At 71.8% G+C, this 51,257-nt stretch carries 43 protein-coding genes and 1 pseudogene; 22 read left to right on the forward strand and 22 right to left on the reverse strand.

Annotated features, from left to right (window positions below):
• Positions 1-231, reverse strand: a 231-nt coding sequence (locus ACZ6S0_RS23140) for a hypothetical protein (protein WP_465921076.1), incomplete at its 3' end; no start/stop codon positions are given.
• Positions 232-277: 46 nt separating this feature from the next.
• Here ACZ6S0_RS23140 and ACZ6S0_RS23145 point away from each other — a divergent pair.
• Entirely contained in the window at positions 278-4,696 is a 4,419-nt protein-coding gene (locus tag ACZ6S0_RS23145) for an HAD-IC family P-type ATPase (RefSeq protein ID WP_465921079.1), read from the forward strand.
• Between the two features lie 124 nt (positions 4,697-4,820).
• On the forward strand, positions 4,821-4,946 hold the full coding sequence (locus tag ACZ6S0_RS23150; RefSeq protein WP_465921081.1) for a hypothetical protein: 126 nt from the start codon (positions 4,821-4,823) through the stop codon (positions 4,944-4,946).
• 21 nt (positions 4,947-4,967) lie between these two features.
• Here the strand turns inward: ACZ6S0_RS23150 and ACZ6S0_RS23155 are convergent, their stop codons facing one another.
• Entirely contained in the window at positions 4,968-5,759 is a 792-nt protein-coding gene (locus ACZ6S0_RS23155) for a phosphotransferase (RefSeq protein WP_465921085.1), read from the reverse strand.
• 125 nt (positions 5,760-5,884) lie between these two features.
• On the opposite strand from ACZ6S0_RS23155, the gene ACZ6S0_RS23160 reads away from it, so the two are divergent.
• The 3 genes from ACZ6S0_RS23160 (at position 5,885) to ACZ6S0_RS23170 (ending at position 8,698) form a co-directional block, all read left to right on the forward strand.
• Entirely contained in the window at positions 5,885-6,835 is a 951-nt protein-coding gene (locus ACZ6S0_RS23160) for a phosphotransferase family protein (RefSeq protein ID WP_465921086.1), read from the forward strand.
• 80 nt (positions 6,836-6,915) lie between these two features.
• Positions 6,916-7,125, forward strand: coding sequence for a hypothetical protein (locus ACZ6S0_RS23165; RefSeq protein ID WP_465921088.1), 210 nt, complete (start codon positions 6,916-6,918; stop codon positions 7,123-7,125).
• A 46-nt stretch (positions 7,126-7,171) separates the two neighbouring features.
• A complete protein-coding gene (locus ACZ6S0_RS23170) occupies positions 7,172-8,698 on the forward strand; it encodes a hypothetical protein (RefSeq protein WP_465921090.1) in 1,527 nt (508 codons plus the stop codon).
• Positions 8,699-8,869: 171 nt separating this feature from the next.
• On the opposite strand, the gene ACZ6S0_RS23175 is transcribed toward ACZ6S0_RS23170, so the two are convergent.
• Both ACZ6S0_RS23175 and ACZ6S0_RS23180 read right to left on the reverse strand, forming a co-directional pair.
• Entirely contained in the window at positions 8,870-10,669 is a 1,800-nt protein-coding gene (locus tag ACZ6S0_RS23175; RefSeq protein WP_465921091.1) for a glycoside hydrolase family 99 protein, read from the reverse strand.
• A gap of 252 nt (positions 10,670-10,921) precedes the next feature.
• Complete coding sequence (locus ACZ6S0_RS23180) at positions 10,922-12,892, reverse strand: ROK family protein (protein ID WP_465921094.1); 1,971 nt, start codon at positions 12,890-12,892, stop codon at positions 10,922-10,924.
• A 460-nt stretch (positions 12,893-13,352) separates the two neighbouring features.
• Between ACZ6S0_RS23180 and ACZ6S0_RS23185 the strand changes: the two genes are divergently transcribed.
• The 5 genes from ACZ6S0_RS23185 to ACZ6S0_RS23205 are packed head-to-tail and all read left to right on the forward strand — an operon-like array spanning position 13,353 to position 22,011.
• Positions 13,353-14,315 carry an ABC transporter permease gene (locus ACZ6S0_RS23185; RefSeq protein ID WP_465921098.1) on the forward strand — a complete coding sequence of 321 codons (963 nt, stop codon included), beginning with the start codon at positions 13,353-13,355 and terminating at the stop codon, positions 14,313-14,315.
• Positions 14,312-15,220, forward strand: coding sequence for a carbohydrate ABC transporter permease (locus tag ACZ6S0_RS23190; RefSeq protein ID WP_344887582.1), 909 nt, complete (start codon positions 14,312-14,314; stop codon positions 15,218-15,220). The genes ACZ6S0_RS23185 and ACZ6S0_RS23190 overlap by 4 nt, the downstream gene beginning before the upstream one ends.
• Positions 15,221-15,267: 47 nt before the next feature.
• Positions 15,268-16,887 (forward strand): extracellular solute-binding protein, encoded by a 1,620-nt coding sequence (locus ACZ6S0_RS23195; RefSeq protein ID WP_465921101.1) that lies wholly within the window; start codon positions 15,268-15,270, stop codon positions 16,885-16,887.
• On the forward strand, positions 16,884-18,917 hold the full coding sequence (locus ACZ6S0_RS23200) for a DUF2264 domain-containing protein (protein ID WP_465921102.1): 2,034 nt from the start codon (positions 16,884-16,886) through the stop codon (positions 18,915-18,917). The genes ACZ6S0_RS23195 and ACZ6S0_RS23200 overlap by 4 nt, the downstream gene beginning before the upstream one ends.
• On the forward strand, positions 18,910-22,011 hold the full coding sequence (locus ACZ6S0_RS23205; RefSeq protein WP_465921104.1) for an alpha-mannosidase: 3,102 nt from the start codon (positions 18,910-18,912) through the stop codon (positions 22,009-22,011). The genes ACZ6S0_RS23200 and ACZ6S0_RS23205 overlap by 8 nt, the downstream gene beginning before the upstream one ends.
• Here the strand turns inward: ACZ6S0_RS23205 and ACZ6S0_RS23210 are convergent.
• Positions 21,986-22,744, reverse strand: coding sequence for a TetR/AcrR family transcriptional regulator (locus ACZ6S0_RS23210; protein ID WP_465921107.1), 759 nt, complete (start codon positions 22,742-22,744; stop codon positions 21,986-21,988). The two genes, ACZ6S0_RS23205 and ACZ6S0_RS23210, sit on opposite strands and share 26 nt — an antisense overlap.
• 106 nt (positions 22,745-22,850) lie before the next feature.
• Between ACZ6S0_RS23210 and ACZ6S0_RS23215 the strand changes: the two genes are divergently transcribed.
• Positions 22,851-24,245 carry a serine hydrolase domain-containing protein gene (locus ACZ6S0_RS23215; protein ID WP_465921109.1) on the forward strand — a complete coding sequence of 465 codons (1,395 nt, stop codon included), beginning with the start codon at positions 22,851-22,853 and terminating at the stop codon, positions 24,243-24,245.
• 39 nt (positions 24,246-24,284) lie between these two features.
• Here ACZ6S0_RS23215 and ACZ6S0_RS23220 read toward each other — a convergent pair whose 3' ends face one another.
• Entirely contained in the window at positions 24,285-24,803 is a 519-nt protein-coding gene (locus ACZ6S0_RS23220) for a DUF1707 SHOCT-like domain-containing protein (RefSeq protein ID WP_465921111.1), read from the reverse strand.
• 107 nt (positions 24,804-24,910) lie between these two features.
• Here ACZ6S0_RS23220 and ACZ6S0_RS23225 point away from each other — a divergent pair, with 107 nt between their 5' ends.
• The gene (locus ACZ6S0_RS23225) at positions 24,911-25,666 is read left to right on the forward strand and encodes a TetR/AcrR family transcriptional regulator (RefSeq protein WP_465921115.1); all 756 of its coding nucleotides are present in this window, start codon (positions 24,911-24,913) and stop codon (positions 25,664-25,666) included.
• An 8-nt stretch (positions 25,667-25,674) separates the two neighbouring features.
• Here ACZ6S0_RS23225 and ACZ6S0_RS23230 read toward each other — a convergent pair whose 3' ends face one another.
• From ACZ6S0_RS23230 to ACZ6S0_RS23245, 4 genes are all read right to left on the reverse strand, one after another.
• Complete coding sequence (locus ACZ6S0_RS23230; protein ID WP_465921118.1) at positions 25,675-26,829, reverse strand: NAD(P)/FAD-dependent oxidoreductase; 1,155 nt, start codon at positions 26,827-26,829, stop codon at positions 25,675-25,677.
• Between the two features lie 121 nt (positions 26,830-26,950).
• Positions 26,951-27,760, reverse strand: coding sequence for a class I SAM-dependent methyltransferase (locus tag ACZ6S0_RS23235; protein WP_465921120.1), 810 nt, complete (start codon positions 27,758-27,760; stop codon positions 26,951-26,953).
• Between the two features lie 51 nt (positions 27,761-27,811).
• On the reverse strand, positions 27,812-28,258 hold the full coding sequence (locus tag ACZ6S0_RS23240; protein WP_465921122.1) for a helix-turn-helix domain-containing protein: 447 nt from the start codon (positions 28,256-28,258) through the stop codon (positions 27,812-27,814).
• 164 nt (positions 28,259-28,422) lie between these two features.
• Complete coding sequence (locus ACZ6S0_RS23245; protein ID WP_465921124.1) at positions 28,423-29,034, reverse strand: TetR/AcrR family transcriptional regulator; 612 nt, start codon at positions 29,032-29,034, stop codon at positions 28,423-28,425.
• A gap of 154 nt (positions 29,035-29,188) precedes the next feature.
• On the opposite strand from ACZ6S0_RS23245, the gene ACZ6S0_RS23250 reads away from it, so the two are divergent.
• Both ACZ6S0_RS23250 and ACZ6S0_RS23255 read left to right on the forward strand, forming a co-directional pair.
• The gene (locus ACZ6S0_RS23250) at positions 29,189-29,590 is read left to right on the forward strand and encodes a nuclear transport factor 2 family protein (RefSeq protein ID WP_465921126.1); all 402 of its coding nucleotides are present in this window, start codon (positions 29,189-29,191) and stop codon (positions 29,588-29,590) included.
• Between the two features lie 125 nt (positions 29,591-29,715).
• The gene (locus ACZ6S0_RS23255; RefSeq protein WP_465921127.1) at positions 29,716-30,672 is read left to right on the forward strand and encodes a LysR family transcriptional regulator; all 957 of its coding nucleotides are present in this window, start codon (positions 29,716-29,718) and stop codon (positions 30,670-30,672) included.
• A gap of 56 nt (positions 30,673-30,728) precedes the next feature.
• Here the strand turns inward: ACZ6S0_RS23255 and ACZ6S0_RS23260 are convergent, their stop codons facing one another.
• The 3 genes from ACZ6S0_RS23260 to ACZ6S0_RS23270 form a co-directional block, all read right to left on the reverse strand.
• Positions 30,729-31,679 carry a helix-turn-helix domain-containing protein gene (locus tag ACZ6S0_RS23260; RefSeq protein WP_465921129.1) on the reverse strand — a complete coding sequence of 317 codons (951 nt, stop codon included), beginning with the start codon at positions 31,677-31,679 and terminating at the stop codon, positions 30,729-30,731.
• Positions 31,680-31,788: 109 nt separating this feature from the next.
• Positions 31,789-32,187, reverse strand: coding sequence for a hypothetical protein (locus ACZ6S0_RS23265; protein WP_465921130.1), 399 nt, complete (start codon positions 32,185-32,187; stop codon positions 31,789-31,791).
• Between the two features lie 464 nt (positions 32,188-32,651).
• Positions 32,652-33,239, reverse strand: a complete 588-nt coding sequence (locus tag ACZ6S0_RS23270) for a DUF6461 domain-containing protein (protein WP_465921133.1) — start codon at positions 33,237-33,239, stop codon at positions 32,652-32,654.
• 235 nt (positions 33,240-33,474) lie between these two features.
• On the opposite strand from ACZ6S0_RS23270, the gene ACZ6S0_RS23275 reads away from it, so the two are divergent.
• Positions 33,475-34,461, forward strand: a complete 987-nt coding sequence (locus tag ACZ6S0_RS23275; protein WP_465921135.1) for an aldo/keto reductase — start codon at positions 33,475-33,477, stop codon at positions 34,459-34,461.
• A 238-nt stretch (positions 34,462-34,699) separates the two neighbouring features.
• Positions 34,700-35,146, forward strand: coding sequence for a spore-associated protein A (locus ACZ6S0_RS23280; RefSeq protein WP_465921137.1), 447 nt, complete (start codon positions 34,700-34,702; stop codon positions 35,144-35,146).
• 181 nt (positions 35,147-35,327) lie between these two features.
• Here the strand turns inward: ACZ6S0_RS23280 and ACZ6S0_RS23285 are convergent, their stop codons facing one another.
• Positions 35,328-38,846: a WD40 repeat domain-containing serine/threonine protein kinase gene (locus ACZ6S0_RS23285; protein WP_465921193.1), complete on the reverse strand. Its 3,519-nt coding sequence runs from the start codon at positions 38,844-38,846 to the stop codon at positions 35,328-35,330.
• A 183-nt stretch (positions 38,847-39,029) separates the two neighbouring features.
• Here ACZ6S0_RS23285 and ACZ6S0_RS23290 point away from each other — a divergent pair, with 183 nt between their 5' ends.
• Both ACZ6S0_RS23290 and ACZ6S0_RS23295 read left to right on the forward strand, forming a co-directional pair.
• Positions 39,030-39,779, forward strand: a complete 750-nt coding sequence (locus tag ACZ6S0_RS23290) for a metallophosphoesterase (protein ID WP_465921139.1) — start codon at positions 39,030-39,032, stop codon at positions 39,777-39,779.
• A gap of 163 nt (positions 39,780-39,942) precedes the next feature.
• Positions 39,943-40,653, forward strand: coding sequence for an AMP-binding enzyme (locus tag ACZ6S0_RS23295; RefSeq protein ID WP_465921141.1), 711 nt, complete (start codon positions 39,943-39,945; stop codon positions 40,651-40,653).
• Here ACZ6S0_RS23295 and ACZ6S0_RS23300 read toward each other — a convergent pair.
• Together ACZ6S0_RS23300 and ACZ6S0_RS23305 are read right to left on the reverse strand one after the other, a co-directional pair.
• Positions 40,601-41,902, reverse strand: coding sequence for an ATP-grasp domain-containing protein (locus ACZ6S0_RS23300; protein WP_465921142.1), 1,302 nt, complete (start codon positions 41,900-41,902; stop codon positions 40,601-40,603). The two genes, ACZ6S0_RS23295 and ACZ6S0_RS23300, sit on opposite strands and share 53 nt — an antisense overlap.
• A gap of 148 nt (positions 41,903-42,050) precedes the next feature.
• Positions 42,051-42,722 (reverse strand): TetR/AcrR family transcriptional regulator, encoded by a 672-nt coding sequence (locus ACZ6S0_RS23305; RefSeq protein ID WP_465921145.1) that lies wholly within the window; start codon positions 42,720-42,722, stop codon positions 42,051-42,053.
• A gap of 75 nt (positions 42,723-42,797) precedes the next feature.
• Between ACZ6S0_RS23305 and ACZ6S0_RS23310 the strand changes: the two genes are divergently transcribed.
• Complete coding sequence (locus ACZ6S0_RS23310; RefSeq protein ID WP_465921147.1) at positions 42,798-43,736, forward strand: MBL fold metallo-hydrolase; 939 nt, start codon at positions 42,798-42,800, stop codon at positions 43,734-43,736.
• A gap of 106 nt (positions 43,737-43,842) precedes the next feature.
• On the opposite strand, the gene ACZ6S0_RS23315 is transcribed toward ACZ6S0_RS23310, so the two are convergent.
• Positions 43,843-44,502, reverse strand: coding sequence for a class I SAM-dependent methyltransferase (locus ACZ6S0_RS23315; RefSeq protein ID WP_465921150.1), 660 nt, complete (start codon positions 44,500-44,502; stop codon positions 43,843-43,845).
• Between the two features lie 360 nt (positions 44,503-44,862).
• Here ACZ6S0_RS23315 and ACZ6S0_RS23320 point away from each other — a divergent pair, with 360 nt between their 5' ends.
• Together ACZ6S0_RS23320 and ACZ6S0_RS23325 are read left to right on the forward strand one after the other, a co-directional pair.
• A complete protein-coding gene (locus ACZ6S0_RS23320) occupies positions 44,863-46,122 on the forward strand; it encodes an SMI1/KNR4 family protein (protein WP_465921152.1) in 1,260 nt (419 codons plus the stop codon).
• Between the two features lie 523 nt (positions 46,123-46,645).
• Complete coding sequence (locus ACZ6S0_RS23325) at positions 46,646-47,512, forward strand: S1 RNA-binding domain-containing protein (protein ID WP_465921153.1); 867 nt, start codon at positions 46,646-46,648, stop codon at positions 47,510-47,512.
• Between the two features lie 59 nt (positions 47,513-47,571).
• Here ACZ6S0_RS23325 and ACZ6S0_RS23330 read toward each other — a convergent pair whose 3' ends face one another.
• Positions 47,572-48,309 (reverse strand): hypothetical protein, encoded by a 738-nt coding sequence (locus tag ACZ6S0_RS23330; RefSeq protein WP_465921196.1) that lies wholly within the window; start codon positions 48,307-48,309, stop codon positions 47,572-47,574.
• Between the two features lie 118 nt (positions 48,310-48,427).
• Between ACZ6S0_RS23330 and ACZ6S0_RS23335 the strand changes: the two genes are divergently transcribed.
• On the forward strand, positions 48,428-48,634 hold the full coding sequence (locus ACZ6S0_RS23335) for a hypothetical protein (RefSeq protein ID WP_465921200.1): 207 nt from the start codon (positions 48,428-48,430) through the stop codon (positions 48,632-48,634).
• A 393-nt stretch (positions 48,635-49,027) separates the two neighbouring features.
• Here ACZ6S0_RS23335 and ACZ6S0_RS23340 read toward each other — a convergent pair.
• From ACZ6S0_RS23340 to ACZ6S0_RS23355, 4 genes and pseudogenes are all read right to left on the reverse strand, one after another.
• A pseudogene (locus ACZ6S0_RS23340) lies at positions 49,028-49,339 on the reverse strand (TniQ family protein); the annotation flags it as partial.
• Positions 49,340-49,430: 91 nt separating this feature from the next.
• Positions 49,431-49,847, reverse strand: a complete 417-nt coding sequence (locus ACZ6S0_RS23345) for a hypothetical protein (RefSeq protein WP_465921155.1) — start codon at positions 49,845-49,847, stop codon at positions 49,431-49,433.
• Positions 49,844-50,686 carry an IS21-like element helper ATPase IstB gene (gene istB / locus ACZ6S0_RS23350; protein WP_465921159.1) on the reverse strand — a complete coding sequence of 281 codons (843 nt, stop codon included), beginning with the start codon at positions 50,684-50,686 and terminating at the stop codon, positions 49,844-49,846. Before istB ends, ACZ6S0_RS23345 begins: the two co-directional genes overlap by 4 nt.
• 71 nt (positions 50,687-50,757) lie before the next feature.
• Positions 50,758-51,257, reverse strand: a 500-nt coding sequence (locus tag ACZ6S0_RS23355; protein ID WP_465921162.1) for a Mu transposase domain-containing protein, incomplete at its 5' end; no start/stop codon positions are given.

A 51,257-nucleotide genomic window follows, 5' to 3' on the forward strand; every position in this document is an offset into this window, starting at 1 on the left:
CACTACGGCCGCTGCGACTTCGGGTGCCGCCCGGCGTAGGACCACTACGACTGCGAAGACCTCGGGCACCGCCCGGCGCAGGCCCACTACGGCCGCCGCGACTTCGGGTGCCGCCCGGCGCAGGACCACCACGACCGCGAAGACCTCGGGCACCGCCCGCCGGAGGGCCGTCACGGCCACGAGCCCGAGGAAGACCACGACCACCACAGGCACCAGCAGACGCAAGAGCACCTCGCCGAGCAGGTGATCAGCGACGCCGCCTTAGACGGGAGGACCCATGGCGTTGTTCGGCCTGCTCTCCGCCGACGTCTTGTTCGACATGCTCCCCGAGCCGGTGAGGGGCGTCCTCCCGCGCCCCCGCCGGGTCACGCCGTGCCCAGGCGGCTATCGCATCGAGCTGCGCCACATCGGCGGGCCCCGTACGGAGGGGCCCGCCCGTACGTTGGAGGACCGGCTGCTCGCGGTCGGCGTGGCACGCGCGGAGGTGAACGGCACGCTGGGCTGCGTGTATGTGGCCTGCGACGAGACCGCCGACCTCGACAAGCTCGTGACCATCGTCGAGGAGTACGACGAGCAGGACGAGACCGGCAAACGGCGGCCCGGCCAGGCTCGCGTGTTCGACGGCGTCGAGCAGCAGGCCAGGGCCGCCGTCTGCCTGGGCCTGCAGCTCGCCGGCACCGGGCTGGCGACGACCGGCCGGCTCGCCCGCCTGCCGAGGCTGCCCGCCGTGGTGCCCAGCGTCGTCGCACTGGTCGAGCACACCCCGCGCATCCGGGTGGAGCTGGAGCGCAGGCTCGGCAAGTCCCTCGGGGACGCGGTGGTCGCGACCGGGCGGGTCGCCTCGCAGACGCTGGCCTTGCGGCCCGCGGGCCTGATGATCGACTCCGTGGCCGCGGCCGGACGTTACGTCGAGGCGCGCGCCGGGCGCCGGGCGTGGCGGCGGCGCGAGGAGGAGTTCGCCGCGGAGGACGGGGCGTACCGGCACACCGGTACGACAGCGGCGGCGCGGCCGGTCCCGCTGGGTCGCGGGCCCGTGGAACGCTACGGCGACGCGGCCGCCACGACGGGCGTGGCCGCGCAGGGCGTGACCACGCTCATCAGCCGCAACCACCACCGGGGCCTGTCCATGCTGATCACCGCCATCCCCAAGGCGGCGAACCTCGGCAGGGAGGCCTACACCAGCTCCGCCGCGCGCCGCCTGGCCGAGGGCGGCACGATGGTGCTGCGCCGCGACGCTCTGCTGCGCATGGACCGCATCGACACCGTCGTCGTGGACGCCGCCGTGCTCGCCACGGGGGACTGGACGATCGACGCCGTGCACCCGCTCACCCCCGAGGTGGACAGGGACGACCTGCACGCCCGCCTGTACACGCTGCTCGACCTCACCGATCCCGCGGCCCGGCGGGAACGCGACGGATGGGGCGTGCGCCCGCATCCCAGCGTGCCCAGGCCGTGGCGCGGGCTGGGGCTGCGCGCGGTCGAGGTGTCGCGGGACGGCACCCCGGTCGCCCTGGCCGGGCTGGCCCGCGAGCCGCACCCCCTCGCCCAGGCCCTGGTCGCCGCGCCCAAGGAGGCGTGCATGGTGATCCTGGCCGGCGGGGAGCCCGGCCTGGCAGAACGGCTGGGCGTGGAGCGTACGGTCGAGGGCGGGGCCAGGCTGGCGGCGTCGGTGCGGGCCCTGCAGGCGGAGGGGCACGGCGTGGCCGTGGTGTCGCGGCGCGGGCGGCGCGGGCTGCGCCAGGCCGACCTGGGCATCGGCGTGCTCGGCGGCGACGTGCGCGCCGCAGGGGGGCGGGTCCCGTGGGACGCCGACGTGATCGGCGAACTCGACGCCGTGCACCTGCTCCTGCGCTTCCTGGCCTCGGCCAGGACGGCGAGCAAGCGCGGCGTGTACGTGGCCGCCGCCGGATCCGTCGCCGGAGCCGGGCTGGCGCTGCTCGGCCCCGCCACGGCCGCGGTGGGCCGCGCGAACCTGGCCCGCGACTGCACGGCGCTGGCCGCCCTCGCCTCCGGGGAGTGGGCGGGCTGGAGCGTGGGCCGCGAGGCTCCTCCGGTGCCCGCCGACCACACGCCCTGGCACGCCATGGCGGTCCGCGACGTCCTGGACCGGCTGCGTACGTCCCCCAACGGGCTGACCGAGGCGGAGGCCGCACTCCGCAGAACCGACCGGCAGGCCGCCGCCGAGCCGGTGTCGCTGGTGAGGGCGTCACTGGAGGACCTGGTCAACCCGCTGACGCCGGTGCTGGCGGCGGGGGCGGGCCTGTCGGCCGCGTTCGGCTCGGTGCTCGACGCGGCGCTGATCAGTACGGTGACCGCCGTGGGCGGGCTGCTCGGCGGCGCGCAGCGCCGGGGCGCGGCCCTGGCGCTGCACCGTCTCACCGAGACCACCGCCGTCCCGGTACGGCTGCGCCGCCCCACCGGCGTCGTGGAGGGCGACGCCGACGCCCTGGTGCCCGGGGACGTGATCGAGCTGAAGGCCGGGGACGCCGTGCCGGCCGACGGACGCCTGATCCAGGCGGCCGGGCTGGAGGTCGACGAGTCGACCCTCACCGGTGAGTCCCAGCTCGTCGCCAAGACGGCCGCGCCGACGGCGGCCCCGGCCGTCGCGGACCGCGCCTCGATGGTCTACCAGGGCACGACCGTCGCGGTGGGGCACGGCCTGGCCGTGATCGTGGCGACGGGCGAGGCGACCGAGACGGGCAGGACGGCCAGGCTGGCCCAGGAAGGCCCGCCGCCGAGCGGGGTGGAGCTGCGCCTGCGCTCGCTGAGCCGCCGGATCCTGCCGGCCGCGCTGGGCTCAGGGGCGCTGCTGATGGCCGTCGAGCTGGTGCGCGGCTCGCCGATGTCGCAGGCGCTGGCCCCGGCGATCAGCATGATCGTGGCCTCGGTCCCCGAAGGGCTGCCGTTCGTCGCCACGGTGGCGGAGCTGGCCTCGGCCAAGCGGTTGTCCGTGCACAACACGCTCGTACGCAACCCGTCCACGATCGAGGCCCTCGGCCGGGTGGACGTGCTCTGCTTCGACAAGACCGGCACGCTCACCGAGGGGCACATCAGCCTGCGCCTGGTCTCGGACGGCCGTACCGAGCAGGCCGTGGAGGAGGCCACGCCCGAGCTGAGGGCGATCGTCGGGGCCGCGCTGCGCGCGGGGCCCAGGTTCGGGCGCGGGCACGCCGTTCCGCACCCCACCGACCGCGCGATCGTGAACGGCGCCGAGCGGCTCGGCCTCACCCCCAGCGACGGGCTGGAGAGCTGGCAGCGGGTGGACGAACTGCCGTTCGAACCGGCTCGCGGCTACCACGCCGTGCTGGGCCGGTCGGAGTCGGGGCAGTTGCTGAGCGTCAAGGGCGCTCCCGAGATCGTGCTCACCCGTTCGACCTCCATCGCCGTGGACGGGGGCAGCGTCCCGCTGGACGAGCGCGCCAGGCAGGAACTGGAGCAGGAGGTGGAGCGCCTGGCCCTGCGGGGCTACCGGGTGCTCGCCGTCGCCGAGCGGCCCGCGTCCAGCCGGGCCGACCTCGACGAGTCCCGTATCGAGAGCCTGTGCTTCCGCGGGTTCCTCGGGCTGGCCGACCCGGTGCGGCCGACGGCCAAACGCAGCGTGAAGCAGCTCGTGGGGGCCGGCGTACGGGTCGTCATGGTCACCGGAGACCATCCCAGCACGGCGGAGGCCATCGGGGCGGAGATCGGCGCGCTGAACGGCCTGCGCGTGATGACCGGCCCCGAACTCGAGGGGCTCGACGACGAAGCCCTGACCGAGGCGCTGCCGAAGGTGGCGGTCTTCGCCCGGGTGACGCCCGAGCACAAGGCGCGGATCGTCACCTGCCTCCGCAAGGCCGGCAAGGTCGTGGCCGTGACCGGCGACGGCGCCAACGACGTGCCCGCGATCCGGCTCGCCGACGTGGGCATCGCCCTCGGCACGAACGCCGCCCCCGCCGCCAGGGCCGCGGCCGACATCGTGATGGCCGACGACCGCATCGAGACGATCATCGATGCGATCGTGGAGGGCCGGGGCATGTGGGCCTCCGTACGCGACGCCCTGGGCATCCTGCTGGGCGGCAACATCGGGGAGATCGCGTTCACGCTCGGGTCCAGCCTGCTGACCGGCCGCAGCGCGCTGAACGCCCGCCAGCTCCTGCTGGTCAACCTGCTCACCGACATGCTGCCCGCGATGGCGGTGGCCGTCCGGCCGCCGAGCGCCGCCAGCCCGGAGCGCCTGCTGGCGGAGGGTCCGGAGGCGTCGCTGGGCGCCGCCCTGACCCGCGACATCTACCGGCGGGCCGTCGCCACGGGGGCGGCGGCGGGTGTGGCGTGGCTGCTGGCCCGGGTGACCGGCACCCGCGGCCGGGCCGATACGGTGGGGCTGATCGGTCTGGTGTCGGCGCAACTCCTGCAGACGTTGGCGCTGGGCCGGCGGGACCGGATGGTGGTGGCGGCCGTGGTGTCGTCGCTGGGCGTGCTCGGGTTGATCGTCTCGGTGCCCGGCCTCAGCCAGCTCTTCGGCTGCCGCCCGGTTGGGCCGTTCGCGTGGGGGATCGGGCTGGGCTGCGCGGCCGCGGCGACGAAGGTGACCGCGATCCTGGAGCGGCCGGACGCGGACACGGACGCGGACACGGGCACAGACACGGACACGGGCGCGGACACGGGCGCGGACACGGGCGCGGACACGGGCGCGGACACGGGCGCGGACACGGGCTGAGCATGGGGCTGAGCAGTGAACAGTCATCGTCTGTTCACCAAATCGATAGACTACTTGATACCATATATACACTTTTGGACAGAAATATGCCTGTAAGTGCTGTTCTGACCGAGTAGGTAGAGAGTTGTCTGAGTTTCTGGCCTCCCTGGTGGCCAAGGCCGCCTTCATGCTCCTGGAAGCGCTGATCATGCGCTTCGTGCAGAGCCTCATCGCGTCCATCACCCGTCCCGCAGGGGTACGGCTCGCCTGACGCGACCTCCCGCGCTGCTTGTCAGCGGGGCCTGAGCCGCTGAGCCGTCTCCAGCCAGGCGGTGACGTCGGAGTCGGCGTGGTGGCGGATGGCCCAGTCGACCAGGCGCAGGCTCATGTGCGCCCAGCAGGCCGGGGTCACGGCGCCGGGCACGCCCGCCCACAGCCCTGGGGCCCGATGGGCCAGGTCGAAGCGGAGCGTGACGAGATCGAGGTCCGCGTCGCCGCGCGCGGCGCCGTCCCAGTCGATCACGCCCGTGACGGCCCCTGCCGCGTCCACCAGGACGTTGCCCGCGTGGAAGTCGTAGTGGACCAGGTCCTCGCCCGCCAGCGTGTCGGGGAACGCGCGGCCGATCTCCTCGACCTGGTCGAGGAGGCAGCGGGTCCTGCTGTCGTACGCGCGCAGCGATCCGTGCAGGCAGAAGCCGGGGCCGTCCGTACGCAGGTGCAGCCGCACCGGCTCCAGGTCCGTGCGCCCGGCGAGGATGCCGCGGCAACGCCGGTTGATCTCGACCATGCCCGCGACGATCTCCGCCGTGGGCGCGTGCGGGGCCACGCCGGGCAGCACCCGCTGAACGACCAGCGGCGGGTGAACCAGCTCGTACTCCGGCGCGGGAACGCCCGCCGCCCGGGCCGCCGCCAGCAGGGCGCGCACGTCGGGACCGCGGGTCAGCACGGACCGGTGGCCGTCCGGCCATCGTACGTAGGCGGCGCCCACCTCCCCTCCGGCGCAGGGCCCGTCGTAGGCGAGGGGCACGGGCAACTCGCGCAGGGCCCGGTGGACGTCCAGCTTGGGGACGGGCGGCAGCGTCATGACGTCCACTATGGACGCCACCGCCCTCGCGGGACGCGTTCTCCGGGCCGGCCGACGGGGACGGGCACGCCTTCGGCTCGAATAACGGTTCGATGAGCGGCCCGCGCCGCTGGTAGCGTGCCGCCGTGACCCATGACGACACCGGCACCTCAGATCCGCGGCGCGTGGCCGAGGAGGTCCTGCGCGAGCACGGGGCCGATCCCGGCGGCGCCGAGCGCGGCCGGGGCTGGACCAACGCCACGTGGCTGACCGGCGAGTTCGTCGTCCGCGTGGCCACCAGGCCGGGAGCCGCCGACCTGCTCCGCGAGGCACGCCTGCTGCGACTGCTGCCCGCCGAGGTCGGCCATCCCCCCGTGATCGACGCGGGCGTGCTGCGCGGCCATGAGTGGGTGCTCTCCCGGCGGATCGCCGGGCAGAGCCTGGAGGAGGTCTGGCTGTCGCTCGACCACGCGGCCCGCTCCCGGGCGATCGAGCAGATGTGGGAACGCGTCCGCCACGTCCACCGCGTCGACGTCGCCGCCGCGGAGCCGTTCGCCCGCCCCCGATCGCCGTTCTTCCCCGAGAGCCCGGCGGCGGCCACGGCCGCACTCGACCGGCTCGTCTCGGCCGGTGGGCTCACCCCGGCCCAGGCCCAGGGGCTCGGCCGGGCGCTCGACCGCTTCTGGGCCGCGCTGCCCGCCGCGCCCGAGGCGCTCAACCACGGCGACTTCTGCACGCCCAACACCCTGTGGCACGACGGCCGCGTGGTCGCGCTGCTCGACTTCGAGTTCGCCGTCGTCGCCCCCGTCGCGATCGACCTCAACGAACTCGTCAAGATCGCCTTCGGCCCCGGCGACCCCGGCGAACGCACCCCGCTGCAGCCCGTGGTCCGTCGCCTCGCTGCCGCGGAGCTGGACGCGGCGGGCGGCCCCGACGTGCTCATCGGCTACTCGATCATGCTCGAGATGTGGGTGCTGGAGCACGAGCTGACCTCCGACGACCCCGACGAGACCGACCGCGCCAACGCCGCCGCCATGCTCACGGCCTTCGCCGAGGGCGACGGCGGCTACTACGCCCCACTCCTCCACCAGAGCTGAGCGCCCCGCCCGCCCGCCGTGCCGGGCCGGGGACCGGGCGCGGAACCACAGCTCCCCGTACGGCTCAGCGGAACCGTTCGGTGGCAGCGATCACTTCCGCCGCCATCCCGGCCCCGCCATGCCCCCGGGACTACCCCTGGGTGGGAACGGCGGCGCGCGGGTTCACCGACCTCCTCAGCCTGGAGACCGGCGAGCGGGACCGCGCCGACGGGATGCTGGTCGTCGTCGGCCTGGTGAGCTACGAACTGGGCGTCGAGCGGGTCGTCATCGACCTCAGAAGCATCCCGTAGGGCCCGCCGACGTCGTCCGGCCCACGCGGCTCGAGCCGTCACGATCGTGTCCCGGCATGATCCGGATACCCTGCTGTGGCGCCGGCCGGAGGAGACGTCTGCGGGGCGGCTGCTGTCGGTCGGTCTGATCAAGGAGATCGAGTTGGTGAACTCCCGGTTGGAGGGAGAGCGCATCCCGGTTCCGCGGCTGCGTCTGCTCTGGACGGTGCTGAAGGCGCGGCCGTTGCTGCTCGTGCCGGTGTGGGTGTGGCGGTGGCTGGTGCCGGTGGCGGCCGGTGGCGTCGTGGCGTCGGTCGTGGTCGCGCTCGTTCCTGCTCTCCTTCGCATTGTGGCGGGTGGCCTGATCGCTGCCGGGATGATCGCGGCGCTCCGGACGGTGGTGCCGGACAGATCGCGGGTGCCGCTGGCGGACGAGGAACTGCACCGGCTGGTCGCCGAGGTGGCCGCCGAGCTGGGACTGCGCAGGCCGAGGCGGGTGTACGCGTGGGCGCGTCCCGACGCGCTGGCCGTGCGGGTCGCTCCCTGGAGGGACGAGTTACGCCTTGGGCTGCCGTACCTGACGGAGATGCGCCGCGACGAGCTGCGTGCCGTGGTCGCGTTCGAACTCGCGCTGCTCGCCGTGCGCCGGTCCCCGCTCGCCTACCCACTGAACAGGTGGCTCACGGACTCGTGGCTGTGGCGGACGGTGCCAGCCGAGATAGAGCCTGCGGTGCTCGGCATACTCCGGGGTGCCGACGCTGCGGCGGCCCGCGTGGCAGGCGTCCCGGCCACCGTGTCGGCCCTACTGCGCGGCAGCCTGATCACGAATTCGTGCCTCTGGTTCGCCAGACGATACGGTGGTGTGGCGGCGGTGGCGGGCGGCTTCCCGCCCGATCTGTATGCGAGCTGGCGCTGGAAGGCACGCCACGACGGTCTCCTGACGGCCTTCGCCGGAGCCCTCGCGGAGGATAACGGCCCGTATTCCGCCACTGCCAGAATCGCCGCCATCACCGGTGAGGAACCTGTCGCCGTCGCGGCCCGGATCGCCGCTCTCACGGCTGCCGACGTCGCCGCCCCCATGACGGGCGCTGTCGTGGGGGAGCACCCTGCCGTCGACGGGATCGGGGCCCAGCCGGCGGACGCCGGATCGGCGGTCCTGGCCGAAGGAATGCCGGAGCGGGTTGAGAAGCGGCTGGCAAAGGCGTTCACGCGGGAAACGCACGCCCATCTGGTCGCGCGGGCCGTGCCCTTGCGCGAGATGTCCGACCGGAGCTGGGACAAGGCGTACGAGGGGGAACGCGCCGAAGTGCTGGCCGCCGCCCGCGCCCTGCTCGGCAGGAAGGAGGCGACCGTCCAGGACGTCGTGGACCTCGCCCGCGCCGGCCGAGCCGGCGAACTCGCCTGGGACCACCTCGAGTCCTTGTGCCCCCATGGGGATCCGGCCGTGTGCGTGCTCTACCCGCTGCTCCACCGCCAGTCGCGGGAGAACGGCCACGCCTACGCGCACCCGCTCGCCCGCCGCATCCTGATCGCCCCGGACGGCACCCGGACGGACGTGGCCGCGCACGCCGCGGAGATCGCGGCGGCCACATAGGCGTTCTTCGACCGGCGTTGACCGGCGAGGGCATCTTCGCCCTGCCGACGCCCGCGGCGATGACCCAGCCGCCGCCTGCCGCGCACCCAGGAGCGATGAACACCCGGAGCCGCCCGGACGGCGCGGTACGCGGTCCGGGCGGCCTCATGCGCGTCGAGGTCGGTGGATCCGTCAGGAGTCGGCGATGGAGAGGTCGTCGAGGAAGGCGGTGAAGCCGCCCGCGGCGCCGCGCCGGTCGTAGCCGACGAGGATCTTGTCGATGGTCTTGCCGTTCAGCGCGCTCCCCACCTGGCTCTGGATCGTCGTCCACGTGCCGACCTGGCCCTTGGGCGCCGCCGGATGCATGTCGACGCCGGTCGTCGTGGTCGCCGAGCTGTCGCGCAGGGTGGAGCCGTCCGTCATGACGAAGTCGACCGCGACGTGCCGGCCGCCCGCGTCCTTCGGCAGGAACGCGTACGACAGCCGCGTCCGAGCGCTCACCGGGATGTCGACGTCGAACACCTGGAAGTACGCGTACGAGTGACCGCTCGCCGTGGAGCTGCCCTGCGCGCGCAGCGCCGACTCGCCGAGCTGGTTGTCCTGGCCGGTCACCGGGGCGAGCGTGGGGGAGCCGGCGCCGCCCGGCCCGGCGACGTTCGACAGGCCGCCGGGCACCGGGGTGCTGGTCCAGGTCGGCCGGGCGTCGGTGTCCTGTTCCAGGCTCGTACGGAAGAAGACGGGACCGGCGGACAGCGGGATGGGCACCTGGGTGACGAGCGGGTCCGCACCCGAGATCATGCGGGTGGCCTTGCCCGCCAGGCGCAGGTAGAAGTCGGAGGAGACGAACTTGCCGTCGGCGCTGGTGGTCAGGAAGTACTGGTTGGTCGGGATCATCGAGGAGTCCTCGGCGGCCGGCGTGATGGCCGTGCTCTCGTCGTACTCGTCGAACATGGCGATGAACGCCTGCGGCACCCCGGCCTTGCGGACGTTGACGGCCTGCTGCCACAGGTAGTCGCCGCTGCGGCGGGGGATCTCGTTGCGCGGCCCGTCCTTCCAGTTGGACCAGGCGAAGCCCGGGTAGATCACCGGCAGGTAGTCCTGGCCCGTCGCGCTCAGCGCCGCGAGGTCGTCGGCGATCTGCGGAGCCGTGTCGGCGGTGCTGCCGACCATCCACGGCGACAGCATGTCGAACGCCCGGTAGACGGGCGCGAAGCCGGGCTTGGCGCCCGCGTCGGTACGCCAGCCGCGCGGCACCCCGCCGACCACGTACAGGCCCTGGTCCTTGAACCACCGCACCACGCGCTCGGCCTGTTCCGCGGTGCCGGGACGGTTGGTGAAGCCGAGGCCCCAGATCTCGACGACGGGCTTGCCGTTCTCCTTGGCGTAGGCGGGGGAGTCGGTCAGGCGCAGGGTGCCGGTGATGACGTTCGTCCAGTCGTCCTTGAGCACCTGCTCCAGGTTGGCGTCGGTGAGGCCGCTGACGTCGTACTCGACGTAGAAGCCGCGGCCGTACTTCTCGGCGGCGGCCCTGGCCTTGGTGGCGATCGAGTTGCGGACGACCGCCCGCGGCGCGTCGGGGACGGAGATGTCGCTGCCGAACCGCTGGAGCGCTGCGCCGTCGATGCCGTACTGGTTCATCCACGCGAAGTGCCGGTCCACGACCTCGGCCGGGTAGGACGAGAAGAGCGTGGCGGGCTGTCCGTTGCCGAGCGGCGCGTACCCGGTGGCGAACTTGGCGGAGGCCGGGTACTGGGTCATGTCGGGGTAGAGCTCGAAGGTCTGGTTGCCGGGCGACGGCTGGGTTCCGGCCCAGTGCCGCCAGGCGTTGAGCGGCGACCCGTCACCGGGGGCGCTGAACCACCCCTGGTATCCGGCGTACACCTTGTTCTTCAGGGTCGGGTTGGCGTTCTTGGGGGTCGGGTCGGCGGCCGCGGAGGCCGCGGGCAACCACTGGGCGGTCACCAGGAGGCAGATGACGAGGACAAGTCTCACGATGCGCCTTCGGGGTCGGGGGGCAGGGGACCGCGACCGCGGACCACCGGACGAGGGCGCGGCGAACAGGGACGCGCGCCATCGCGTCATGGCAGGCCGAGGTACGCGGGCCGCGGGGCGCCAAAGGTACGGCCGGTCCACGCGGGTGTGGTCGAGCGACTTATGTGACGGCTATGTAAATCCAATGGATTGACTATGTCAATGCCCGAAACATCGCCGCCCCTGTCGCAGCCCCCTGCCCGCCCCGCTCGCTCAGGCCCGGCGAGCCGGCCGGGCGCGCGTGCTCAGGCTCGGCGTGAACGCCTCGTGGAACACGCTCGACGCGGCCCCCACCGCGGCCGCCGCCTCGTTGAGACGGGACTGCGCGACGTGCACGTCACGCACGTGCCGCGCGAGCGGGAACCGGTTGACCGCCGCCGCGATCCCCCGCCGGTAGATCTCGGCCACCGAGGGCAGCACGGCCGGGCCGCCGATGATGACCAGCTCCACGTCGAGGAGGTCGACGAACCCGACCGCCCCGAGGCCCAGCACCCTGGCCACCTCCTCCAGCACCGCGACCGCGCGTCCGTCGCCGCGCGCCGCCGCCGCGCACACCCACTCGTACGCCCCGTCGCCCTGCGGCACCACCAGCCCCGCGGCGATGGCACGATCCACCACCGCCGAGATCGGCGCGCACTCGGGGACGCTGCCGGGACCGCCCTCGGCCGTCACCGCACCCGTGTTGATCGCGCACAGGCTCCCGACCTCCCCGGCGTTGCCCGTGGTGCCGCGATAGACGTCGCCGTTGAGGAACGCGCCGCTGCCCGCCCCCGCCCCGAGGTAGAGGTAGACGAAGTCGCCCGCCCGGTCGGCGGCGCCCAGCCAGCGCTCGCCGATCGCCGCGGCGGTGGAGTCCTTCTCCACGATCACCGTGGTGTCCAGCCGCTCGGCCAGCTCGGCCCGGAGCGCGACCTCCTCCCAGCCCTTGAACAGGGGCGGGTCGAGCAGCAGCTCGGCCCGCGTGTCGAGCGGGCCGGGCACGGCCACGCCGACGCCCAGCAGCGCCTCGGACGCGGGCGTCGCCGCCGCGGCCGATTCGAGCGCCAGCCGCGTCATCTGCTCGATGCACCACGACGGCTCGCGCCGCCCCGCGAGGGGCATCTGCCGCTGGTCGAGGACCTCCCCGCACAGGTCGACCGCCACCACCGTGATCATCTCGGGGTCGAGGTGCACGCCGATGGCCGAGGCGGCGTCGGGCCGCAGCCGCAGCGGCACCCGCGGCTTCCCTGCCCCGGCCGGCTGCCGCTCGTCCTCGGTCAGCAGGCCGGAGGTGAGCAGGTTGCGGGTGATCCTGGAGACCGCCTGCGGCGTCAGCCCGGTCTGCTCGGCGATCTCCACCCGGCTGAGCGTCACCGCCTGCCGGATGCTCTCGATCACCAGCTTCTCGTTGTACGAGCCGAGCGCGAGCTGGTTGAACGCCCGGGGAGCCGGGTGGGCCTGCGCCTGCTGCACCGCGGGCTCCCAGCGCAGCCACGTGAAGACCGGCCCCTGGGGGCCGTCGGCGTGGTCCTGCGCGGCCCCGGTCAGCGCGCTCAGCACCGGCCTGACCCGGCCGGGGAACTCCGCCAGCTCGGCCAGCGCGACGGCGCACGCGGTGCCGTACCAGGTCATCCCGGGACCGGCGCGGTGCCAGGCGGCCTGTCCGGTCGCCGGGCCTGCCGCCGGGGCCGCCGCCGGGCCGGGCGGTGCGGCGGGCGGTGCGGCGGGCTCGCCCCAGGTCAGCACGTGCAGCTCGCTGTCCGGGTGGCGTTCGGCGAGCGCGGCGACGAGCGCGCCGGGGTCACCCGCGGAGCCGTTGGGAGCGCCGGCGGAGGCGCCGTCGGCGGCGGGCAGGGCGTCGCGGACGCGGTCGAGCTGGGCGGCGAGCGCCGTGTGGATCGAGCGCCGCTCGTCGGCGTCGGCCGCCCGGCCGCGCTGCCCTCTCGGGCGGGCGCCCTGGCCCAGGACCAGCACGGCCGACTCGCCCCTGGCCCAGATGCCGAGCAGCTCGGCGCGCGGGCAGGGCGGGTCGGAGGGCAGGACGGCGGGGCCGCTCTCGCCCGGCGCGTATCCCCAGTGCCGCCACACCTTGGTGAGCGTGGCGTGGGAGATGCCGAGGTGGTCGGCCAGCGCGCGCGCCGACCACGTGCGGCCGGGGGCGGGCGGCCCGGCCAGCGTGGTCGCCAGGACCTCTCCCTCGTCCACGCGGGGCGCGCGTCCGCCGGCGCCGCGACCGGTTTCCTCCGCGGTGTTTCTGCGTGCGGCGCTCACGCCGCGAAGGAGGATCGCAGTGGGCGCTTCCGGCCGCCCCGCGCATGGAGCCGGAGCGGCGTCGTGCCTGCTGGGGCCGCATCGGCCGGGAGCGGCCTGTGCCCCGCGTTCGTCTCTCGCATGGGCTTATCCAACACCCTTCGCCGCTCCGGAGTCCAACCGGCGGACACCCGGCGGACAACTGGCGAAGAACCGTCGGACGTGCCCGATCGAGCCCGTCCGCCGCCGTTCCGGCGACGTTCTCGCGGCGGTCTCGGGACGGTGACGGCGGCGGTGACGGCGGGCACGGGAGGGGAAGGTGCCCTCGATGACCCTTGACGTAAGTCAATTCAATGGATTTACATGTTCGACACACAACCCCTCGCCCTGACCCCCCGTAACGAAGGGCACCCCCATGTCCTTGCTCACCCAACGGAGTCCGCGCAGCGATCCCGGGGCCGCCCCGCCCCACGACGGGAAACGCGGCGGCCGCCGAGACCGGTCGCTGCTCTGGTTCGCGGTCCCCGGCGTTCTGATCGTCCTGCTGTTCCACTATGTGCCGCTGCTGGGGCACGTCATCGCGTTCCAGAACTATCAGCCGTTCATCGGTATCTGGCACAGCACCTGGGCCGGCCTGGACAACTTCGCGGTGCTCTTCAACGGCGACGAGGACTTCCTGCGCGCCCTGGTCAACACCCTGCAACTGCTGCTGATCCAGGTGGTGTTCGTCTTCCCCGCGCCGATCCTGCTCGCCCTCGCGATCAACAGCCTGCTCAGCGAGCGCGTCAAAATGATCGTGCAAAACGTTTTGTACCTGCCGCACTTCCTCTCCTGGGTGGTCGTCGTCGCGATCTTCCAGCAGATGCTCAGCAACGGCGGCCTGGTCAACGTCTTCCTGCGCGCCCAGGAGCTGGGCACGTGGAACATCATCGGCAACCCCGACCTGTTCCAGGCGCTGCTCACCTCCCAGGTGATCTGGAAGGACACGGGCTGGGGGACGATCCTCTTCCTGGCGGCGCTCTCCCGGGTCGACACCCAGCTCTACGAGTCTGCGGCGGTCGACGGCGCCGGCCGCTGGCGCCAGACCTGGCACGTCACCCTCCCGGCGCTGCGCAGCCTGGTGGTGCTGCTGCTCATCCTGCGGCTGGGCGACGCGCTCAGCGTCGGCTTCGAACAGATCATCCTGCAGCAGCCGGGGGTCGGGCTCGAATCCAGCGAGGTGCTGGACACCTACGTCTACAACCAGGGACTGCTGGCCGGCGACTGGGGTGTGTCCGCGGCGGTCGGCCTGGTCAAGGGGCTCATCGGCGTGGTTCTCGTGCTCGGCGCGAACAAGGTCGCCCATTTCTTCGGCGAGGAAGGGATCTACCGCAGATGACCACTCCCACGAGCGATCTCGTCGTCATCCCCGGGCAGACCCCCGCCTCGCTGCCGTGGCGGGCCGCCAAGTCCGTGCTGCTGCTGGTCTGCTGCCTGCTGGTGGCGGTGCCGTTCTTCTCGATCGCCGCGACGTCGCTGGCGGACACCAAGCAGGTCAACGAGGCGGGCGGGTTCGTGCTGTGGCCGGAGCGGCCGACGCTGGAGGCGTACCGGGCCATCCTCGAGGGCGGGCTGGTCTCGCAGGCCCTGCTGGTGAGCGTCGGCGTCACGGTGGTCGGCACGGCGCTGGCCCTGGTGTCCAGCGTCACCCTCGCGTACGGGCTGAGCCGCCCGGGCAGCCTCGGGCACCGGCCGGTGCTGATGATCCTGCTGTTCTCCCTGCTGTTCACACCGGGCGTGATCCCCAGCTACCTGCTGATCAAGGAACTGGGCCTGATCAACAGCTACTGGTCGCTGATCCTGCCCACGATGGTCAACGCCTTCAACGTGATCGTGCTGCGCTCGTTCTTCATGAGCATTCCCCGCGATCTCGTGGACGCCGCCAGGATCGACGGGGCGCGTGCCGGGCAGATCCTGCGCAGCATCGTCATCCCGCTGTCCAAGGCGGCGATCGCGGTGGTGGGGCTGTTCTACGCGGTGTCGTACTGGAACGCGTTCTTCAACGCCATGCTCTACATGAACGAGTCCGCGAAGTGGCCCATGCAGCTCGTGCTGCGGACCTACGTGGTCAACAACGCGGCCATCGGCGCAGGTGAGGCCGCCGCCTCGGGAGCGGCGCTGCCGCCCTCGCAGGCGCTCCAAGCCGCGATCCTGGTGCTGTCCGTCGTCCCCATCGTCGTCGTCTACCCCTTCCTGCAACGCCACCTCAGGAAGGGCGTGATGATCGGGGCCGTCAAGGGATGAGCACACGGACGTGAGCAGGCCACCCGCAACCGAAGGAGAGGCCCGAGATGGGTGCTGATGTCACGCGCAGAACCGTGTTGCGCGGCTCACTGGGCGCCGCCGCCGGGCTGGCCCTGGCCGCCTGCGGCGACGGCGGCCCCGCCGTACCGATGGCCGACAACGCGAAGGTACGGCTCCCCGACCACGTTCCCTACCAGGGGGTCAAGGCGGACTTCCCGGGCACTCCCGAAGGGGTGCTCAACGGCTACCTGCACTACCCGGGCAGCCCGGTCACCGCCTTCCCCGGCGGTCCGCCGGCCGCCGGGCCGCCCATCTCGGTCATGGCGATGACCTTCAACCCGGTGCCGCCGCCGATCGGGCGCAACGCGTACTGGCAGGCGCTCAACCGCAGCCTCGGCACCGAGCTGCGGTTCGAGATAACCCCCATCAGCGACTACCCGAGCAAGTTCGCCGTCATCATCGCGGGCGGCGACCTGCCCGACGCGATGGCCGTGCGCCCCGAGATCCCGCAGCGCCCCGCCATGCTCAACGCCCTGTTCCAGGACCTGTCGGAGCACCTGTCGGGCCCGGCCGTGCGAGAGTACCCCTACCTGGCGAACATCCCCACCGCGCACTGGCGGGCCACCGTCTACAACGGTGGGATCTACGGGCTGCCGATGCCCCGCGCGAACGTGGGATCGGTGATGTTCTACCGCGCCGACCGGGTGAGGGAACGCTCCCTCGATCCGGACGTGTCGGACTTCCGGGCGTTCAAGCAGCTCTGCACGGACCTGACCGACTCCCGCAGAAGCCGGTACGCCCTCGGCGACCCGGTCCCCTCGCTCTACTTCGTGCTGGAGATGCTCGGCGTGCCGAACCAGTGGCAGGAGAGCGGCGGCCGGTTCACCTCGTGGCTGGAGCACGAGCGGCTGCCGCAGGGCCTGGACGCGATGCGGCAGCTCGTCACGGCCGGCCTGCTGCATCCGGACGCGTTCACGGTGACCGGCAAGTTCAAGGACTGGTTCGGCAGCGGCCAGATCGCCATCCACTACGACGGCAACGCCGGCTGGAACGACTTCTACCGGCGCTACGCGCAGGACACCCCGGGGTTCGCGATCGACGGCATGCTCGCCCCGGGATTCGACGGCGGGCCGGGCACCCATTGGGCGGGGCTGTCCAGCTTCGCGACGCTGGCGTTCAAGAAGGCGCCGCGCGAGCGCATCCGCCAGTTGCTGCGCGCGTGCAACGCCCTGGCCGCCCCCTTCGGTACGGACGCGTACAAGCTGCGCAAGTACGGCGTGGAGGGCGTCGACCACACGCTGCGCGGCACCGACCCGCTGCTGACCCCCACCGGCACCGTGGAGACGACGCTGCCGACGATTTTCGTGACCGACGCCCCGATCTCCCTCTATTTCCCGGAAATCCCGGACGTCGTCCGCACCCAGCACGACTTCCAGAAACGCGCCGTCGACGTCCTGGTGCGCAACCCCGTCGAGGGGATGTACTCCGAGACCGACGTCACCGTGGGCGGCCCGCTGACGGTCCGCATGCAGGACGAGCTGAAGGCCGTCATGCAGGGCCGCAAGCCGCTCTCGTCGTGGAGCGACACGCTGCGCACGTGGCGCAAGGAGGGCGGCGACCGCATCCGAGCCGAGTACGAGCGCTACTGGGAGAGCATCAACCCATGACGCGACCCACCCGCCCAGACCATGACCCCGGCCGAGTCCATGACCCCCGCCAGGACTTTCGCACCCGCGCAGCCTGGGAAGAGCTGGCCGACCGGCTGCTGCTGGCGGTCCGCCCCTACGCCTCGGCCCGCCACGCGCTGATCGACCTGCCGGGACCGCCCAGCAGGAGCGGCCCCTGGAGCGACGGGCTCGAAGGCTTCGCCCGCACGTTCCTGCTCGCCGCGTTCCGGCTGGCCGGAGCGGGCGGCGACGACCCGCACGGCCTGGCCGACTGGTACGCCACCGGCCTCGCGGCAGGCGCCGACCCGGCGAGCGAGGAGCGCTGGCCCACCTTCGCCGAACGCCGGCAGGCCAAGGTGGAGGCGGCCTCCATCGCACTGGCCCTGCACGAGACCCGGCCGTGGATCTGGGACCGGCTGAGCGAGACCACCAGGGGCCACGTCCTGGCCTGGCTCGCCCACATGGTCGGCGACGACATGCCCGCCAACAACTGGATCTGGTTCCAGGCCGTCACCGAGGCGTTCGCCCGCACGGCCGGCGGCGCCTGGAGCCCCGACGACCTGACCAGGACCATCGAGCTGACCGACGCGTGGTACGCGGCCGACGGCTGGTACTCCGACGGCCTGACCGGCGGCGAGCACCGCAACTACGACCACTACAACGGCTGGGCCATGCACTTCTACCCGCTGTGGTTCTGCCGCATCCTCGGCGACCAGGCGCCGGACGGGCTGGCCGACCGCTACCGGGAACGGCTGCGGCGCTTCCTCGACGACTTCCGCCACCTCGTCGGCGGCAACGGGTCGCCGCTCATCCAGGGGCGCTCGGTGACGTACCGGTTCGCCGCGCTCGCACCCCTGTGGACGGGCGCCCTGTTCGAGGCCACCCCGCTGCCGCCCGGGCAGACCCGGCGGCTGGCCGGCCGCATGCTCGGCCACTTCACCGGGCACGGCTCGATCGACGAGCGGGGCCTGCTCACGCTCGGCTGGCACCGGCCCTTCCGCCCGGTGCTCCAGGTCTACTCCGGGCCGGGCTCGCCGTACTGGGCGAGCAAGGGCTTCGCCGGGCTCCTGCTGCCCCCCGAGCATCCGGTGTGGAACGACGCCGAGGTGCCGCTGCCCGTCGAGTCGGGTGACTTCGCCCGTACGCTGGGCGCGCCCGGCTGGCTGGTGTCCGGGACCCGCGCGGACGGCGTCGTGCGCGTCGTCAACCACGGCGCCGACCACACCGACCCCGCCCGGTGGCACTCCGACGACCCGCTCTACGCGCGGCTGGCCTACTCGACCCACGCGGCCCCCGAGACCCCCGAGGATCCGCGCGGCGGGCCGGTGGACTCCTCGGTCGTCCTGGTGGACGCCGCCGGGAACGCCGGCCACCGGCGGCCCTTGCGGCGATTGAGCGTCGAGGGCCGCGTCGCGGTCTCGCGCAGCCGCGCGCACTGGCCCGCCGACGAGCGCTGGGACTGCTTCGGCGGCCCGGACACCGGCTACCGGCTGGGCCCCTGGATCACCGTGGCCTCCGTGCTGCGCGGCGCGCTGGAGGTCCGGCTGGCCCGCGTCGACCCTGCCGTCGACCCTGCCGTCGACCCTGCCCCCGTGAGCCCGGACGACGACCCCGGCCCCTGGCGGCTGCGACTCGGCGGCTGGGCCATACCCACCTCCGACGAGCCCACGAACAATTCGGGCGCACCGGCGGAGGCCACCGTGCGCGGCGGCGGGCTCCACAGCACGGTGGTGGGCCTGCACGGCTTCGACCGGGCCCACGTCCACCACGGCTCGGACAGCAACGCGCTGTCCCCGGTCTCCGCCACCCCCGCGGTCCTCGCGGACGAGGTGCGCTTCGGGCGGCCGTACGCCGCGGCGGTGTACCTCGCGGGCACGCCCCTGGCCGCGGAGCACCTGCCCGAGGTGCGCTTCGAGTCCGAGGAGAGCGCCGTCGTCCTGTGGCCCGACGGCGAACGCGACCTGATCCACCTGACCGCGCCCCCGCACCCCCCGCACCCCACTGAGAGGGAAACTTCACCCGATGCATGACGACCGACGGCTCACCGAGGACCGCGTCACCGCGTTCCTCGACAGGAAGCTGCGGCCCGCGCTCTACAGCGCGCGGCTGCCGCTCGACCTGTCCGCCTGGCGTGTCCCCGGTGAGCCCGTTCCCGTCGCCTCGGCGCTGAGCGCCCGCTACGAGCCGTTCTCCGTGGGGGAGGGCTGGGGAGCCCCGTGGGCGACCACCTGGCTGCGCGCCCGTGCGGAGGTTCCGGCCGGATGGGCGGGCCGCCGCGTGGAGGCGGTCTTCGACCTGGACTTCGACCTGACGAAGGGGCCGGGCGGCCAGGCCGAGGGCTTCGTCCACGACGCGGCCGGCGTGCCGATCCAGGGGCTGCACCCGTACAACCGGTCGGTGCTGCTGGCCCGGGAGGCGGCCGGTGGCGAGCAGGTGGACCTGCTGGTCGAGCTGGCGGCCAACCCTCCCATCACGGGCAGCGCCGGGCGCGGCACGCACTACGGCTCCAAGGAGAGCGCGGGCACCGACGACCTCTACCGGGTCAAGGTCGCCGACCTCGCCGTGCGCGATGAGGACGTCTGGCACCTGCTGCTGGACATGGAGGTGCTGGACGAGCTGATGCGCGAGCTGCCCACCGGCTCGCCGCGCCGCCACGAGATCCTGCGGGCACTCGGCCGCGCCATCGACGCCGTGGACCCCTGGGACCTCCCGGCCACCGCCGCGGCCGGGCGCGAGCGGCTCGCGGACGTGCTGGCCAGGCCCGCCCACGCCTCCGCGCACACCATCGCGGCGGTCGGCCACGCCCACATCGACTGCGCGTGGCTGTGGCCGCTGCGCGAGACCGTACGCAAGTGCGCCCGTACCTTCACCAACGTCGTCACCCTCGCCGAGGAGTACCCGGAGCTGGTCTTCGCCTGCTCGTCGGCGCAGCAGTACGCCTGGATGAAGGAGCAGCGCCCCGAGATCTTCGAACGCGTCCGCAAGGCCGTGGAGCAGGGCACGTTCGTGCCCGTCGGCGGGATGTGGGTGGAGGCCGACGGCAACCTGCCCGGCGGTGAGGCGCTGGCCCGCCAGCTCGTGCTCGGGCGGCGCTTCTTCGCCGCCGAGTTCGGCGTCGAGCAGGACGGGGTGTGGCTGCCCGACTCCTTCGGGTACACCGCCGCCTACCCCCAGCTCGCCCGGCTGGCCGGGGCCCGCTGGTTCCTGACCCAGAAGCTCTCCTGGAACGCCACCAACCGCATGCCCCACCACACCTTCGACTGGGAGGGCATCGACGGCACCCGCGTCCTGACCCACTTCCCGCCCATCGACACCTACAACGCGGAGCTGACCGGGCGGGAGCTGGCCCACGCCGAGCGCACGTTCGCCGACAAGGGGGCGGCGGGCCGCTCGCTGGCCCCGTTCGGCCACGGCGACGGCGGCGGGGGACCGACGCGCGAGATGCTGGAGAAGGCGCGGCGGCTGCGTGACCTGGAAGGCTCGCCGAAGGTGCGGATCACGCGGCCGTCGGAGTTCTTCGCGCAGGCCCGCGCCGAGTATCCGCGCCGTCCCGTCTGGCGCGGCGAGCTGTATCTGGAGACGCACCGCGGCACGTTCACCAGCCAGAGCCGTACGAAGCGGGGCAACCGCCGCGCCGAGCACCTGCTGCACGAGGCCGAGCTGTGGGCCGCGGCGGCGGCCGTGCACGCCGGAGCCGACTACCCGTACGAGGAGCTGGAGGCGATCTGGCGGGAGGTGCTGCTGAACCAGTTCCACGACATCCTGCCGGGCACCTCCATCGCCTGGGTGCACGAGCAGGCCGAGGAGACCTACCGGCGCGTCCACGCCGCTCTGGAGCGGATCGTCGACCGGGCGCTGTCGGCGCTGGTGACCGGGGACGAGGGCGTGACCGTGGCCAACGCGGCCCCGACGGCCCGGCGGGAGGTCGTCGCCCTGCCCCCGGACGTCCCCGCGCCGCCCGGCGCCCAGCGGCTGGCCGACGGCCGCCACGCGGTGGCCGTCGTGGCCCCCGCGCTGGGCACGGGCGCCGCCGACCCCGAGCCGCCCGCGCCCGTCGCGATCGAGGCCGGCGACGACGGCTTCGTCCTGGACAACGGCCTGCTGCGGGTCCGCGTCGACGGCGCGGGCCTGGTGCGCTCGGTGTTCGACCGTGCGGCCGAGCGCGAGGTCCTGGCCCCCGATCGGCCCGGCAACCTGCTGCAACTGCACCGCGACGACCCCAACCTGTGGAGCGCCTGGAACCTCGACCACCACTACCGCAACACCGTGCGCGACCTGACGGAGGCCGACTCGGTCGCGGCCGTCGAACGCGGGCCGCTGCTCTGCGTGGTACGCGTCACGCGGACGTTCGGCGGCTCGCGCGTCGTGCAGGACCTCGAACTCGCCGCGGGCAGCCGCCGCCTGGTCGTGCGCACCGACATCGACTGGCAGGAACGCGACGCGGTGCTCAAGGCGGCCTGGCCGCTCGACGTGCACGCCGAGCACGAGAGCGCCGAGATCCAGTTCGGGCACGTGCGGCGGCCGACGCACGAGAACACGAGCTGGGAGGCGGCCCGCTTCGAGCTGTGGAACCACCGCTGGGTGCACGTCGGCGAGCACGGGTTCGGCGCGGCCCTGCTGAACGACTCCACCTACGGCCACGACGTGAGCCGCCACACCCGCGACGACGGCGGCACGACCACCACACTGCGCCTGAGCCTGCTCCGGGCCCCGCACAGCCCCGACCCGCAGGCCGACCGGGGACGGCACGCGTTCACGTACGCGCTGGAGGCCGGGGCCGACGTCGGCGCGGCCGTCTCCGGCGGGTACGCGCTCAACCTGCCGCTGCGCGCGCGAACCGGCCGGGCGCGGGCCGAACCCCTGGTCACCGTGGACAACCCGGCCGTGGTCGTGGAGACGGTCAAGCTCGCCGACGACCGGTCGGGCGACGTCGTGGTGCGGCTCTACGAGTCTCGGGGCGGCGCCGCGCGTACGACGCTGACCAGCGCCTTCGACCTGACCTCCGCCCACGTGACCGACCTGCTCGAACAGCCGGAGACCCCGCTCGACCCCGCCGGCGGCCGTGGTCTGCGGCTGTCGCTGCGCCCGTTCCAGATCCTCACCCTGCGCCTGAGCCGTCCCTGACCCGTCCCGGGGGTCGGAGGCGGGTGGCGAGGCCGTCGAGGACGCAGGCGAGGCCCTCGTCGAACTCCCGGTCGCGGGCGTCGCGCCGGTGCCGGTCGCGCTGTGCCGCGTAGAGCGTGCGCAGGCGCGGGTAGTCACGCACGGCCCGCTCGGCGGCGGGCCACAGGCGGTCGGTCCACTCCTGCTCGTCGTGGCCGCTGCGGGCCAGCTTCGTCAGCCACGCGGCCTCGCTGGTCGACCTGCCGACGACGTACGCCGTGACCGTGTTCAGCCCCTGGTCGGCCGCCTCCAGGGAGAAGCCGCCCGCCTCGAACGCGGCGAGCGTGGCCTCCGACAGCCGCAACACATTCGGCCCCAGGTAGGCCACCCCCGCCTCGCCCAGCACGGACCCGATCCAGGGGTGGCGCAGCAGCGCCGCGCGCATGCTGTGGGCGCTCCTGGTGACGGCCGGCCGCCAGCCCGCGCTCGCGGCGGGCGGCTCGATCTCGCCGTAGACCTCGTCGACGACCAGTTCGAGCAGTTCCTCCTTGCTGGCCACGTGCGTGTACATCGAGGTGGCCCCGGCGTTGAGCCGGCTGCCGAGCCTGCGCATGCTCAGGGCGTCGATGCCCTCGGTGTCGAGCAGCTCCAGCGCGGCGGCGACGATCTGCTCACGGCTCAGCGCCGGTTGCTCCTTGCGCCGGGGCAGGGGGCGGGCCCACACCGACACGAACGGTTCCTGGTCGCCGGGCATGCGGCCTCCTGATCTCTGTGCCACGCTCTCGCACAGTGTACGGCTTGCGAATGTCGTGCGGTGCTCCGTACAGTGTTCGGACACCGCACACTGTACGGAGGTTTTCATGACATCATCGCTTTTCGACCCCGCCCGGTGGCAGGCCAGGCTCGACGAGCTGCTCGCCGCCCACCACGTCCCGGGAGCCGCCCTGGCGGTGCTGACCGGCGGCGCCGTCCACGAACTGGCCGGCGGCCTGCTGCATCGCGGCACGGGGGTGGCGGCCACCACCGACTCGGTGTTCCTGTCCGGCTCGCTGGCCAAGGTCTACACCGCCACGCTCGTGCTGCACCTGGTCGGCTCGGGCGACCTCGACCTGGACGCGCCCGTGGTGAGCGTGCTGCCCGAGTTCGCCACCCCGGACCCGGAGGCCACCGCGACGATCACGATCCGGCAGCTCCTGTCGCACACCGGCGGCCTGACCAACGACTTCATGCACGACTCAGGGCGGGGAGACGACTGCCTGGCCGGATACGTCGCGGCCCTGCGGGACGTGCCGCTGGACTGCCCGCCGGGCACGGCCCTGTCTTATGGCAGCTCCGGATACGTGGTGCTGGGCCGCGTCGTGGAGGTGCTGACCGGCCGGACGTGGGACCAGGCGATGAAGGAGCGGCTGTTCGATCCGCTCGGGCTGCGGCACTCGATGACGCTGCCGGAGGAGGCGCTGCGGTTCCGCGCGGCCATGGGCCACCTGGGCGAACCGGGCCGGATGCCCGACCCGGCCCCGGTCTGGGACCTGATGCCGCGCTCGGCCGGCCCGTACGGCAGGGTCATCGTCTCGGCCGGGGACGTCGTCCGCTTCGCCAGGATGCACCTGGACGGCGGGCTCGCCCCCGACGGGACCCGCGTGCTGCCCGCCGACGCCGTCGCCGCCATGCGGCGCCGCCACGCGGACAGCCTGGACAAGTGGAGCTTCTGGGCCGACGGCTGGGGCCTGGGCTGGACCCTGCACGACTGGGACGGCGTCCCCGGCTTCGGCCACGACGGCAACGCCGTCTCCCAGCACTCCTACCTGCGCGTGATCCCGCACGCGGGGGTGGCCGTGGCCCTGCTGGCCAACGGCGGCGCGGTCGGCCGCCTGTACGCCGACCTCGTCCCCGAACTGCTGGACGAACTGGCCGGAGTGCGCCTGCCGCCGCCCTTCGCCCCGCCGCCGAACCCGCCCGAGGTGGACCTGGCGCCGCTGGTGGGGACGTACCGGCGGCAGGGCGTCGTCACGACCATCGGCCAGGACGCGGACGGCGCCGGGCGCATGCGCTACGAGTTCGTCGGCGACATGAGGCGCTACTCCCCGCCGCTGGAGGCCGGCCTGGTGCCGGTGTCGCGGTCGGAGACCCGGTCGGTGTTCGCCGCCACGGGCCTGCCGTCCGGGGAGGAGTTCTGGCCGGTGGTCTTCGCCGCGCTGCCCGACGGCACGCCGTACGTGCAGGTCGGCATGCGCGTCGCCCGAAAGACCGGCTGACCCGGGAACCCCGCGCGGCCCCGGCCGACCGCGGGGGACTCAGCGTCGTGCGTGGCGGATCGTCAACCGTCCCAGCCCCATGGCCCCGGAGATCCGGATCCTCGGCCCGCCGGGACGGGAGCGCCGCCGGGCCTTGTGGAGCGGGGCCTTCCACTCGGCGCGCAGTCCCTCGACGTCGACGATCGCGTCACGGGGCACCCTGATCTCGGCGCCGCCGGTGCCGAGCCACAGCTCGATGTCGATCACCGGATGGTCGATGACCGCCCGGGACAGGTCCAGCCGCACCCTGCCGAGCGCCGACTCGACCCTGAGCGTCCTGGGCACCCGCCACGCGCCGCGCCGGCGGATCCGTCCGCTGACGGCGGCGATCGTGGAGGTGGCGTTCTCCGCCGGGAGCGCGGCCAGGGCAGACTCCAGCTCGTCGTGCGTGGTGGCGGTGAGGGCCCGGTGCAGGCCCTCGTCCATCTCCTCGTGCGAGACGCGCCCTTCGGCGTACGCCTCCTGCAGACGCCGTACGGCCGCGTCGCGGTCGTCCTCGCCGATCGGCCAGGCGCTCACCGTCCCCGCCTTCCCGCCATGATCCCCTCCGCTTGGTACGTTGTACGCGGTTTGATGATGGTCAGGCTAATTACTGGGTACGACGTACGCAAGTGGGAGGCGGAGCCGTGGCCGATGCCGAGTACACGAACATCTGGATGCGGCCCGAGCGCCCGGCCCGCGGGCCGAAACCGGCCTACAGCCGCGCGCAGATCGCCGAGGCCGCGATCCTGATCGCCGACGCCGAGGGGGCGGAGGCCGTCACCATGCGGCGCGTCGCCGCCGAGATCGGCGCGGGCGCGATGTCCCTCTACCGCTACGTCCCGAGCCGCGACGACCTCATCGTCCTCGTGGCCGACCGGCTGCAGGGGGAGATCGACCTCGAGGGCGTGCCCTCCGGCGACTGGCGCGCGGACCTGACCCGCTACGCCCACGAGGTGCGGGCCATGTGGCTGCGCCACCCCTGGGTCGCCACCGTGCACCGCTCGCTCCTCGCCCTGGGCCCCAACCAGTTGCTCCTGATCGAACGCGTGATGGGAGTCCTCGACCCCTACCTCTCCATCGACGAGAACCTCGGCCTCATGGCCATACTGAACGGCTACGTCGAGAGCGCCGCGCGCGAGGAGGTGAGCCGGGCCGAGGAGATCCGCCGCAGCGGGCTCAGCGAGCCGGAATGGCTGGCGCGGAGCTACCCGTACGTCGAGCGGCTGCTGTCGAGCGGGGACTACCCGATCTTCACCAAGATCGCGACCGGCACCCGCCACCTGAGCCTGGGCCGCGACGACCAGTTCCGGTACGGGCTGGAACGCGTACTCGACTGCGTCGCCGCGGCCCTCCCGCCGGCGACCCGGCCGCGCGCGCGACGGGAGGACCGCGACGATTGAGCCGGGGCTCAGGCGGTGGGCGCGGCGGCCTCCTCGGTGAGGGGGAAGAAGGGGATCTCGAGGTAGACGTTGTCGGCGGCGGCGAGGAGCCTCGCGGCGTCGTCGACCGGCGGGTGGATGTGGTGGTTGATCCACATCTTGACCTCCTTGCCCGCGGCGCCCGAGGCCATCACCCTGCGGTCCCAGCCCCGGGTGAAGACGGCGCCGGCGCCGCCCAGGTCCAGGCAGGTGACGTACGGGCCGGGGGTGAAGTCGCGCAGCGGCCTGCCGAGCAGGTCGGCCGCCGCGTTGTGCCCGGCGACCTTGCCGAGCGGGGTGGCGTGCTGGCAGGCCTGCATGACCGTGTGCCCGGCGTCGTACGCGGCCGCGGCCGTGTCCCCGGCGGCGAACACCTCGGGCAGGGCGCGCAGGTGCCGGTCCACCGGGACCCGGCCGAGGTCGTCGAGATCACCGGAGATCTGCCCGGTGAGAGCGCTGGCCCTGAGCCCGACGGACCAGACCACCACGTCCGCCTCGACCTTGGCACCGTCGGAGAGCACGGCGTAGCCGTCGCCGACCTCCGTCACCGTCGTCCCCAGCCGGCGTACGACGCCCAGCGTGTCCAGCGCCGCCTCGATCACCGCGCGCGGGCCGGAGCCGAGCTGGTCGCCGACCACGTCCGCACGGTCCACCAGCAGCACCCGGCCCCGGGCGGCCAGTTCGGTCGCGGCCTCCAGGCCGACGAACCCGGCGCCGACGACCACGGCGGAGAAGTCCTCCCGGTCGCGCAGATGCTCGGTGAGCCGCCGGGCGCCGTCCAGGGTGTCGATGTCGAAGAGCCGTTCCGCGCCCGGCAGCCCCTGGGGCGGGACGAGCCCGCTGCCCGCCGCCAGCACCAGCCGGTCGTAGCCGACCTCCGCGCCGTCCGCCACCACCACGCGGCGGACGGTGTCGATCGTGCTGACCGTGGCCCGCAGGTGCTCGACGCCGATCGGCCCGAGGATCCTGCTCAGCTCCACCTTGGCCAGGTCCGGCTCCGGCTCGTACAGGCGGGGCCGCAGCACCAGGTGCTCGTTCGGCGCGATGAGCGTGATGCGCAGCTCCGCGTCCCCACGCGCCAGCGCCGCCCCCGCCGCGCTCCACACGCCCGCGAACCCGCCGCCAATGATCACAACGTGCGCCATTGGTCCCGTCCTCTCTCAGCACTCGCCCTCCGGGGATCGAAGGGGTCCGGCAGGGAGACAAATCGGAGCCTGCAGATGTGACCGGCCGAGCAAGGTTTTCCGTAACCGCCCAGTCTCAGAGTCAGGTGGGCAGTGAGGCGGCGACGGCCATCGTCGTGTACGGCATGGTGAAGCCGCCTCCGAGGGCGTCGACGGCGGCGCCGACGGCCTCCAGCACCTCGGCCAGCCGGTCCGGCGGGAGCCTGGTCAGGCCGCCGGTGGTGGGCAGCAGGTCGAGCCATTCGGCGCGGGTGTAGTGCCGCTCCCAGGCGAAACGCCACTGCTCCGGCTCGCAGAACGCGGCTGACCGCCGGATGCCGTCGGCGAACGTGGCGCACATCTGCTCGTAGATCTCCCGGGCCGGTCGCGGTGGGCCGGACCCGAACGGCGAGTCGGGCGCGACCCGCCGCAGCGCGGCGGTGAACGCCTCCATGACCGGGGCGGGCGGGTCGTACGCGTGGGCGAACACCGCCAGCAGGCCGCCGGGACGCAGCACCCGCGCCGCCTTGGCCGGGCCGGCGACCGGGTCCACCCAGTGCCACGACTGCCCGGCGACGACCGCGTCGAACGTACGCCCGGCGGCGTCCCAGTCCTCGAACGTGGCCACCTCGACCTCGACCCCGCCGCGGCGGGCGAACTCGGCCATCCGCGCGTCCGGCTCGACCCCCAGCACCTCGCAGCCGGCCGCGATGAACTGCCGGGCCTCGATGCCGGTGCCGCAGCCGACGTCGACGATCCGCCGGCCGGGGCCGGCGGCCGTGATCCGCCGTATCAGGGCCTCGGGGTAGCCGGGGCGGGCCCGGTCGTAGCGTTCGGCGTCGATCCCGAACGATTCGGCTATGTGGCGGGCCTTGTGGGGTTCGTTCCCGGAGGGCGAAGGGTGAGTGGGCATGTGCCCACTTTAATGGGCGCTTGCCCACTCGGCAACCGGGCACGGCGCGCGTCAGGGGGTGGTGGCAGCCAGGTCGCGGCAGCGGCTGCTCGCCTCGGCGTCGGCAGGCCGTCGCCCTGGAGCGGCTCGCGGCCCTGCCGACGGAGGAGGGCCGCCCCGAGGAGGGCAGCGGTGCGTGCACGCGCGCGGCCACGCCGTCCGAGGCGATCGGTGGTCCGCGGTGCCGGGCGCGCGAAGCAGCAGGGCCGGGGCCTCCTTGGCGGGCAGCGGGTGCGGAGACACGCCGAACAGGTCGAGGAAGAGCACCCTGTGCGGGAAGTCCGGCCGCAGGGCGTGCGCGGCGCGGACGGCGAGCGCGTCCGTGAGTGGAGACGGTGCGGTGCCGGGGGCCTTGCCGCGCCCGCGTTCCAGATCCGGCAGGGTGCGGGCGCTGATGCCCGAGTACTCGGCGAGTTCCTCCAGCGTCAGGCGGGCCGCGTGCCGGTGACGGCGAAGCAACTCGGTGATAGGGCGACTCGTGCTCTGCGGCGAGGGCGCGCCTGGAAGCGACGGCCGCCCTGCCGGACTTCCCTTGCGACGATCGCCCCCGCCTCGGGCTTCTGGACCGGCCGTACCGGGGTCGTCAGCGGGGGCGCCGAGATCCCCGCTCGGCCGCCGTCAGCTCAGGACGTGCTCGTCCGGGCGCAGGGGTGAGTCCGGGGGCCCGCGAAGCCGTGCCGCAGGATGCGCAGGAGCCGGCGCGCGTGCTCGGGGCCGCCGCCGGCGACGGCGCTCGCGCTCGCGAGCGCGAGCAGGTCGTCCACGGCGAGGGTACGGTCGGCCGCGCCGGACTCCTGGGCCCGGGTGAGCAGCTCCTGCGCGGTCGACCGCATGGACGCGTGCCACTGGTCGAACAGCGTGGTGCGGCGCCGGTCGTCGCTCGATGTCCCCGCCGTGGCCAGGGTGCGCTTGGTGGCGACGTGGACGACGAAGCCGTCCAGCCAGATGAACAGCGCCTCGCCCGGCGGCTCGGAGTCGAGCAGTGCGGCCCCTCGTGCGCAGAGTGTGGTCACCTCGTCGGCGTACACGGCCACGATCAGGTCCTGGCGGGTGGGGAAATGCCGGTAGAGGGTGGCGTTGCCGACGCCTGCCAGCCGCGCCACCTCGTCCAGCGCGATCTCCGGGCCGTGCTCGTCGAAGAGTTCCTTCGCCGCCGTGAGCAGCAGCCGGGCGTTCCGCGCCGCGTCGGCCCTGCGCGGCCGTCGCGCGGCCGCCGACCGGTCCGGATGGCTCATCGCCCTGCTCCCTGGTTGCGAAGTGGGGAATTCCCCGCTTATGGTAGCGCCACCGCGAAACGGGGAGTTCCCCGGATCGCCCGCCGCGCGCCCCGAGCCCGCCCTCGGGCGTCGTGCCCCCCACGACTCCGCTACCTGCCGACCGAGGATCGTCATGGCTCTTACCTGCGAAGACCGCTTCGTGATCGCCGAGGTGATCGCGATGCACGGGCACCTGTGCGACAACGGGGCCCTGGACCGCCTGGACGAGGTGTTCACCACCGACGTCACCTACGACGTCACGGACTTCGGGCAGGACGTCCTGAGAGGGGTGGCTGCCTTGGCCGAGGCGGGCCGCGCCCTGGGCGACCTGAACCCGGTCGGACACCACGTCACGAACCTCGTCCTGGACGAGCGGCTCGGCGGCCGGGTGTACGCGCTCTCGAAGGGGATCGGCGTCAACGCCGACGGCACGTGCGCCAGCGTGACCTACGAGGACGTCGTCGTACGCGTGGACCAGGGCTGGCGCATCAGCCACCGCAAGGTGCTGGCGCGACGGGTGCCGCTGGAAAGGTGACTCGCCCGTTCGCCGGTTATACTCCTGGCGGTTGTCCTGGAGACGACAGGCGTCGCGCGTCGAGCCGGAGCCTGCCTCGAAGGATCCACAATCGGCAGGTCACGGAAGACAACCGGGAGTTGTTCATGGAGCTAGACCTCGGTGCCGTTAGGACCTTCCTCGCCGTCGTCGACGACGGGCACTTCACCGAGGCGGCCGAACGGGTGGGCATGTCGCAGCAGGCCGTGTCCAAACGAATCGCCAGGCTGGAGTCCGACCTGGGCGTCTCCCTGCTGGTCCGGTCCCGCGCAGGGGCCAGGCCGACCGGCGACGGCGAGGCGTTCCTCCCGCACGCCCGCGCGCTGATCAGCCTGGCCGACCAGGCCGTCGCGATGCTCCGCGCCCGCGGTCGCCCCCTGCGCATCGACGTGCTCGGGCGCGGCGCGGCGTCGATGGACCTGGTCCGGGCCTTCTACGAGGCCGGCGACGTCGACGTCGACATCGTCGTCTCCCGCGGCGCCGTCTCACGAGCCTCGGCGCTCACGGACGGGTCGATCGACGCGGGGTTCGGCCGAACCACGGGCACCCTCCCTCCGGGGATCGAGCGCGTACCGGCCTGCCTGGAGCCGATCTCCATCCTGGTCGACCGCCGGCACCGGCTCGCCGGCCGCGGGCGCGTGCCGATGCGGGAGCTGTCGGGCCTGACGGCCTGGATGCCGGGCAACGCCCGCGACAGTGAGTGGGCGGACTACTACCGCTTCCTCAGCGCCGAGTTCGGCGTCCACATCGACAGCTCGGGGCCGGTCTTCGGCCGCGACCACATCATGGAGAGAATCGCGGCCTCACCGGACCTCATCACGTTCGGCAACAAGAGGCAGTACTCGGTCGCCCCGGAGGTCGTCGAGATCCTGGTCACCGACCCCACGCCCGTGTACCCCTGGTCCCTCGTGTGGCACGAGGCGAACCGCCACCCCTCGCTGCCGCTGCTCGTCGCCCACGTGAAGGACTGCTATCGCCCCTTCGACCCCCGGAGCCAGTGGCTGCCCGCGCCTGACCGCCACCTCTTCCCGGCCGATGCCGAGCAGGCCCGCCAGGTCCTGTAGCGCCCTCGCCCGGCGCGACGTTCGACGGCTTCACCGCCACCGTCGAACCGGCGGGCTCAACGGGGCTTGGCGCGGAAGGCGCGGCGGTAGGCGCCGGGTGTCGTGCCCAGGGTGTTGAGGAAGCGCCTGCGCAGGTTGGTGGCCGAGGAGAGGCCGACGCGGCGGGCGACGGCGTCCACGGGGAGGTCGGAGGACTCCAGCAGGTCCCGGGCCGTGGCGATCCGCTGGGCGAGCAGCCACTGCCCGGGGCTGGTGCCGAGCTGCTCGGCGAACCGCCTGGCGAGGGTACGCGTCGAGAGGCCCGCGTGCGCGGCCATGCTCTCGACGGTCACCGTCGCGCCGATGCGCCCGCCGATCCACTCCAGCAACGGCGCGAGCGTGCCGTCGATCTGTGCGGGGTGCGGCGGCGCCGAGTACTGCAACTGCCCGCCCTCGCGGTGCGGCGGCATGACCATGGTCCGCGCGATGTGGGCGGCGTAGTGGGCGCCCTGGTCGCCGCGGACCAGGTGCATGCACAGGTCGATGCCGGCCCCCGCGCCGGCGCTGGTGGCCACGTCGCCGTGGTCGACGTACAGGACGTCCGGGTCGACCTGGACGCGCGGGAAGCGTACGGCGAGCTTGTCCGCCAGCGTCCAGTGGGTGGTCGCCCGTCGTCCGTCGAGCAGACCGGCGTGCGCCAGCGCGAAGGCGCCGGAGCAGATGCTGACCACCCGCGCCCCGCGGGAGTGGGCCCGGCGCAGCGCCAGGACGACCGCGGACGAGGGCGGCTCCTCGGTGGGCAGCCACCCGGCGACGATCACGGTGTCCGCCCGGTCGAGCGCGTCGAGCCCGTCGGTCACGAGCATGTCGTACCCGGCGTAGGTCGCCACCGGTCCTGGGCGCTCGGTGCACACGGTGAAGGTGTAGCGCGTCGGAAGCCCCGGCCGTTCGATCCCGAACACCTCGGCCGCGCACGCGAGTTCGAAGGTGGACTGCGGTGGGCGGATGAGCGCCACGACGCGATGCATGGCTGAAAAGTACCGCACGACGTCTTTCCTGACATTCGACATGGCGCTCCAGTCGGCCTGTCGACGCCTCGCCGCGTCCGGCCCTCTGGCCTGGGGGTTCGATGGTGTGTCAGCGCCTTCCCTGCCAGGAGTAGAAGGCGCCCTCCAGGTGCTCGAAGTAGTGATCGACGTGGTCCTCCGGCCACTCCACGTCCTCGAGGATCGGCGCCGGATCGCCCTGCGGACTCCAGGCGTAGCCGTAGGGGCTGTGCAACGACTCGCCCCGCTGGAAGACGACGACGCCGTGCTCGCGGCGGACCTCCTCGAAGTCCATCCCGCCGACGGCGCGCGGGCCGAGCCGGTCACCCTCCCCGACCGTGCGCGCGAACGCCTCCATCTCCGCCGCCGAGCGGATGAATCGCTGGTCATCGGTGCCGCGGAAGGCCACGATCGCCACTGTCACGACGACCGCGACCGTGAGGACACCGAAGAACGCCCAGGCTCTCGAACGTGTGCCGCCAATTGACACGCGGCCTCCATCTGATCGTCGTGGACAACGGTTCTCCGGTGATCGTAAACAGGCCGGATGGGCGGCGGACACGTCAATCAGGTGAGACGGACCATCGAAACCCGCCGACTCTCCGAGACACCCGCCAGGTCACGTGCGACGGGGACGCTCGCGGGAGTGCGGCCTCCCCGCGCTCGCACGGCCTGCGCTGATCGCCGGGTTTGCGATCCGTGGTCAGTTCGGGGCCGCCAGGCCCTCCCGGCAGGACGGCGACGGCGCCGAGCCGGCGGGTCTCGTCCGTGGCGGCCGGCCGGGTCACCGCGATGTCGATCTTCCGCCCGGCGGGGTCACGGTGGTCGTGCGGGACGCTGACCGTCCCGCACTCCAGGAGTCTCATCAAGCGGTGGAAGGCCGCGACCTCGGCAGCACCGGTCGAAGATCACGTGCCACCGAACGGATCCGGAAGCCGCCTCGCCCTCTCACTGTCAGTAGGCACCGGGGACGGGACGGCGAAGGTGCTGCGGGGTGATCACGACGTTGGTGATCCGGCCGGCGATTGCCAGGGCCGCCGGGATGGCGTTGTCGACGAGGTCGTCGGCGGCTGGATCGATGCCCAGCTCACGAAGGTGTCGATTGAGCCGGTCAGGATCCGCGCCACGCCTCTCGATGGGGAAGGTCGGGTTGATGTCGGTGAGGTATACGCCGTCGACGGCGTAGGCAAGGCGGTGCCTGGCGGCGTAGTCGTGCCGCATCACCGCCACTGCCTGGCCGCCGTCACGGGAGAGGGGGCAGAGGGCTTCCAGGTGCGAGCCCCGCCAGCCGCAGTCCTCGATCGCGACGGTCCAGTCACCGATTCGCCTCACGGTGATGATTTCCCGCTCTTCCGGCTGGGAGTAGTCCTCGTCCTCGATGAGCCGGATGTCCTCGTCCGCGGCGCCGAGCCGGCTGAGCACCGCGCGCTCGTCGAGCCCGTGGACGAAGACGATCGTGTAGATGTCACCGAGCCCGCTGCCCTCTTCCCACCCGTAATCCTCCGGCGACGCACCGGGGGTTCTCGCGGTGGCGTGAACCATCTCTGTCCTTCCCGAGGCGAGGCCCCCACATGTGATGAGACGCCTGCCACACGATACGGCCGTCCAGGGCGACCATCGCCCGGCCACCTCGACGCGCCGCCGCACCGTGCTCGGTGAGCTGCTCACCGGGCCTCGGAGGAGCCGATTAAGCAATGCGCTAACTGATTGGCCGCCCAGCACCCGGGCTGTGATCGTGAACGCATGGAGGCGCACGGTTGTCAGGAAGGACGGCGGGATGAAGACCAAGCGGCTCGGGCGCAGCACGGTGGAGGTCACGGAACTGGGCTTCGGCGGCGGTCCACTGGGCGGCCTGTTCGCGCCGCTGACCGACGACGCGGCTGCCGAGGCGCTGGCTGCGGCCTGGGAGGGCGGGATCCGCTACTTCGACACCTCACCGCACTACGGCATCGGACACTCTGAACGCCGGATCGGCGAGTTCCTGCGCCAGGTGCCGCGCGAGCAGTACGTCCTGTCCACCAAAGTGGGCCGCCTGCTGCTCCCGCAGGACCCGGCCGGCCGGATGGACGAGTTCTTCCACGTGCCCGCGACCCACCGGCGGGTCTGGGACTTCTCCCGCGACGGCATCCGGCGCAGCGTCGAGGACTCCCTCACCCGCTTGGGCGTCGACCGCTTCGACGTGCTCTTTCTGCATGACGCCGAAGAGCACTTCGAGGCCGCGTTCCGCGACGGTTACCCCGCGCTGGCCGAACTGCGGGCGGAGGGCGTGGTCGGCGCCATCGGGGCGGGCATGTACGACACCGGCCTGCTCACCCGGCTCGTCCGGGAAACCGACGTCGACGTCGTCATGCTGTCCGGCTACTACACGTTGCTGCAACAGTCGGCCCTCGACGAGCTGCTGCCGGCCTGCGCCGAACGAGGGATCTCGATCCTCGCGGCTTCCGTCCTCAACTCCGGCGTCCTTGCGACACCACGCCCCGGGCCCGATGCGCGATTCGAGTACCGTCCCGCCTCCGTGGAGGTGCTGGAGCGGGCGCATCGCATCGCCGACGTCTGCGAGGACCACGGCGTGACCCTGCCCGAAGCCGCCATGGCCTTCCCCCTGCGACACCCGGCGGTCGCCGGCATCGTGGTCGGCATGCGCTCAGCCGAGGAGGTACGCCGCAACCTGGCCGCGTCCACCAGGCAGGTGCCGGAACGGCTGTGGAGCGACCTCGTGGCGGCCGGCCTCATCGACGAGCGGGCACCGCAGGCGACCGCGTGACTCCCACCGCCCCCACCCGCTCATCGATTGGCAGTACCCGGTCGGAGTTCGCGTTCCTGGGCGGCTGCTGCCCAGCGTTTGGGGACGTCGATCGTGAGAAGCCATTGAGTGATCGTGAGACCTGGGGGCGATCTCATGAGTTCTTTGATCGTTAAGACTGTGATCATCTTGCGTGTGATCTTCGACAACTACGCGTTGTAGCCTGCCAGGCAATTTCCCAGCCTGAGTTAGGGGACTCATGAAGCTAGCTGAGCGGCTGACCACGGCGGCTGTCGCAACCGCGACCCTCGCTGCCGTCGCGACCCCCGCCGATGCCGCGGGCTACACGCCGGAGGGCGTCTGCGGCAGTGGCTACAAGGTCGTGAAGTACGTGACCATGACCTATGCCAGGACTTACCTTCTCTACAACAGCAGCAAGCAGTACGGGTGCGTCGTAACCCTGCACACCGGTTCCGCCTATGGCAAGGCCGCGCCGACCAAGGCGTGGCTCAAGCAGTGGAATTCCGGAAGGCAGCAGACTGACTCGGCGAGCTACAAGTACTACGCCGGCCCGATCCGCATGCAAGTAGGTTCTTCTGGTGCCTGCCTGTTCTCCGGCAGCATCACCTACGGTGGCAAGACGGAGACCAAGGGCTTCACCGACAGCCGCAACCCCCTCGAATGCAGCACCGGCAAGTACTTCTGACCGGCCCCGAACACGCCGGGTGTCCATGCTGTTGCAGGAGCGCACCACCGACAGCGGCGGCCCCGGCCACCGGCACCCGCACATCCGTGACCGCCGTCGGCTGAGCACGCTGAGCGCGACCGTCGAGGATTTCGTGGCCTTGGTGATCAGCGGTCCCAAGGCCACGGCCACCGATGAAACGTCAGGAACAGGTCTCACGATAGGGAGCACCCGTGACGTAACGCGCCCACTCGGTCCTGTTCAAGGATCCCCCGGCGCGAGCGCACACGGCCGCCGCCACCGCGCGCGGTTCGACGATCTGCTCGCGCACCGTCCCGGCGGCGTCCAGCACCAGCACCTTCGAACCGTCGGCGGCGAAGGCCAGGGCCTGCACGCCGTCCCAGTTGCCGTCGGCCAGCACGCCCAGCGACGTCTTCCGAGCCAGGTCGAAGAGCTGCACCCGGCCGTCCCTGGTGCTCGTGGCGACGAGGTCCTCGCGGGGTGACCTGACCGCGTTCCCGCCGGTGTTCCCCCTGATCGCCTCCCCGGCCCGGCGATGCGAGGCCACGTCGTAGACGGTCATGCGCCCGCCCGAGTCCACGACGGCGATCGAGCGGCCGTCGCGGGTGAAGACCGCGTCGGTGAGTGTGATGCCCTGTCCGGTGCCGCCGAACGGCTCGCCCACCAGCCTGCCCGAGGCGGCGTCGTAGAGGCGTTCGGCGTCGGTGGCCACCGCCAGCGTCCTGCCGTCCGGCGCGAACTCCACGTCCTGGACCGGCCGCACCTGGTGCGACCACAGCAGGCGGCGGGCCTTCCAGTCCCACATCCCCAGCGTGTACGTGCTGGCCGCGCCGGAGATCGTCGCCTCCACCACGGTGGCCAGCCGCGTCCCGTCCGGGCTGAAGGCCACGTGCTCGGTGTCGATGAAGCCGGAAGGCGTCAGCCTGGCCAGCTCCCGCCTGGCGTCCGCGGCCAGCACGGTGATCGTCCTGGAGCCGCCGACGGCCGCCAGCCGTCCGTCCGGGCTGAGGGCGAGCGCGCTCGCCCCGTCGTCGTCGGCCCGGCGCTGCAAGGGCTCGCCCGGCGGCCCGCCGGGCGTCGTCAGGTGGATCACTTCGAGGTCCTCGGCGGCCAGCAGGCGGCCGGCGGTCAGCGCGGCCTCCGCCCAGGACCGCTTCGGCGCGTCCAGCGTCAGGTCGGCGAGGTCCACGGTGATGACGCGGTCCTCGGCGAGGTAGCGCAGCACGCGGCCGTCGAAGGCGACCTGGGGGACTCCCGAGGCGTTCTCCGGCAGGCCCTCCGGCAGCGTCACCTTGGTGAGAAACTGCCCTCCCGGCAGCCACACCTGGATGTCGGCGCGGGTGGCCGAGGCGAGCAGCCGCCCGTCGGCGCTGAAGGTCACCTCGCCCTGGTTCCAGAGGACACCGTCCTGCCCGATCGTGCTGACGACCGAGCCGTCCGTGAGCGAGGTGATCCGCAGACCGTCGCGCACCGCCTCCGCCAGCGAGCGGCCGTCCGGCGTGAGGGCCAGCGTCCATCCGCACAGGTCGCACCGGTCGGCCGCCGGGCGGGTGCCCTGCCTGGCGAGGTCGGGCAGGCGCCGCCGGTCGATCCGGACGGGCGAGACGGAGCGGGAGGAGTAGACGGCCTCGCCCGACGGCGTCATGGGACCGAGCGCGTCCGCGGTCCTGGCCCGGCGGTTCCGCTCCACGTCCCAGAGGTAGTCGTAATCGTCGATCCTGACCACCGCGTACCTGTCCACGCTGCCGTACCGCACGCTGACCGGCAGGTCCACGCCCTGCCCCAGCTCCTTGTCGAACGCCCACGCCGCGATCGGACGCCCCGTCCGCAGGTCCCACACCCCGGCCCGCCGGCCGGTCGCCACCAGCACCCGCCGGCCCGTGGGGGACAGCGCGGCGCCGACCGGCAGGTCGTCGCCGAGCCCCAGCTTCGCGATCCCGCCCGCGGACCTGCCCGTGCGCACGTCCCAGAGCCGTACCGCGTCGCCGCTCACGCTGGCCATCGTCCGGCCGTCCGCGGCGAGCACGCGCAGCGTGTCGCCAGTCGTCGCCGGGTCCTTGAACATCGCCACCTCGCGCTGTGCCAGCGACGCCGTCAGCGCCGTCCTGGTCTGCGGCGTTCGGTCCAGCCCCCACGCGGCCAGGCCGAGCCGCATGGCCAGGCGCGGATCGCTCTGCCGGAACGTGCCGGCGAGCTGCGCCAGCCGCGTCGCCTCCGCCTGACTGAGCTGGACGGAAATACGTTCGGCCCGCTCGTCGGCCAGCCTGCCCTGCTGCACGGCCAGACCACCCGCGACCAGCGCGATCGTCAGCAGTCCCGCCAGGCTCAGCGTGACCAGGCGGCCTCGCCTGGCCCTGCGCCTGGTCAGCGTGGCGGCGGCGGCCAGGAAGTCACGTTCGGCGGGGGACAGGGTGATGTTCCTGCGGGCCGTGGCCGCCCACTGCAGGGCGTTCTCCAGGGCGGAGCCCTGGAACAGGTCGCCGTCCTTGCGGCCCGACCGGTTCCAGCGGCGGGCGGCGTCGAGGATATGCCGGTGCACGGCCAGGCCGTCCTGGTTGGCCTCCACCCAGCGGCGGTAGCGGGGCCAGGCGCGCGGCAGCGCCGGGCGGGCCAGCCACACCTCCTCCTCGTCCCTGCCCAGCAGGTACCCGAACACCTCCAGAATCCTGGCCACCGACGAGACCTCGGGCAGGGTCCTGCCCTCCAGCAGTTCGGCCAGCTCGGCCCGGCGCCCCGACAGCCCGCCGTGCTCGCCCAGCGTGACCAGCCTCAGGAACACCTCGGGCGCCAGCTCGCGCTCGTCGGCGTTCAGCATGGCGTAGGCGTCCTCGGCCAGCGTGCCCAGCGCCGGATCGCCCGCCGCACCGGTCACCCTGGACGCCTCCTTGCCGCCCTCGGCCAGCAGATGCGTCAGGTCCAGGCCCGCACCGCCGCTGACCAGCGCGAGCAGCAGCTCGCGGGCGCTGGGCCGGTGCAGCGGCTCCTTGCTGAGCGCGGCGGCCACCAGCGGGCGCAGCGGGGTGGGCAGGGCGCCCAGATCCGGGGTGGACGACAGCACGCGGTGCATGACGGCGCCCAGGCTGTCGGCCTCGAACGGGTCCGTACCGGTCGCCGCGTACAGCATGATCGCGCCCCACGCGAAAACGTCGGCGGGCATCGCGGCCCGGTGGCCGGTGAACACCTCCGGCGCCATGTACGTCGGCGTCCCCGTCACCAGGCCGGTCGCGGTCAACGACATCTCGGCCGTCCTGGCGACGCCGAAGTCGATCACCCGCGGGCCGTCCGGGCCGAGCAGCACGTTGTCGGGCTTGAGATCGCGGTGGATCACCCCGGCGTCGTGGATGGCGGTCAGCGCCGTGGCCACCGCGGTCGCCAGCCGGTGCAGGTCACCGCCGGAGAAGCGGCGGCCCGCGGCGACGGCGGCGCGCAGGCTCGGGCCCCCGACGTACTCGCTGACGATGTACGGCCTGGATCCGTCGAGCCGGGCCTCGATGATCCGCGCCGTGCAAAACGAGGCCACCCGCTGGGCCGCCGTGGCCTCCCTGGCGAGCTGGGCGGCCTGGTCGCTGTGCAGGACCTTGATCGCGACGCGGGCGCCGTCCTCGGCGTAGCCCTCGTAGACCACTCCCTGACCACCCGCGCCGAGCCGCCCGGCCAGCCAGTACGTCCCCAGGTACTGGGGGTCTCCCTCGATCAACATCTCCACGGTCCGTTGGATGTTCGCTTCGCCGAGAAAGTTTGCCGCCACCGCCATCGCCACGCAAGACGACCTGCCAGCCGTCGCCCGGGGGCTGTTCGCAGCCGATGCCGCTCGCCTCCACTTGGTCCGGTACGTGGGCCTACGGTAGATGAACAGGCAGACCCCGGAAGGACGGACGTCAACATGATCGTGATCGCTCACCTGAGCGACATCCACATCGGCGCGACGCCCCAGAGTGTCGACCGCGCCACCTCCGTCATGCGCCACCTCGAGGCGCTCCCCGCCGACCTCGACGCCGTGCTCGTCACCGGCGACATCGCCGACCACGGCCTGCCCGAGGAGTACGAGGAGGCGCGCAAGCTGCTCTCCTCCCGCCACCCCGTCCTGGTCGGCCCGGGCAACCACGACGTGCGGGAGCAGTTCCGCCGCGTCCTGCTGGGCGACCGGAGCGGCGGCGAGGGGCCGATCAACCAGGTGCTGCGCACGGACAGGGCCGTCTACGCCATGTGCGACTCCTCCATCCCCGGCGACGACTCGGGCCGGCTGGACGACGAGACGCTGGCCTGGCTGGACGACGTGCTCGCGGGCGCGGACCGGCCGGTGTTCGTGGCCTTCCACCACCCGCCCACCCTGCTGCACAGCCAGGTGGCCGACGGCATCAGGCTGCACCGGTCCGAGCCTTTGGAGGAGCTGCTCGGCAGGCATCCGAACGTGCCCGCCGTGCTGGTCGGCCACGCCCACACCGGCGCCGCCACCACCTTCGCCGGACGCCCGCTGCTGGCCGCCCCCGGCGTCGTGTCCACGCTGAAGCTGCCGTGGGAGGGCGGCACGACGTTCGCCAACTGCGCGGACTACGACCTCCCGCCGGCGCTCGCGTTCCACGTGCTCGACGACACGGGCCGGATGACCACGCACTACCGGGTCGTGGCGTAGCCGGGGCGGGCCTCCGAGCAGGCCCGCTCGCGCCGTCATCGCTCGGTCAGCCGTACGAACGTCACCCGGTGCGCGATGCGTGGCGGAACCGCCACCTATCCCGCACACTGTCGGTGTCGATCGGAGTGCGGGCGCGGGCCGACGCGGTTCGGATCGTGAGCGAATGGGGGTGACTGTGACCGAGGGCGAGCGCGAACGAGGCTTGGCGAGACACCCGGCGGTGACGGAGTGCGTCGTGGTCGAAGGTGAGCAGATGATCGCCTACGTCGTGGTCGGTGAGACGGACGGCAGGCGACCCGCGGAGTTCCTGACGAAGCTGGTGCCGCGGCGGCGGTTACCCGAGGTCGTGGCGGTGGTGCCGGCGTTGCCCCGTACGCCTGAGGGCAAGATCGACGTCGAAGCGCTGCCCTTGCCGGTGGAGGGGCAGCGGCCCGTGGGCGGCAAGGGCGGCCACGTAACGGGCGGGAGCGGTTCGGTGGTGATCGGGGGGACGCTGTTGTTCGGTTTCCTCGCCGCGGCGACCACCAACGTGTTCTGGCCGTTCTCCACCGATCTGTCCGGCGTTCCGCTGCCGTGGTCGGTGCTGTTCTACGTGCTCTACCTTTGCGAGTGGGCCTCCTTCGGGCTGGGCGTGACGGTCCTGCTGTGGGGCCGCCCCGCGCTGGCCCGGCTGGGGCGCTCCGCACCGCTGACCACGGCGGCCTGGCTGGCGCTCACCTGGCTGCTGGTGGCGTGGTGGCCGCAGGACAACTTCTACCGCCTGGCCGCCAAGACCGACTGGCCGCGGCAGGCCGCCCTGGTGTACGGGTTCAACATCACTCTCATGATTGCCGCAGCGGTGCTCGTCGTCTTCGTCGCCCGACGACGGCGGTGACCACGCGTTCGGGGTCGGGCAGGGTGAACATGGCCCCGAGCGCCTCGTTGGCGGTGCGGATGGCCCGCTCCGCTTCGTCGAGCTCTTCGATCGTCTGGGCGGCGAGCGCGATCCCCAGGTAGGGAAAGGGGTCGAACGCGGCGGTCGGGATGGTGACCAGGAGGATCGTGCCGAGTTCCCGGCATTGCGCGGCCAGCCGGGTGACGTGCTCGCGCAGCGCGGCCGACGGCAGCCGGGCGCCCAGAGGCAGGCAGTCCAGGGTACGCACCACGTGGCCGGCACCGTGCAGGCGATCGAGCGCCGCCTGAATGGTGAAGGCCACGGCGGGACCGGTGAGCCGCAGGTTGATCTCGATGGGGACCAGCGCGCCCGTCCTGTCGGCCACGAAATCAACGTCGTACCAGCCACGGTAACCGCGGGAGGCCAGTGCCGCGCCCACGGCGGCGCCGAATGCGGCCGCGGTCCGCACCTGTTCCGTGGGGAGTGTGCCGGGTCCGATCGTGACGCCCTGGTAGCGGGTGCCGTCGATCGTCATCGCACCCGTACCGACCGGGTGCACCTGCCCGTCGGCGGCGATGACAGCGTCGAACGTGGGGTTGGCGACAGGCTCGATGTACTCCTCCAGCAGCAGGCCGCGCACCCTGCGAGGCGCCGGGGCCGTGGCCACGACTCGGGTGCCCGCGCCGCCCACGCCGTATTCTTCCTTCAGCACGTAGGGCATGGTCACCGCTCTCAGCTCCCGGCGTGAGGCGACCCGGCGCTGTGCCGCGATCCGGATCCGCGGATGGTCTGGAGCCAGCTCGCGGAACAGTTCGTGCGAGCCACGCTTGGACTCGAAGCGGCGGATACAGTCCAGCACTCCCGCAGGAGCGGGCCGGATCCGATCGAAGGCCGGCGTGTGGCCCCAGGGCAGTACCGCCATCTCGGGCGAGACGATCTCGGGCAGGCCGGCCAGGGCCGCTGGCCCCTGCCCCTCCGCCGCGAGCCCGCCGCGCACCCTCACCTCGCCCCAGCCCAGCGTCGCGGCCAGGTGCCGGATCCACCACTGCTGGACGGGCAGCGGCAGCACGATGAGGGCGGGCCGCGGACTCCCGAAAGCCGCCAGGCAGGAGTAGTGGTCACTCACTGCCGGGATCCCGCCGAAGACGGCGTTGAACTCGGCGACATTGCCGACATGGACGGCGGGCAGCCCACCCGTCCAGGCCCTCACCCACGGCGGCTCGACGCTCACCCGATCAAGAGAACCCATGGATCAATTGATATGCAAGTCTTCGGGGCTGCCATCCCGCTCGCGCAAGCCCACGATGAACTCTGTTCACGGCGCCGCAGCCTCGTGCCGCGGGAGGCCGGACCGAGCTTGTCGCCACCGACCGGAAGACGTACCCCTTGAAAGGGTGTCATCCACGCGAGCGGCGGGTCAGGCGCTCGGTGTGAGCCGAGCGGCCCGCGGGTCGGCCCGCCGCGTGCGACGCCTCCAGGGCCAGGCCGTTGAGCGTGGTACGGACCACGCGCTCGGTCTGGAGATCGACCGCGCGCGGGTCGTCGAAGCGGACCAGGCCGTCGGCCAGCAGCACGGCCAGCCCGTGCAGCGCCGCCCACACCACGAACTCCGCCCCTTCCCGCGTGGATCCCGGCAGTCCGCCGGCCTCGGCGAGCCGGTCCAGCTCCGAGGTGAGCACGTCGTGCGGGTGGGGGGAGATGGCGGAGTCCGGGGCGGTGGCGCCGCCGCGCAGCACGAGCCGGGCGACGGCTGGGTCGTCGAGCGACCAGCTCACATAACTGCACCCCAGGGCGATCAGCCGCCGCTGCGGGTCGTCCCCCTGGCCGGGCGCGCGCTCGCAGTCCTGCCGCAGGCGCTCCCCGAGCCAGGCGAGCGTCCGCTCGGACAGAGCGCGCACCAGCGTGTCGCGGGAGGCGAAGTGGTGGTAGGCGGCGCTGGGGCTGACGCCGACGCGCGCTGTGGCCTCGCGCAGGGACCAGCCGTCGGTGCCGCGCTCGCGTACGAGAGCCTCGGCGGCGTCAAGCAGTGCGCTGCGCAGGTCGCCGTGGTGGTATCGCCCTTTTGCCATCGCCCGATCTTAACACTGCTCAGATGTCTGCTACGCTCGCAAGCATCTCAACACTGTTCAGATTGGAGCTGGATCATGTGCCCCGCCGATGTGACGCCGAACCCGTCCCCTGACCTGGGCGCCCTTCCCGACGTACGGACGAGCCCGGCGCCGATCGTGCGCGGCGAGCCCGTCGAGGTGTCCGACGGCGTGTACGTCATCCCCGACCAGCGCGTCGAGCTCGTCCCGAACGTCGGCATCGTCGTGGGCGAGCGCGCCGCGCTGATCATCGACACCGGCATGGGCCCCCGCAACGGCTCCCACGTCCTGGAGCAGGCCCGGCGCCTGGCCGGCGACCGGCACCTGTACCTGACCATCACGCACTTCCACCCCGAGCACGGGTTCGGGGCGCAGGCGTTCAAGAGCGCCGCGACGATCGTCTACAACGCCTCCCAGCGTGCGGAGCTGCACCGTAAGGGCGCCGCCTACGTCGAGATGTTCAAGGGTCTGAGCGCCGCCGCGGCGGCCGAGCTCGAAGGCGTCGAACTCGTCGATCCCGACCTGGTCTACGAAGGCCAGGCCGAGATCGACCTGGGCGGGCGCAAGGCGGTGCTGCGGGCGGTCGGGCCGGCGCACACGGGCTCCGACCAGGTCATCGTCATCGACGACCGGGTGCTGTTCGGCGGTGACCTGATCGAGACCCGTATCTTCCCGATCGCGCCGTACTTCCCGCCGCACGACGTGGACGTGGACGGCCCTGGATGGATCGGCGTGCTCGATGATCTGATCGCCCGCGGCCCCGAGATCGTCGTGCCCGGCCACGGGGAGGTGGCAGACGTCTCATTGATCCGCGACGTCCGCGACTACCTCGACCACGTGTACGGGGAGGTCTCACGGCTGCGAGCGGCCGGAGTCTCCGCCGACGAGACGGCCGCGAAGATCGACGAACAGGCGCGCGCCCGCTGGAGCACCTGGGAACGCCCCGAGTGGATCGGCTTCGCCGCCCGTGCCTTCTACGCGGGCGCACACCGGTGACCGGCCGCGCTGGACCGGCTGCTGGAGGTGTCGCCGGGCAAGAAGGTCTCGGATCTGGAACGCCGGCGGACCGGCCCGTCGAAGGCATCGGCGCCGCAGATTGGTGTCAGGCTCGGTTTCCCGCTCCCCAGTAGAACGGCCCGGAGGTTGAGTGAATCTTGATGCGCCATCCGATCCGCTCGAGCTGTTGTTCGAGGTCGGGCGGTTGGTGCGGGACTTTGACGATCCGGTAGGCGGTCCCGTCCAGGAGCCGGCGTTGTATGGTCGCGGATTGCTCGCCCTCGATGAGTTCGTCGGCGGTCCGGTAGCCGTCGTCGACGAAGAAGACCCGCCCTTCCGGTTTCAGGCAGTCGGCCACCAGCGACCAGAAGGACGCGAAGTGTTCGGCGGGAACATGCGACAGCCAGAACCCGAAGAAGACGACGTCGTAACGACGGTCCGGCTGCCAGTGAAACAGGTCGGCTGACACGAAGCGCACCCGCGCGTCCTCGCCCACCCGTGCCGAGGCGATGGCGATCATTTCCGGGGACGCGTCCACGGCGGTGACCTCGGCGGCGTGCTGGAGCAGTTGGGTGGTCCATGAGCCTGGGCCGCAGGCGAGTTCGAGCACGCTGCCGGTCGGCCGGAACGCGTCGAGCGCCGCCGACAGCTCAGCGGCTCCGGGGAAGGGCAGCGCGTGGCGCTCGTACTCCGCGGCGATCGCCCGGTAGTAGACGACCTGTTCGTCAAGTAGTTCTCGCAGGTTCCCGCCACCAGCCGATGCCATGGATCGACTATCACAAAATCGTTCGCCGGGCCGCAACGCTGACAGCGTCGACAGCGCTGTCTGGACGCAGCGAAGATGACAGTGGGACCAGCTCCCGACCTGGGTGCTGTCACTTCGATGGGTGCCGGAACACCGGTGCTCGCGTCATCGAAGCCGGCAGTACCCGGTCGAAGATCAAGTGCCATTGGGCGGAGGCGATGACTCCAAGGATCGAGGTTGTGCTGGCCCAGGGTTGCCAGCGGAGCTTTCAGGGAGTCGGTGTCGGCGTACGGCTTCTCCTGCACAGGGACAGAGCCGGTGAAGGTGCAGAGATGATCAGTATGTGGGTGCTGTCGGGCTCCGGTGCTAGGTTGCGGTGGCATGGCGACATCCTCCCGACAGAAGCCGCCGCTCCTTTATGTGATCGATGAGGACTTCGTCCCGCCCGATCGGGGTGACGAGCAGGAAGGGCCTGAGTCTGCAGTTCCCGCTGGTGATCCGGACGAGGCCGTGCGGCTCTTCCACCACTACCGGCGGCTGATGGCACAGATCCTCGGATACGAGGAGGAACTCCCCGAGCCCGCGAGCGAGGAGGACCTCGCCGCAGTGGAGGAGAAGCTCGGCATTGTGCTGCCTCCAGACCTCCGCGCGCTGTACGGCATCGCCGACGGTGACGGTAACCTCATCACCCCGCTGTTCGACCGGCAAGAGTGGCTCCCTCTTTCCGAGATCGGCGACCAGGATGACGAGTGGTTCGACATCGCGCAGGAATGGAAGTACGAACCCTGGCGCCGGACAGTGTTCGATGCCCAGCCCTCGAATACCGTCCGGAGGTCGCCGCTGCGTCCGGGCTGGATCCGGTTCGCGTTCGACACCGGCGGCAACTGGCTCGCCGTGGACCTGGATCCCGGGCCGAACGGTCGTCCCGGACAGGTCATCCAGGTCGGAGTCGACTACACGAACGGGCCGATGTACGTCACCGACTCGGTGACCACGTTCCTGCGCCGCCTGGTGGAAGCGCTGGAACGCGGTGACTACCGCTGTCACGACGAGAGCCTGTGGATCGAGGCGGACCTGCCGGATCTGCCCGGCGAGCACTCTTGGTACAGCGATGGCCGGCCCTCCCTCGCGCAGGCCATGCAGGCCGGTCCACGTGTGCAGGAGGTTCGGGTGGCCGACGTAGAGGATTGCGCGTTCCTCGCCGCGGTGCCCGATGTGTGTTCGCTGGCGCTGTCGAGCAAGGGTTCGCCCGATCTGACCCCACTTGGTGGCCGTCCGGTGGAGTATCTGGAGCTCGATGTGGACTCGCCCGACCTGACGGCACCGGCCCGAAACCGGGAGCTGCGTTCGCTGTCGGTCACCAGTGTGCGGCCCGTCGAGCTGGCTCCGCTCCGTACGCTGCCGAACCTGTGGGCGCTGGACATCGCGGCGGCATTCGTCGCCGACCTCGCCACGGTGACCGAGCTGAAGGGATTGCGGTACCTGGAGGTGACCCAGGACCAATGGCGGGAGTTGTCGGAATTCGACGACCTGCCGCCGCTGGCCATCGTCGGCATCCACCCCCACCGCCCCGAACGCGACTGGCCGCTCTCAACGGCCTGGGACGTCATTTATGGCAGGTCGCCTTCGCCAACAGCCTGAACCGGTGCCTGGGTGAGGGACTCGCCCAGGCACGCCGGACAGGAGATCGGCACCTTCACGGACGGCTCAACACCAGCCTCGTGCTCACTGAGCACGAACCAATCTCGACGAGCAATGCCACCGGAGCGGACATAAGCAGACCCACGCATGATCGCCAACTCCCGCAAGCCGCTTTCGGAATGATCAGTCACGCCAAGCCCGCTCGGGGGAACATCCGTTCCGCAGGGCCATCCGATCAACCCACGACGCGAACGACTCGCCGTACGCCGGTGTCACCACCAACGCCAGCCGCCGGGGCCAGACCGGCATCATTTCCCGGGCCGAACTTCCCGCCGTACACGCCGCTACTGCCAACCTGACATTGGGGCCGCTAGTTGGCCCGTGGGAGCGATAGATGGCCCGGCTGTCGAGGCGCTGAGAGCGAGATCTGTGACCCTCAGTTATCGATGGCGGTTCCCAGGTGTGGTCGGCGGGTGGGCAGGACGGTTGCAGAGCGCCTGGCATTCGTGGAAGCCTTGGAGTCATGGGGGCAGTGGAGGATGAACAGTCCCTGGCCGCGTTCCTGAGGACGGTGAACGTCGGCGACGTCCTCACCGGAACCGTCGCCGAGGTCACGCGATCGCAGACGACCGTGCTTCTCGACGCCTTCGCCAGTGATCCGGTCGGCACCATCGGCCCGCTCGATCTTTTTTGGCAGTCTGACCCTCTCGAAGTCGGTGGCCGAATCTCCGCCGAGGTGATCGCCGTTGATCTCCGCGAGCAGCAGGTCCGGCTCTCGCGGTCGGCAACGGAGATTCCCCAGCTCTGGGCATATCTGAAGGCGTTGCGTCCGGGGCAGCTGCTGTCCGGCACTGTGGCGGCTATCGAACGCTTCGGAGTCTTTGTCGATCTGGACGATGGACCCGACCATCCCATCTTTCCCGGTGTTGGCTTCATCACCATGCCCGAGCTGTCCTGGCGCCGCTTCGAGGACCCATTCGAAGTTGTCTCCATAGGAGAGCGCGTCACCTGCGAATTCCTCGTCTTCGATACCTATAACGGGGAAGCCCGCCTATCGCTGTGTGCCACCCAGCCCGACCCGTTCCAGGAGTTCGCGCGCCGCGCTCATGTCGGGGAGATCCTGCACGGCTCGGTCACCAAAGTGGTGCCCTTCGGCGTCTTCGTCCGGGTGGCAGACGGCATCGAAGGCCTGGTCCACCTCAGTGAGCTCGCCGCCACGACTATTGGGGCATCAAGGGACGTGGTCCAAGCCGGCGACGAGATCACCGTGATCATCACTGAGATCGACTTGCAGCGACGCCGGCTCGCCCTGTCGCGCCGCCAAGCCGCCGAGAAGCCCTGGGGCCTCCCGCCAACTGCACCGGGGAGTCCGTGCGACCCCGCACGCTGATCTGTCTCCCAGCCGCCATCTATGGCTGGGGGTCACAAGATCAGATCGGCTCGGTCTGATCAGCCGTCGAGCATGCCGTCGATGTGTTCTGCCAACTGGTTGGCATGGTGGAGGAGGATCTTCCTGAGGTGCGCATAGTGCCGCTTCGGACGGATGGTCTGAAAGTGATACCAGGTGTCTTCGTGGCGCCAAGCCTTCTGGACGCCTGAGGGCTGTGCGGCCTCGATCGGTCGTGGGGCGAAGAGGTGTTCGCCTTGGGTGACTTGGGTCCAGACCAGCACGGAAGCGGTTTGGCGCTTGCGGTCTCCCAGGTCTGGCTGGACGGGGCCCGGGGTGGGTGGGAGTTGGGCGACGATGGAATCCCACGTGCCCTGGTCCAGAGACCAGTGCCGAAGAGCATCACGCCGGCGCTGATAGTTCACCTTGTTCGGTGCGGCCTCAATGAGGTTCAGGATTCGTAGCACCGAGTCGTTGAACGCCTGCGGGTCCGGCGACCGCCTTGCCCAGGAGTGAACTGTTCCGGCTGCGGCATAGACGCTGCCGTGGCGCGAGCCGGAAACGATGCCGAGGAACGCAGCGGCGTCTCCGAGTGAACCGCCAGAGATCATCTGGACAAGTCGGAGCATGACGGTGCGTCGTAAGAATGCGGGGTTGATCTTGCCCAGGTGGCGGAAGTGCTGGTCATACCAGGGTTTAGGCAGGAACGCTGGAATGTGTTCCAGCCTCAGCGTCGTCGTCGTCGGATGGGTGGCGAGGCGTCGGCCGCGGGGTGTGCCCTCGCCTCGGCGAAAGCTCACGAGCAGTGGATCGCAAGCATCGTTCAGTCCATCGGAGCAGCGGGACCGCAGGCGCTGGAAGATAGCCCCATGGGGTGTAGCGGGTTTGTCTTGTGCTTTCAGGCAGGAGTGGTCGCAGTTGGGCCCTGACTTCGGCGGGGCTGGGCAGACGGAGTATGTGATCGGCGATGGACAACAGGCCGGAGCAGGCCAGGCTGTCTCGTGGAGGTGTATCGAGTTGCCGCTGATCCGTCCGGGAATGCTGGTAGCGCTCACGAAGGGTTCCTATGACATGCTGCTGCTGCTCAACGTGGCGGTCGATTGCTTCAGCGATCGCAGGCGATGAGGCCATGTCCCGCAACACCGGCCAGGAGGCTGTCACGAGGAATGTGATCACACGCAGGTCGGTGAAGTAGCGGATGGGTCTCGTGGCTTGGCCACAAGCAAGGACGGTGCCGGGGCCGTCGGGGCGGAGGAGATCGAGAAGGCGGTCCTGGAGATCCAGGAGAGCGGTGTTTGGGAGGACGGAGGGGACGTTGCTGGCGGTGTCGAGCCTGGCGCCGCAGAGCGGGGGGACGCGTACTCCCTGGCGGGGTGGAAGTCCCGGGGGATCCGCGCGGCACTGCGCAGGATGAGCCACCCGATTGCCCATGTGCGGCAGAATCGTGCGAATGTGCCCTGGTTTCGTCCAGTGGACAGGATGTTGGCAGCTTGGGCAACGGTCGGCGAGCAGCACCCGATGTCGGGTGCAGGCGAACACCACAGAGAGATACCAGGTCTTGCGCCATGGGCCGCCATGAGCGTTCTGAATCGCTGAACCGTCGCCGGCCAGGCAAAGAGGGCAGTAACGCGTTGCGGGAGCGGACAGCCATGGGTCGGAGCCGACTCTGCTGTGTGCGCGTCGATCGATATAGGTGTCAGGCAGCAGGTAGCGGTCGTCAAGAGTGATGAGCGTGAGGTCGTGAGCTTCAGCCAGAGTGAGGCGAGTCGCAGCAGAGAAGGACGTCCGCGCCTCATCGGAGAGGCGGATCAGCAGATGGTAAGGGACCATGGTTGGAAATGATGAGGCTCAGCGGAAGTGCTCAACGCTGCTTATCGGAAGTGCCCGCTTGGTTGAATTTGAGAGTATGGCTTTCCTGCTGCTATGTCACGGACCGTGACGGCGTGTTGACGTACGCTGCGGCAGGTGTGATGAGTAGGTTGATGACGGCAACCGGTTCATGGCAGTTCGGGCAGTTCTGGACGCTGTTCGGGGCCAGCCCATTGCCGTAGCCGGCGACGTACGGGTCGTACGGTTGTGTGACGGCGTTCGCCGTACTGGCGGCCACGTTCGGGACGTCGCTGGTGACCGGCATGACGGCCTGGTCGCTGGTGGTGTCCGTGTCGGGCGTGCCGGTGGTGCCGGTGGTGTCGTGGTTGGAGGCGCGCCACCAGCGTGCTTTGCAGACGGGGTCGCAGAAGCGTCGTTTCGGGTTGGCGCTGGTCCAGGTGAACGGGGTGCCGCAGGTGGCGCACCGGCGGGTCGCGGTTCGTGAGGTGTTCTTCTTCTTGCTGCTCACGAGCGGGCCTGTCCGGCGGGCTTGCCGGTGACGGCCGAGCGCAGCGAGTTGGCGCGGGCTTGGTGGGAGCGCATCCGGTAGGACGGCCCGTCGATCCCGACGATGATGCCGCGGTGCAGGAGCCGGTCGATGAGTGCGGCGGCGAGCATGGGGTCGCCGAGCCGGTCGGCCCACCCGTTGATGCCGACGTGGCTGGTGGTGATGATCGACCCTTTGAGATAGCGGGCGTTGACCACTTCGAACAGCAGAGCCCGGCCGTCCTCGTCCAGGCGGCGGTAGCCGAACTCGTCGATCACCAAAACGCGTGGCTGGGAGAAGAACCGCAGGCCGGTGTGCAGGCGCTGCTCGGCGACGGCCTTCTTCAGCCTGCGTACGAGATCTTCGCAGGTGGTGAAGTAGGCCTTGTGGCCTTGCTCGGCGGCCAGGCGGGCCAGGCAGATGCTGAGCATGGTCTTGCCGACCCCGGGCGGCCCGACGAAGATCACGTTGGCGGCGTCGTCGAGGAACCGGAGCGTGCCGAGTTCGCGGATCAGCTTTTCGTCGATACCCGGCTGGGCCGAGAAGTCGTAGTCGTCGATGCCCCAGGGGGCGGGCAGGTTCGCGAAATGCAGGCGGGAGGCGAGCTTGCGGTCCTCGCTGGCGTTGACTTCGATGGACAGCAGTTGCTCGATCACCTCCAGCGGGGTGGTGCCGCGGTCGCGGGCGGTGTCCAGCACGGCGGGCAGCGCTTCGGCGGCCGAAGGCATCTTCAGGAACGCCAGATGTGCGCGCAGCCGTTGATAGATCTCCGCCGAGCTGCCGGGCGGGGTGTCCAGGACACCGGTGATGGTCATGGTCATGAACAATCCCTCGATTATTGGATGGTGGTGATCGGCGGCGGGCCCGGTGACGATCGGCCCGCCGCCGGGTGTCAGTCCCCGCAGGCCAGGTCGGCCAGGCCAGCAGGGGTGAGGGTCTGGCTGGCAGCGGCATAGGCGGCGAAGTCGACCACCGGAGCGCCCTGCCCGCCCGCCTGCCCGTTGTGATCCCCAGTGCCGGATAGCCGGGCCCGGACCTGCTCGGCCTCGGCCAGAGCTTCGGGCGAGGGCGGGATCCGCCGCTTGCGCCGGCACGGCGCCGCGGTGTCGGCCGACGCGGCCAGGACGGCCTTCTCCAGGGCGATGACGTGCTCGTCGGCGCGGACGATGACGTGGGCGCCGCGGATCTCGGCACGGTGGCGGGCCAGGGTGTTGCCTGCCGCCGAGATGACGTCGATGACCTCGCTGCCCAGCCGGCGCATCACGTTCACCTGCTGGCTGCGATGTCCGGGCGGGATGGAGTAGAAGTTCCCGTCGAAGGCCACCAGCGCCTGCGCCGACACCGTCCTTTCCACGGTCAAGACGGCGGGGAACGGGGCCGGCAGTTCCATCA

Source organism: Nonomuraea sp. NPDC051298 (assembly GCF_055586305.1).

Excerpts from the sequence above, each read along its gene's own strand:
- ACZ6S0_RS23235 (WP_465921120.1), bottom strand. The coding sequence starts at position 27,760 with ATGCCCACTCACCCTTCGCCCTCCGGGAACGAACCCCACAAGGCCCGC.
- ACZ6S0_RS23315 (WP_465921150.1), bottom strand. The coding sequence starts at position 44,502 with ATGGCATCGGCTGGTGGCGGGAACCTGCGAGAACTACTTGACGAACAG.
- ACZ6S0_RS23210 (WP_465921107.1), bottom strand. The coding sequence starts at position 22,744 with ATGCCCGGCGACCAGGAACCGTTCGTGTCGGTGTGGGCCCGCCCCCTG.
- ACZ6S0_RS23215 (WP_465921109.1), top strand. The coding sequence starts at position 22,851 with ATGACATCATCGCTTTTCGACCCCGCCCGGTGGCAGGCCAGGCTCGAC.
- ACZ6S0_RS23310 (WP_465921147.1), top strand. The coding sequence starts at position 42,798 with ATGTGCCCCGCCGATGTGACGCCGAACCCGTCCCCTGACCTGGGCGCC.
- ACZ6S0_RS23260 (WP_465921129.1), bottom strand. The coding sequence starts at position 31,679 with ATGCATCGCGTCGTGGCGCTCATCCGCCCACCGCAGTCCACCTTCGAA.
- ACZ6S0_RS23295 (WP_465921141.1), top strand. The coding sequence starts at position 39,943 with ATGGGGGTGACTGTGACCGAGGGCGAGCGCGAACGAGGCTTGGCGAGA.
- ACZ6S0_RS23205 (WP_465921104.1), top strand. The coding sequence starts at position 18,910 with ATGCATGACGACCGACGGCTCACCGAGGACCGCGTCACCGCGTTCCTC.
- ACZ6S0_RS23250 (WP_465921126.1), top strand. The coding sequence starts at position 29,189 with ATGGCTCTTACCTGCGAAGACCGCTTCGTGATCGCCGAGGTGATCGCG.
- ACZ6S0_RS23325 (WP_465921153.1), top strand. The coding sequence starts at position 46,646 with ATGGGGGCAGTGGAGGATGAACAGTCCCTGGCCGCGTTCCTGAGGACG.
- ACZ6S0_RS23270 (WP_465921133.1), bottom strand. The coding sequence starts at position 33,239 with ATGGTTCACGCCACCGCGAGAACCCCCGGTGCGTCGCCGGAGGATTAC.
- ACZ6S0_RS23230 (WP_465921118.1), bottom strand. The coding sequence starts at position 26,829 with ATGGCGCACGTTGTGATCATTGGCGGCGGGTTCGCGGGCGTGTGGAGC.
- ACZ6S0_RS23320 (WP_465921152.1), top strand. The coding sequence starts at position 44,863 with ATGGCGACATCCTCCCGACAGAAGCCGCCGCTCCTTTATGTGATCGAT.
- ACZ6S0_RS23245 (WP_465921124.1), bottom strand. The coding sequence starts at position 29,034 with ATGAGCCATCCGGACCGGTCGGCGGCCGCGCGACGGCCGCGCAGGGCC.
- ACZ6S0_RS23275 (WP_465921135.1), top strand. The coding sequence starts at position 33,475 with ATGAAGACCAAGCGGCTCGGGCGCAGCACGGTGGAGGTCACGGAACTG.
- ACZ6S0_RS23195 (WP_465921101.1), top strand. The coding sequence starts at position 15,268 with ATGGGTGCTGATGTCACGCGCAGAACCGTGTTGCGCGGCTCACTGGGC.
- ACZ6S0_RS23300 (WP_465921142.1), bottom strand. The coding sequence starts at position 41,902 with ATGGGTTCTCTTGATCGGGTGAGCGTCGAGCCGCCGTGGGTGAGGGCC.
- ACZ6S0_RS23280 (WP_465921137.1), top strand. The coding sequence starts at position 34,700 with ATGAAGCTAGCTGAGCGGCTGACCACGGCGGCTGTCGCAACCGCGACC.
- ACZ6S0_RS23155 (WP_465921085.1), bottom strand. The coding sequence starts at position 5,759 with ATGACGCTGCCGCCCGTCCCCAAGCTGGACGTCCACCGGGCCCTGCGC.
- ACZ6S0_RS23285 (WP_465921193.1), bottom strand. The coding sequence starts at position 38,846 with ATGTTGATCGAGGGAGACCCCCAGTACCTGGGGACGTACTGGCTGGCC.
- ACZ6S0_RS23255 (WP_465921127.1), top strand. The coding sequence starts at position 29,716 with ATGGAGCTAGACCTCGGTGCCGTTAGGACCTTCCTCGCCGTCGTCGAC.
- ACZ6S0_RS23200 (WP_465921102.1), top strand. The coding sequence starts at position 16,884 with ATGACGCGACCCACCCGCCCAGACCATGACCCCGGCCGAGTCCATGAC.
- ACZ6S0_RS23290 (WP_465921139.1), top strand. The coding sequence starts at position 39,030 with ATGATCGTGATCGCTCACCTGAGCGACATCCACATCGGCGCGACGCCC.
- ACZ6S0_RS23190 (WP_344887582.1), top strand. The coding sequence starts at position 14,312 with ATGACCACTCCCACGAGCGATCTCGTCGTCATCCCCGGGCAGACCCCC.
- ACZ6S0_RS23305 (WP_465921145.1), bottom strand. The coding sequence starts at position 42,722 with ATGGCAAAAGGGCGATACCACCACGGCGACCTGCGCAGCGCACTGCTT.
- ACZ6S0_RS23185 (WP_465921098.1), top strand. The coding sequence starts at position 13,353 with ATGTCCTTGCTCACCCAACGGAGTCCGCGCAGCGATCCCGGGGCCGCC.
- istB (WP_465921159.1), bottom strand. The coding sequence starts at position 50,686 with ATGACCATGACCATCACCGGTGTCCTGGACACCCCGCCCGGCAGCTCG.
- ACZ6S0_RS23145 (WP_465921079.1), top strand. The coding sequence starts at position 278 with ATGGCGTTGTTCGGCCTGCTCTCCGCCGACGTCTTGTTCGACATGCTC.